We start from the raw sequence: 51,746 nt of genomic DNA, 5'->3' as shown, positions 1-51,746 counted from the left end.
GCTCACCCTTTTTTGTTTATTTTGTGGGGCGGGGTGACTGTTTTGCTTCGCCCCCGGCCCCCCGCTCCACTTTTTTGCGGCCCTCGCATAGTTTCCGGCGGAACGCAGCCGGGCCTTTTTTTAATCTGAGCGGGCGTACAAATATGTAAGGTTGTTTTCATTTTTGTACGCATTCAGCCGGGCCTCTGGTTAATATTGCATTATTTCAGATTGTTGCGCGTGGCAGGGTGTTTGCTGGCACACCCTGGGCCGACGACACGGCCCGGGAGGATGCGGATGAAAACAGGCAGGCACCGGCAACAAGCCCCGGCGCGGCGGCCGGGGAGGGCAGGCTGACATGGCGGCCTTCGTGCTGATCCACGGAGCGTTCATGGGCGGCTGGGTCTGGCAGCGCATGGCCTCGACCCTGGCGGGGTTCGGGCACGACTGCCTGCGCCCCACCCTCACGGGCTGCGGCGAGCGCTCGCACCTGCTGCGCCCCGAGATTTCGCTGGCCTGGCATGTGGAGGACGTGGCCCAGGCCCTCTTCCACGAGGATTTGGAGCGCGTGGTGCTCGTCGGCCACGGCTACGGCAGCATGATCGCCGCCGCGGTGGCCCACCGCCACAGCGGCAAGGTGGCCGGGGTGGTGCACCTGGACGGGGTGCTGCCCGAGCGCGGCAAGAGCTTCTCGCAGATGTGCGGGCGCGCCGCCCCCGGCAGGGGCGACGGCGGCGACTGGCTCATCCCCCCGCCCACGGCGGAGAGCCTCGGCGTCTCCTGCCGGGAGCTGGGGCGCTGGCTCTCGGTTCGGCTGCAGCCCTTCCCGCGAGCCTGCCTGGAGGACGCCTACGCCTACGGCGACCGGGATCGGCAGCTGCCAGGCGTGTTCCTGCGCACCACCGCGCGTGATGACCGGCCCGCCAAGTCGCAGGCCGCCCGTGCGGCGCTCAGCAGCATGCCCGTGGTGGAACTGCCCCTGGGGCCGCTGCCCATGATAACCAGCCCCGGCAGGCTGGCGCAGGCGCTCTCCTCCCTGGCGCTGGAGATGCGGCCGTCAGAGCCGCCCACCCCGCGCAGGCGGGCGCGGCCCGTCCGCTGCAAGGCGCGCGGGCAGGAGCCGGAGGCCGACACCTCCTGATCCCCTGAAACCGGGAGCGGGAAACGTGGGCCGGGTGGCAGCCAGGCCTTGGAAATTTTCCGCTCACCGCAAACATACAAGGAGTGAAGTGATGAAACGCATCCTGACAACCATCGCCCTGGCCGCCATGCTGGCCATGCCCCTCATCGCACGGGCCGGGAGCGTCACCGTCTCCGGGGCCGCGAGCCTCACCGCCGCCTTCACCGAAGTGAAGGAAGCCTTTGAGAAGGCACGCCCCGGCGTCACCGTGAACACCAATTTCGCCGCTTCAGGGGTCCTGCTCTCCCAGATCGAGTCGGGAGCGCCCGTGGACGTGTTCGCCTCCGCCGACCAGGAGACCATGGACCGCGCCCAGGCCAAGAACCTCATCGACACGGCCTCTCGCAGGAATTTCGTCGCCAACGCCCTGGTGCTGTGCAAGCCCAAGGGCGGCAAGGCGGCCGTGACCTCCATGCAGTCGCTGGAGGACAAGGCCGTGGAGCGCATCGGCCTGGGCAACCCCGAGACGGTGCCCGTGGGCCGCTACACCCGCGAGGCCCTGACCACAGCCGGGCTGTACGAGAAGCTGACCCCCAAGCTGGTCTTCGGCGATTCCGTGAAGCAGGTGCAGGATTACATCAGCCGGGGCGAGGTCGACGCCGGGTTCATCTTCGCCACCGACGCCAAGATCGCCGCCGCCAAGATCGACGTTGTGGCCGAGATCCCCACCAAGGCCAAGGTGAGCTACCCCCTGGCCATCGTGGCCCGCTCCAAGGACAACGCCGACGCCAAGGCCTTCGTTGATTTCGTGCTGAGTCCCGAAGGCCAGGCGATCCTGGCCAAGTACGGGTTCCAGAAGCCCGAATAGGCCGCAGTTAAGCCGTACCGGCCGCAGATGATGAAAGGCCGGGCCTGCGCCAAGTATGGGCGGAGGTCCGGCCTTGTTTCGTATCCAGGGGGCAACGGCAGGATCAGGTTCTATCCACGACGATGTCGCCGTGCGCGCCGCTTCGCCGGTAAGCCTTAACACCACCGCCGGATATCGCCAGCAGGAGGGAAATCTGTTATCGCGGGAAAGAAGGGGCCGCGGGTTGCGCCGCGCTTCAGGGCAGCACCAGCTCCACCTGGGGCATCAGCTCCTTGATGGTGGCGATGGCCTGGCCCAGGCTGTAGGGCGTGGGGTGGGGGGTGCTCACCGCCAGTGTGCAGCCGCCCTCGCCCAGCACGCGGAAGCAGAACCCGCCGGAGCCGTCGCGCTCCAACTGGTAGCGGCCGTCCATGGCCACGGCGCGGCGCAGGGCCTCGGCGTCGCTCCGGGCTTCGTGAGGCTCAGGGCGCACCGGCCCGCAGAGCAGTTGCCGCCCTGCATGGGTGAGTATCAGGCGATATCCCTGATCCTCCACGGCGGCGATGGTCAAGGCCACGGTCATGACGGCTCCCTGGTGGTGTGCGGCGGAAAAGCTGTGGTTATCCGTTCACCAGATTTCGGTGAGCAAAATTAGTATAATTGTCCGATATTGTAAAGCGCAGGCGGCCACTCCCCCGGGCGGTTGGCAACCCCGATGAAATGTACTAGGGAACAACCGCCCGAGATGCGGATAAACGTTTTGTTCAATATTTACAGGTGATTGAATTATGTCCGACTTTGTCCATCTGCATTGCCACACGGAATACTCCCTGCTGGACGGGGCCATCCGCATCGGCGATCTGGTCAAGCGCGCGGGCGAGTTCGGCTGCCCGGCGGCCGCCATCACCGACCACGGCAACATGCACGGCGCCCTGGTCTTCTACGAGTACTGCAAGAAGGCCGGGATCAAGCCCATCGTCGGCTGCGAGGTCTACGTGGCCAAAGGCGACCGCACCAGCAAGGACGCCAAGTCCGCGCGCGACGCGGGCTACCACCTGGTGCTGCTGGCCCAGAACCTCACGGGCTTCAAGAACCTCCTGGCGCTCTCCTCCAAGGCCTACATGGAGGGCTTCCACTACAAGCCGCGCGTGGACAAGGCCCTGCTGGCCCAGCACAACGAGGGCGTGATCGCGCTCTCGGCCTGCATCAAGGGCGAAATCCACCAGGCCCTGCTCAACCAGGGCATGGACGCCGCCCGTGACATGGCCCGCACCTACATGAATTTCTTCCCGGACAGGCTCTATCTCGAAATGCAGGCCAACGACCTGCCCGAGCAGGCCCGGCTCAACGCCCTGGTGCTGGAGCTGGCCGACGAGATGAAGCTGCCCCTGGTGGCCACCAACGACTGCCACTACCTGAACGCCGACGACGCCTCGGCCCACGACGTGCTGCTGTGCATCCAGACCCAGGCCCAGGTGGACGACGTGAAGCGCATGCGCTTCACCACGCAGCAGCTCTACTACCGCTCCCCCGAGGAGATGGCCCAGGCCTTCGCCCACGCCCCCCAGGCCATCGCCAACACTTGCGAGATCGCCGAGCGCGTCGATCTGGAGCTGGACCTCAAGACCTACCACTTCCCGGTCTACGAGGTGGAGCAGGGCAAGTCCCTGGACGACGAGATGGCCGACATGGCCCGCAACGGCCTCAAGGAGCGCCTGGCCCGCATGGAGCTGAGCCCCGAGAAGGAGAAGGTCTACTGGGACCGCCTGGAGTACGAGCTGGGCGTCATCAAGCAGATGGGCTTCCCGGGCTATTTCCTCATCGTGCAGGACTTCATCAACTGGGCCAAAGGCCAGGGCATCCCCGTGGGGCCGGGGCGCGGTTCGGCCGCCGGTTCGCTGGTGGCCTACAGCCTGCGCATCACCAACCTGGACCCGCTGCCCTACGACCTGCTGTTCGAGCGCTTCCTGAACATCGAACGCATCTCCATGCCCGATATCGACGTGGACTTCTGCGAACGCCGCCGCACCGAGGTTATCCGCTACGTCTCCGAGAAGTACGGGCGCGACTCGGTGGCCCAGATCACCACCTTCGGCACCATGAAGGCCAAGGCCGTGGTGCGCGACGTGGGCCGCGCCCTGGGCATGAGCTTCCCCGAGACGGACCGCATCGCCAAGCTCATCCCCGAAGACCTGAAGATGACCATCGACAAGGCCCTGAACCAGGAGCCCGAGCTCTCGGTGCTGGCCAGCCAGGACCCGCGCATCGCGCGGCTCATCGACGTCTCCCGCAGGCTGGAGGGGCTCTCGCGCCACGCCTCCACCCACGCGGCGGGCGTGGTCATCTCGGACCGGGCCATGATGGAGTACGTGCCGCTCTACCTGGGCAAGAACCAGGAAATCGTGACCCAGTGGGACATGAAGCGCGTGGAGAAGATCGGGCTGGTCAAGTTCGACTTCCTGGGCCTCAAGACCATGACCGTGATCCAGGACGCCCTGGACATCATCCAGGAGATGGGCCAGCAGCCCCCCGACCTGGACACCCTGCCGCTCACCGACCCGCAGACCTACGAGCTCTTCTCCCGGGGGGACACCGACGGCATCTTCCAGGTGGAATCCGACGGCATGCGCAAGTACCTGCGCCAGCTCAAGCCCAACTGCTTCGAGGACGTCATCGCCATGCTGGCCCTGTACCGCCCCGGCCCCCTGGGCTCGGGCATGGTGCAGGAGTTCATCGACCGCAAGCACGGCCTGGTGGAGGTGCACTACCCCCACCCGGACCTGGAGCCGGTGCTCAAGGCCACCTACGGCGTCATCGTCTACCAGGAGCAGGTCATGCAGATCGCCCAGGTGCTCTCGGGGTACTCCCTGGGCGAGGGCGACCTGCTGCGCCGGGCCATGGGCAAGAAGAACCCGGAGGAGATGGCCAAGCAGCGCACCCGCTTCCTGGAGGGCACGCGCAAGAAGGAGATCCCCGACTCCCAGGCCAACGAGATCTTCGACCTGATGGAGAAGTTCGCGGAGTACGGCTTCAACAAGTCGCACTCGGCGGCCTACGCGCTCATCTCCTACCATACGGCCTACCTCAAGACGCACTTCCCCGTGGCCTTCATGGCCGCGCTCATCACCTCGGACCTGGAAAACCAGGACAAGGTGCTCAAGTACATCTCCGACTGCAACGACCGCGACATCGAGGTGCTGCCGCCCAACGTGAACCTCTCCATGCGCCACTTCAGCGTGCGCGAGGGCAGGATCGTCTACGGCCTGGCGGGCATCAAGAACGTGGGCGGGGAAGCAATCAACGAAATCGTGCGCGAGCGCGAGGAGAACGGGCCCTACACCAGCCTGGTGGACCTGACCACCCGCGTGAACCTGCGCAAGGTGACCAAGCGCGTGCTGGAGTTCCTGATAAAGGCCGGGGCCATGGACTGCTTCGAGGCCCCGCGCGCCTCGCTCATGGCCGGGCTGGACAAGGCCGCCACCCAGGGCCAGAAGCGGGCCGAGGCCAAGAACTCGGGCCAGCTCTCGCTCATGAGCCTGGCCCCCGCTCCCGAGGCCCCGCCCACTGGCGGCATCGGCTTCGCCTGCGAGGAGGCCAAGGTGCCCGAGTGGGGCCACGAGGAGATGATGGCCTTCGAGAAGGAGGCCATCGGCTTCTACCTCACAAGCCACCCCCTCAAGGCCTACGCGCGCGACCTGCGGCGCATGGGCCTCAAGACGCTCTCCGACTGCCGGGGCTACGCCCCCGACTGCGAGGTCAAGGTGGCGGCCATCATCACCACCAAGAAGGAGCACATCACCAAGAAGGGCTCGCGCATGGCCTTCTGCGGCCTGGAGGACATCGCCGGGGACGGCGAGGCCATCTTCTTCCCCGAGGCCTTCACCCAGTGCCGCGAGTTGCTGGAGGGCGACGCGCCGCTGCTCATCACGGGCAAGATCGGCAAGGACGACCAGGACGCCCCCGAAGGCCAGGCCAAGCTCAAGCTCATCGTGCAGTCCGCCCGGCCCCTGGCCGAGGCCGTCCAGGCGGGGGACGAGCCCCTGGAGCTGCGCGTGGACGCCCACGCCTGCACCACGCTTGCCGGGCTCAAGGAAATCTTTCATAAGTATCCGGGAAGCGCCAAGGTGCGGCTGCGCCTGGTGTTCGACAGCATGGAGTGCCTGACGGGCCTCTCGGACGAACTCAGCGTCGGGCCGTGCCCGGAATTCTGGCTCGCGGTTGACGACTGTCTCGCCCGGGCCCACAACAAGGCTACAGGCTGACAAAGGGGACTATTGTGACCATGCAACACGGCGAACGCCCGGTCCTGCGCCGGGGCCTGTTCAAGCTGACCATCACGGACGACTTCTCCTCCGCGCACTGCCTGCGCAATTACAACGGGCCTTGCGAGGCCCTGCACGGGCACAACTTTTTGGTGGAGGCGGTGTTCCAGGGCGAGCGCCTCACCCAGGACACCGAGATGCTCATGGACTTCAAGGACCTGAAGGCCCTGCTCAAGCAGGTGCTGGACAGGCTCGACCACAAGCACCTGAACGATCTGCCCTATTTCCAGCGCCGCAACCCCACGGCCGAGAACCTGGCCCGTTACATCTACTGGGAGCTGGGCAGGCTGCTGGAAGGCATGCCCGCCCAGGTGGCCGAGATCAGCGTGTTCGAGAAGGCCACCAGCAAGGCCACCTACACCGAGCTGTCATGAGGCTGGTGGTCCAGCGCGTGTCGCACGCCTCGGTGGACGTGGCCGGGGAGCGCGTGGCCGCAATCGGCCAGGGCTTCCTGGCGCTGGCCGGGTTCGGCCCGGACGACGGCCCGGACCTGCCCGCGAGCCAGGCCTGGCGCGCCATGCTGGACAAGCTCGCCGGACTGCGCGTGTTCTCCGACTCCGAGGGCAAGATGAACCTGAGCCTGGCCGACACGGGGGGGGAGGTGCTGCTGGTCTCCCAGTTCACGCTCTACGCCGACTGCCGCAAGGGCATGCGCCCCGGCTTCTCCCGCGCGTGCCCGCCCGACACCGCCCGCGCCCTGTTCGACCGCCTCGCGCGGGACGTGGAGGCCCGCCTGCCCGGGCGCACCGCCACGGGCGTCTTCGGGGCTGACATGGCCGTGAGCCTGACCAACCAGGGCCCCGTGACCATCATTCTGGACAGCGCGGACTTCACCCGGCCCGCCACGGCGGGGGAGGGCTGATGGCCGCCGGGGACGACATCCGCGTCCTGGTGGTGGACGACTCCAAAACGGTCCTTCGGCTGCTGACCTTCATCCTGGGCAAGCTCTACCGCCTCGAATCCGCCGAGGACGGGCAGGAGGCCATCGAGGCCCACGCCTCCTTCAAGCCCGACGTCATCATCCTGGACATGAACATGCCCGTGAAGTCCGGGCTGGAGGTGATGCAGCACATCCGGGGCGTCGCGCAGGACCACGACGTGCAGATCGTGGTGCTCACCGCGCAGGACACCAAGGTGCTCAAGGCCCGGGCCTTCGCCGCCGGGGCCAACGACTTCCTGGCCAAGCCCTTCGACCGCGAGGAGCTGCTGGCCCGCGTGGGCGCGGCGGCCAGGCAGGTCACCCTGACCAGGCGGCTGCGCCAGGCCTACAACCGCATCAGCCGCGAGATCGACACCGTGGCGGGCCTGCAGAAGCGCCTGCTCCCGGACTGCTCGCCGCTCTTCGGCGACACCCTGGTGGAGTGCCTGTACCGCCCCTCCGGGCGCGCCAGCGGCGACTACTACGACTTTTTCACGCTGCCAGACGGCTGCATCCGCGCCGTGATGGCCGACGTGTCCGGCCACGGGGCCAGGGCGGCGTTCCTCATGGCCGTGGTGCGCACCCTGGTGCGGGTCACCCAGACGCACTACCTCTCCCTGGCGGAGATGCTGAGCCTGGCCAACCACCACCTGCTCTCATCCATCGGGCAGGAGCCGGATTTCGTCACCCTGGCCGCCGTGGACATCGACCCGGACGAGGGCACCCTGACCTACGTCAACGCCGGGCACTGCCCCCCCTTGCTCTACACCGGCGACAGGATCATGGAGCTGGCCCCCACCTCCTCGGTGCTGGGGTTCTTCGACCAGAAATACCCCATGCGCACCATCGAGTTCGAGAAGCCCGCCGGGCTGTTGCTCTACACCGACGGCTGGTACGAGTGGCACACCCTGGAGAAGGAGATGTTCGGGCTGGAGCGCTTCACGGAGCTGGCCTCCGGGCTCATGCGCTCGGACCGCTTCAGCCTGCAGAACCTGCTGGAGAACCTCTGCGGCGAGAAGGCCGGGCCGGTGTTCAGCGACGACGTGACCGGGCTGTGGGTCTGCGCGGGCAGCCCGCTCTCGCGGGTGTTCTCGGGCCGGTCCACCCCGCAGGCCAGCCGGGCCCTGGCCAAGGACGTGGTCGCGGCAGTGAAGGCCTACATGGAGGACCCCGACATCCTCCACGACCTGGACATCCTGCTCACCGAGGCCTGCGCCAACATCACCCGGCACGCCTACGGCGGGGGCGAAGGCCCCATGGAGGTGCGTCTGCGCATCCGGCCCGGCCAGTCCGTGGACATGGAAGTGGTGGACTGGGGCAAGGGCTTCGGCGACGCCGTGAAGTTCGAGAACGCGGCCCCCGACTCCGAGTGCGGGCGGGGCATGTTCATCATCTGCAAGCTGTCCGACCAGTGTGAACTCAAGCGCCGCGGCAGGGAGAACGTCCTGCGGGTGGTCAAACAGATAAGGAAGGAACTGTGGAAAACCTAACCTGGCTGCGCAAGGGCGCGTGTCTACTGGCCAAGTTCTCGGGGGAAATCACCATGGAGGTCACCCAGGACTTCAAGCACGCCGTGGAGCAGGCCCTGGAGAAGGAAGACACCCCGGCCCTGGCCCTGGACCTCTCCGAGGTGAGCTTCATGGACTCCTCCGGCATCGGCTTCCTGGTCTCCTGCAACACGCGGCTGCAAAGCCTGGGCAAGCGCCTGGTGCTCATGAGCCCCAGCCAGCAGGTGCGCAAGACCCTGGGCCTGGTGCAGCTTATGGATTTCTTCGCGGTGGCCGAATCCGACGTGGACCTGGAGTCCATGACCGCCAAGGGCGGCAAGTAGCGCGATGGCGCAGTCCCCCCGGGTGCTGCTGGTCACCAGCCGGTTCTTCCTGCTGGGCGAGATCATGACCGCCTTCAGGCGCATGGGGGTCGAATACGCCTACCTGGACACCGGCGGGGACGAACTCGACAGCGAGGAGTACCTGCGGCCCCTGCTCAAGGGGATGGATCGGCTGCGCCCCCATTTTCTGCTCACCGTGAACCACCTGGGGGTGGACCACGAGGGCCTGCTCACCGGGCTGCTCTCCCGCCTGGACATCCCCCTGGCCTCCTGGTTCGTGGACAACCCGGCCCTGGGCCTGGCCCTGTATTCCCGCCCGGCCGCCGCCAAGACGGCCATGTTCACCTGGGACGCGGACAACATGGCCCCTCTGCGCCAGATGGGCTTCGACCATGTTTTCCACCTGCCCCTGGCCGCGGACGAGCGCCGCTTCGCCCCCCCGGCCGAGCTCCAGACCGCGAGCCCCTGGCGCAGCGCCGTGAGCTTCGTGGGCAACTCCATGGTCATCAAGACCTGCCTGCGCCTGGACCACGCCCGCCCCTCCCGCAGGCTGCGCGCGGCCATGCCCCGTCTGGCCCAGGCCTTCGGCGAGCACCCCGAGGGCAGCGTGCGGGCCTTCCTGCGGGAGCGCTTCCCCGCCCTGGCCCCCGATTTCGAGGCCCTGGAGACGCCGGACCGGCAGCTCTCCTACGAGACGGCCGTGATCTGGGAATCCACCCGCCAGTACCGGGCGCGCTGCCTGGGCAAGCTCATGGAGTTCAGCCCCACCATCGTGGGCGACGAGGGCTGGCTGACCACCTTCGGCAAGGAGGGCGCGCAGCCCGGCGGGCGCTGGCGGCGGCTGTCGGAGTTGTCCTATTACGACGACCTGCCCGGCTTCTATCCGCTCTCCGACATCAACTTCAACTGCACCAGCCTGCAGATGAAGGGCGCGGTGAACCAGCGCGTGTTCGACGTGCCCGCCTGCGGGGCCTTCCTGCTCACGGACTACCGCGCCCAGATCGAGAACCTGTTCGAGCCGGGCAGGGAGGTGGCCCTCTACGGCGACCCGGACGAAATCCCGGACATGGTGCGCCACTTCCTGGCCCACCCCACGGAGCGCGCCCGCATCGCCCAGGCCGCGCGCAAGCGCGTGCTGGCCCAGCACACCTACGTGGCCCGCATGGGCCAACTGCTGCGCACCGTGCGCGAGACATTCGGGTTATCATACTGCGAGCCTGCCGGCGCATGAGCACGCCCCTGGAGAACCTGCCCGAGCCCTTGCGCTCCCTGCTCGTCTGCGGCGGGGAGGGCGCGGCCCATCTTTCCCGCTGCTCCCGACTGGCCGCGGAGGCCGGGGAGGGCGAGCTGGCGGAGCGACTGGCCGTGGCGGCCTGGTCCCAGTCCCCGTTGGATGCGGCCCTGGCCCTCCAGGCGGCCCCGCTGCTCACGGCCTGGCCCCTGGCCGCGCGCGCGGCCATGCTCGCGGCCCGCTACGCCCGCCAGCCCGGGGACGCCGCCGAATACGCCCGCCTGGCCTCCAGTCCCGACCATGGCCGCGACCACGCCCGGATCAAGGCCTATCTCGATTCCCGGCTCCAGGCCGAAGAGGGCTGCCTGTTTTGGGTCCGCCTGGCCCTGAGCCACGCCCTGGCCGAAATGGACCAGGACTGGGCCGAGGCCCTGGCCGCGCTGCTTGCCGCCTGGGGCCAGCCCCTGCTGGCCGCCCTTGCCGGGGCGGACGCGGCCCTCACGGCGGGGGAGGGCGGGCGCGCGCTGGAGATTCTTTCCCTGGCGGAGCTGCCGGAACTGTTGACCGCCCGGCGCGCGGCCCTGGCTCGGGGGGACGAAACGGGCTCCCGGCGCTGGCTCGCGGCCGAGCCCTGGAACCCCACCCCCCTGCTGCTGGCGAGCGAGGCGCTGCGCCAGACACCGGGCCAAACTTCGGGCCAGGCCCGGGCCGCGTCCACCCCCGGCCCCAACTTCGGGTCAGTGGCCGTGCTGCTCTACACCTTCAACAAGTCCCGCGACATCGACGCCACCCTGGCCAGCCTCGCCGCCTCGGACCTTGGCCAGGCCCGCCTGGCCGTGCTGGACAACGGCAGCACCGACGACACCGCCCAGGTGCTTACGGCCTGGCGCGGCCGCCTGGGGCCGGAGCGCCTGGAAATCGTCTCCCTGCCGGTGAACGTGGGGGCTCCGGCGGCGCGCAATTGGCTGGCCGCCCTCCCGCTGACACGCAGTGCGGACTTTACGGTCTATCTCGACGACGACGTGGAGCTGCCCCGCGACTGGCTGGGCCTGCTGGGCGCGGCCCAGCGCCTCTATCCCGAGGCCGGGGTCTGGGGGGCCAGGGTGGTGGACCACGCCGCGCCGGTGCGCATCCAGTCGGCGGACACCTTCCTGCTGCCCGAGCCCGAGGAACAGGCCCAGGCCCCGGGAGCCAGGCGCTTCGCCCTGTCCGACTGCCACCACCAGACCCTGGACATGGGCCAGTTCGGCTACGTGCGCCCCTGCGCCACGGTCACGGGCTGCTGCCACATGTTCCGCACCGGGCGCCTGCTGGCCCGGGGCGGGTTCGACCTGCGCTACTCCCCCACCCAGTACGACGACCTGGATCACGACGTGCGCCTGCTTCTGGCCGGGCTCACGCCGGTGTACCAGGGCCGCCTGCGGGTGCGCCACTTCAAGAGCACCGGCAGCCAGGGCGGGGTGGGGCAGGCCCAGTGGGGCCTTGGCTGGGCCAACCAGTACAAGCTGCACCAGAAGTTCGAGGCCGTCGAGTTCCGTCGCGCCGCCGCCACGGCCCTTGAGGCCGCCCTGGAGGACCTTCGCGCCCGCCGGGCCGCGCTGGAGCTGGCCCGGTGATCGGTTCCCCCCACAGCATGTGCCAGACCGGCGGCCAGAGCGGCTGCCAGACTGGCGGCCAGACTTCCGGCGAAGCTTCGGCCCAGGCTCCAGCTCCGGCTCCGGCGCTGGTGCTGCAGATGCAGCGCATGGGGGACATCGTGCTCTCATTCCCGCTGTTCCTGTGGCTGAAGCGCGCCCAGCCCGCCCGCCCGGTGTGGGTGGTGGCCGAGGAGCAGTTCTACCAGGGGCTCAAGGCCGTGTCCCCGCCGGTGGTCTACGCGCCCTGGACCGCCGTGGACCACCTGCCCGCCAGCGAATACTCCCTGCTGGTCAACCTGAGCCACAGGCCCGAGGCCGCCATCCTGGCGGGCGGGCTGCGGGCCGCCACCCGCCTCGGCCCCTACCGCGACCAGGAGGACCACCTGCGCGTGGGCGGGCGCTGGCAGCTCTACCGGGCCGCGCTCACGGGCAACAACCGGCACAACCGCTTCCACTGGGTGGAGCTCAACGCCCTGGACTGCGTGGACCCCCGCCAGATCGCCTCCACCGTCTTCGACACCCCTCGCACCCCCGCCCCCGGCAAGGACCGCGTGGGCCTGTTCCTGGGGGCCAGCCAGGAGGAGAAGCGACCCCCCGCCGCCTTCTGGGCCGCGCTGGCCCACGCCCTGCAACGCCGGGGGCTGGCCGTGGCGCTGCTGGGCGGTCCGGCCGAGCAGGCGCTGGCCGCCGAGGTGCGCGCCCTGCACGGCGGCACCCTGGCGGATTTCAGCGGGCAGCTCTCCCTGGAGCAGTTCATGGCCGCCGGGCAGACCATGTCGCTGATGATAACGCCGGATACGGGGCCCATGCACGTGGCGGCCTGGTCCGGCCTGCTGACCCTGAACCTCTCCATGGGGCCGGTGAACCCCTGGGAGACGGGGCCGTTCAGCCCCGGGCACTACGTGCTGCGCGCCGGGATTTCCTGCCAGGGCTGCTGGCAGTGCCGCTTCGCCGAACCGCGCTGCCGGGAGCGTTTCGACCCGGAGCAAGTGGCCTACCTGGCCTGGAAGCTGGCCAGGGGAGGGCGGCCCATGGCCCCGCCGGGCATGCGCCTGTACCGCACCGGGCGCGGCGCCGCCGGATATTACCAGCTTGAAGCGGTGGGGCGCGCCAGGCCAAGGGCCGGAGACGGCCTGGGCGAGTTCTGGCGCGGGGTTTTCGGCGCGCATTTCGGGCTCTGGGGGCAGGACGTCCCCCGGCGGGACTGGCTGGCCCTGGCCGGGGCGCACCCGAAGCTGGCGCGCTCCTTCGCGCGCGGTGCTGCCCGGCTCTACGGGCGCGTGGAGGCTCTGCTCGCGGCGGGCGGCCCGCTTCCCCCCGCCTTCCTGGAGTCCTGGCCGCCCATGCTGCGCCCGGCGGCGGGATACGTCCAGATGGCCCTGGAGAACGCCGACTACTCCCAGGAGGCCAGGGCCGAATGCCAGGGCCTGCTGGGGGCCGTGCTCGCCTCAGTCTCTCCTGCTTCCGTTTGATCGCCTCCTCTGGCCCAACGGGCCGGAATCCCCATCAATTTCCTCCCCGCCGGGCTGCCGATTGTGCCGCCCGGGAAATTCATGCCGCCGACAGATGGCCGCAAGTGCTCGTAATTGCGTGGCTCGCAAGTTGGAACGGCTTTTGAACAATCAGGGCCGTCAGGAGGAAAGACATGCAAATCCTTCCCACTTCGATCGCCCGCCTTGGGTTCGTCCCCAAGGATTCATCCCTCTCCGGGGCTACATCCGCGAGCGCCGCGGACATGTTCGCCGGGCTGCTCAACAGCTACAAGATGAGCGCCAGCGCCATCGTCGACGACGCCCTGGGCGCCCCACTGCCCGTGAAGGATCCGTTCTCCCAGCCGTCCACGGAGCCTGAGAGCTCCCGCTCCACGGCGGGCGACCCCATGCGCGACGTGAAGATGACCCGCGACGACATCCTGCAGCTTGCCCCCAAGCTGGAAGAGGCGGGCGTGCCCAAGACCAAGCTGGACGAGCTGACCGCCAAGGCCGACAGCCCCCAGGGCGTCACCTGGGGCCAGTTCACCCACGAGGTGGAGCAGGCCACGGTGTCCAAGCAGGTGAAGAAGGAAGACCTTTCCGACCAGGACCGCCAGACCCTGGCCTCCCTGTTCTCGCACATGGGCTTCAGCGAGGCCAAGGCCAAGGAGCTCACCGACGCCCTGGCCAACGGCCGCACGGAGCACGTCTGGCGGCAGGTCTCGGCCCAGCTCTCGGAGCAGGGCTCCTCCGGCAGCTTCAGCATGTCCCGCGACGAGATGGCCACCCTGGCCAAGGCCCTGCGCCTGCCCCAGGAGGCCCGCGACCGCCTGGCCACGCTGGGCGCCAAGGTGGAAGGGGCCGACCTCACCGGCGCGGGCCTCAAGACCATGCTCTCCGCCGTGCAGCAGGAAGTGACCGCCCAGAAGGGCCAGGCCGAGGCCGGGCTCCAGCCCGTGCGCCAGGTGCTCGAACAGGCCATGGCCCAGGCCAAGGACAAGGCCGGGACGGCCGCCAAGGCGAGCCCCGCCGGGGTGCGGGCATCCTCCCTGCTCAAGGACCCGCAGGACCTGGGCGCGGGCAAGGAAGACTCCTCCAAGGTGGCGGCGGCCGACGCCAAGGCCCAGGCCTCCTCCGGGACGCCCGGAGCCAACGCGGCCGGGGCCAAGCCCGGAGTCCAGCCCGGAGCGCAGCCCGGCAACCAGGCGAACAGCCAGGCGGGCAACCAGGGCGCGGGCCAGCAGAACCAGCAATCTTCCGGCAAGGGCGCGGGCGAGCAGACCGTGGCCGACCTGGGCGGCAAGATCCGCACCGAGAGCGGGGCGAACCCCACGGGCGCGTCGCTCTTCGGCCTGGGCCAGCCCGGCCAGGGCGCTCAGGCCGCGCAGGCCCGCGCCGCCGACCCACAGGCCGCGCGCACCCAGGCCAGCCAGCTGCTCGAGCAGGTGGAGTCGGGCGTGTTCAAGAACATGGGCCAGGGCGTGAAGCAGCTCACCCTGGAGCTGACCCCCGAGGGCCTGGGCAAGCTCAACGTGGTGCTCACGGTGAAGGGCAAGGAAGTGCAGGCCATGATCAAGGCCGACACGCCCGAGGCCGAAAAGATGCTCTCGGAGAACCTGGGCCAGCTCAAGAAGAACCTGGAGGACCAGGGCCTCTCCGTGGCCAAGCTCGAAGTGCAGCACCAGGCCGCGCAGGACGCGGGCCTGGGTCAGCAGTGGGCGGGCGGCTCCGAGAAGCACAACGAGTTCCAGCAGCGCCGCGACGCCTTGGAGCGCCTGCGCGCGAACACGCTTCTTTCCTCCGGCGGGGAGTCTTTGGCCCAGCAGATGCAAAGTGTGGGTGCAGAGGCAAAAATTACCCAGCGCGGCTTGGACATAGTGGCCTAGTCCGCAGGAGGATCCGATGAGCACTTCCGCAGTTTCAGCCACCGGCAGCAGCCTGACCCAGGCCGCTGGCAGCTCCAAACAGCTCGGCAAGCAGGACTTCCTGAACCTGCTGGTGAAGCAGCTCCAGTACCAGGATCCCCTCAACCCCATGGACGACAAGGACTTCGTGGCCCAGCTGGCCCAGTTCTCAAGCCTTGAGCAGCTCACCAACATCAGCTCCGGCATCGACGGCCTGATCCAGGCCCAGGGCCGCCAGGAGATGATGAGCGCGGTGGGCTTCATCGGCAAGGAAGTGAAGGCCTCGGGCGACACGCTCTCCAAGACCGGCACGAGCGTCAGCAAGCTTTACTACACCATCCCGGGCGACGCGGCCTCCGTGACCATCAACGTCATGGACGCCAGCGGCAACATCATCCGCAGCACGCCCCTGGGCGCGCAGACCGCGGGCGAGCACGCCTACAGCTGGGACGGCAAGGATTACAACGGCAAGACCGTGGACGACGGCTACTATTCGATAGGCGTCACCACGGCCAAGGTGGACGGCACGTCCATGATGGTGAGCACCTGCGTGACGGGCATCGTCAGCGGGGTCACCACGGACTCTTCCGGCCAGTACGTCCTCTCCACGACGGACGGCAGGCAGGTGCCCTTCACGGACATCAAGGGGATCGTCACTCCCGCGGCCTCGGCCTCGTAGCGGGCAGAATTTTCCGGCAGCAGATTTCGGAGGTGGAATATGGGTCTCTCGACTTCAATGTGGGCGGGCGTCACCGGCCTCATGGCCCACGGCGAGAAGATGGGCGTCATCGGCAACAACCTGGCCAACGTGAACACGGTGGGCTTCAAGTCACAGCGCATGGACTTTGAAGACCTGGTGTACGCCAACATCGGCACCGGCGTGGGCACCAGCCAGCTGGGCCAGGGCGTGCGCCCCGAGGCCATCTTGGGCGACTTCTCCCAGGGCGGCTTCGAGACCTCCAACGAGGTCACGGACATGGCCGTCTCCGGCCAGGGCTTCTTCACCGTGCGCGACCGCAACAACCAGGCCACCTACTACACCCGCGCCGGCAACTTCCGCTTCGACCAGAACGGATTCCTGACCGACCCCAACCACTACACCGTGCAGGGCTGGCAGGTGGACACCCTGAACCTGCGCGCCGAGCGGGCCAACGGCCAGACCGTGACCAAGATCCCCACCAGGGGCTCCGTCACCGACGTCCGGCTGGACACCCTGGCCCTGGCCGCCCAGCCCACGGACAACGTCACCGTGGTCACCAACCTGGACCCGCGCACCGGCAGCAAGTCCACCGCCACGACGAATCCGGCCTTCTCGCTCTTCCAGAACTACCGCTTCAACCCGACCCGCCCGCAGGACTCCCCCCTGCCGGACACCGCCTTCGGGTTCCAGACCACCATCAAGGTCTACGACCAGCGCGGCGGCTCCCACAACCTCACGGTCTACTACGACAAGATCTCGGACGTGAACGGCAAAGAGTACTGGGAGTACATGGTCACCACCGATCCCACTGCCGACGGCCGCACCTTCACCGTCAACGGCCAGCCCGTGAACATGGCCTCCAACGCCCACGCGGGCGTGCTGATGATCGGCACCATGACCTTCTCAGATTCGGGCGCCCTGGAGAACCAGACCGCTTTCACGCTCAACAACAACGCGATCACGGGCAGCGTCAGCGACCTCTCCAACTGGACCCAGGCCCGCATCTCGGGCTCGGGCTACCCGGTGTTCACGGCCAACTTCCGAAGCGTCTCGGGGGCCAGCGTCACCACGGCCTCCAACGCGGTGAGCATGTCGCTGAACTTCGGCATCCGCAGCGCCTCCACCCAGTGGAACGCCTCCGCTGCCACGGACGCCTCGCAGATCGGCTTCAACTTCCTCACCAACTCGCCGCTGCTGCAGGGCTTCGTGCCCTCCACGCTCACGCGCAACAACCTCTCCACCACCAACTACGAGGCCTCGTCCTCCAACCTGTACCTCTCGCAGAACGGCTATCCCCCGGGAACCCTGCAGAGCATCAGCGTGGACAGCGACGGCGTGCTCTCGGGCCACTTCTCCAACGGCCAGGTGCAGGAGCTCTACGTCATCGCGCTCACGGACTTCTCCAGCCCCTGGGGCCTCAAGCGGGAGGGATCAAACCTCTTCTCCCAGACGCGCGAGTCGGGCGACGCGGTGACGGGCAGGGCCAACACCGGCCGCCTGGGCGCCGTGGCCAGCAACTCCCTGGAGACCTCCAACGTGGACATGGCCCGGGAGATGGTTCAGATGATCCAGACCCAGCGCGGCTTCCAGGCCAACTCCAAGATCATCACCACGGCCGACTCCATGCTCTCGGAAGTCATCCAGCTCAAGCGCTAGCCCGGCTAGGCAGAAAATGCAGCCCCCCTCCCGGCACGCCCGGCAGGGGGGCTTCTGCGTTCATGGGAGGGCGCAGCCGTGACTCCCGGCGCTCTTGAAGGGCGTCGGCTTATGCCCTAGGCTCCGGGGATGACTTCCTCTCCCGCCGGGCCCGGCCTTTCCCAACCTTCCACTTCCCATGGCGGAGGATCAGGCTCCCTTTTCCGCACGCTCCTGCTCCTGGCGGCCCTGGCGGCGGGGTTGTACTCCCTGTTCACGCCCGGGCGCATACCGGGCGACCTGGGCGACAGCCGCTTCAACATGTACATCCTGGAGCACGGCTGGCGCTGGCTCACGGGGCAGGCCCCGTCCTTCTGGTCCGCGCCGTTCTACTATCCCGCGCCGGATGTCACGGCCTATTCCGACAGCCACCTGGGCACGCTGCCCTTCTACGCCGCGCTGCGCTGGGCGGGCCTGGGGCGCGAGGCCGCGTTCCCGGCCTGGATGGCGCTGTGCTCGGCGTTCAGCTTCTTCGCCTGCTACGGCGCGCTGCGCAGGCTGGGCGCGGGCCTGGCCGGGGCCGCGGCCGGGGCCTGGGTCTTCGCCTTCGGCCTGCCCGTGGCCGGGCAGCTCAACCACGCCCAACTGCTCCCGCGCTTCTGCGTTCCGATCGCCTTCGCCGCCTGGGCGGCCTTCCTGCGGGGCGGGGCAGCCGGGCCGCTGGCCCTGGCCCTGGGGGCGCTGGTCTGGCAGACGTACTGCGGCATCTACCTGGGCTATTTCCTGGGGTTGTGCCTGGGCCTGATGACGGCGGCCCACCTGCTTGCGGGCGGCGGCGAGCCCGCAACCGCCTGGCGCGCCGGGTTCGCGGCGCGGCTGGCGGTCATCAGCGGGGGCTGGCGGGGGCTTCCGGCGCGCCTCGCCCTGCTGCTGGCCGCCGGGGCGGCGCTCGTCCCGCTGTTCGCGCCCTACATCCGGGCGTCCCGGGCTCTTGGAATGCGCCAGGCCTCCGAGATCGAGGCCATGCTGCCGCGCCTGCTCTCCTGGTTCAACGCGCCGCAGAGCCTCTGGTGGTCCTGGGCGACGGATTTCAGCTCCCGGCTGCCCCTGGCCCACGAGCACCCGCTGTTTCCCGGGCTCGCCCCCCTGCTGGCCCTGGCGGCCCTGCCGCTGCTGGCCCTGATCGGGCGGGACTCCCTGGCGCGGCGGGCCATGCCCTTCTGGTGGTGCTTCGCCCTGGCGGCCATCCTGACGCTGCACGCGGGCGGGCACAGCCTGTACATGCTGCTGGTTTCGGCCGCGCCGGGAGTCGGGGCCATCCGCTCGGTGACGCGCATCGCGCTGGTGCTGCTGTTCCCGTTGGCCGTGGCCCTGGCCGTGGGCGTCACCGCGCTGGAGCGGCGGCTTCGCCAGCGCGCAGCGGCGGGCTCGCGATTCTCGGTCGTTCTCGTCGCGGCCCTGGCCGGCCTTGTCCTGTTGGAGCAGGCGCACCTGCCGCTGGCCTCCTATTCCCTGGCCGAGGCCAGAGCCAGGCTGGAGGCAGTGGAAAGCGGCTTCGGACCCGCAAGGCCCGATTCCGTGCTCTTCCTGGACGCGGCGCGCGCCCCGGGCGAGCCCTTCTACGTCGTGCAGCTCGACGCCATGCTGGCCTCGCAGGACATGAACATCCCCACGGTCAACGGCTACAGCGGGCACTTCCCGCCGGGCTACCCCGAGGACCTGTTCCTGCTGCGCGGCGACGTTCAGGGGGGGCTTGAGCGCTGGGTCTGCCTCCACGGCGGCGGCCGCCTCATGGGGCGCATGCTGCCGCCCAGGGGCGCGGGATCAGCCGCCGTTCCCACGACCGAGGCGGCGGAGCAGGGCGGGGATGCGCCGTGGCGCGCGGATCTGACAGGAGGATGCTTTCCCCCCGAGGTGGACGCGGCGGTGGGCTTCTCCCAACCTGAGCCCCAGGGGCGCTGGACCGACGCCAACCTGGCTCCCGAGGCCACGATCATCTTCTCGCGCCCCCTGCCGCCCCGCTTCGAGCTGGTGCTGGAGGCCAGGCCCTACGGCCCCAACGCGGGCAGGCCCGTGGCCGTGCGCGCCGGAGGCGTGGAGCGCGAATACGTCTTCGGCGACGCCGGGGGATATCAGGCCGTGGCCAGGCGGTTCGTCACGGAGGGCGGCCTGCGCGAAATCACGATCATCCCCCCGGCTCCGGCCAGCCCCGCCCAGCTGGGCGCAGGGCGGGACACCCGCAGGCTCGGCCTGAGCATCAAGGCTCTAGAGGTCCGCCCGGCAGGCCGTTGAAAATTCCCCGGTTCGGGCCGTCTTCCGGGGCGCGCTTTTCTTGCCGCGTGGGCGTCGGAAAATCACCGCCGCGAGGGGGCAAGTTTGGCCTCAAGGACCCCGGAACGCGGAAAAAAATCCCATGCCAATTTTCAATATGCTGCAATTGCAGCATAAATTCGTTTTGGCACGGATGAAGCATAAGGAGGACAACAACAAGGAAAGTTGCCTTACCACAAGGAGGTAATCCCATGTCCCTGGTCATCAATCACAACATGATGGCGATGAACGCCTCTCGAAACCTCAACAACTCGTACGGCAAGCTGTCCGTAGCGACCCGCCGCTTGTCGTCGGGCCTGCGCGTGGGCACCGCCGCCGACGACGCCGCGGGTCTGGCCATCCGCGAGCTCATGCGCGCGGACATCGCGTCCGTGAACCAGGGCGTGCGCAACGCCAACGACGCCATCTCCATGATCCAGACCGGCGACGGCGCGCTCCAGGTCGTGGACGAGAAGCTCATCCGCCTCAAGGAACTGGCGACCCAGGCCTCCACTGGCACCTACACCTCGGACCAGCGCCTGATCATCGACTCGGAATACCAGGCCATGTGCTCGGAAATCACCCGAATCGCCAGCGCCACCAACTTCAACGGCATCTACCTGCTCAACGGCAACCTCTCCAGCCCCACCCACGACGGCACCGGGCTGAACCCCACGGGCAAGATCAAGATCCACTTCGGCTCCGGCAACTCCAGCGCCGAGGACTACTATTTCATCAGCATCGGCAACGCCACCGCATCCGGCCTGGGCATCGGCATGTCCGCCGGCGCGGGCAAGGCCGGCCGCTCCATCTCCACGCAGGATCTGGCCCAGAAGGCCCTGGCCGCGCTGTCCAACGCCATCGTCTCCAAGGACAAGATCCGCGCGAACCTGGGCGCCACCCAGAACCGCCTGTCCAACACCATCCAGAACCTGCAGATCCAGGCGGAAAACCTGCAGGCCGCCGAATCGCAGATTTCGGACGTGGATGTCGCCACCGAAATGACGGAGTTCGTCCGTCAGCAGATTCTCACGCAGTCCGCGGTCGCGATGCTCTCGCAGGCCAACAGCCTGCCCAAGATGGCCACCCAGCTGCTGCAGGGCTAGCCATCCTGACGCCGATAGCGTGATTGACGGGACCAGGGGGGGCGGAGCCGGGAGTGGCTCCCACCCCTGGCCTGCATCAAACCGGATTATTCCGGCCCTGATTTTTCCGGCCCCTGATCTTTTTGGCCCTGATTATTCTGGTAGGATTCGAGCGCCATGCGCGCCGCGTTCTGCTCGGCCTTCTTCACGCTGGCCCCAGTGGCCAGAAGCGTCCCGCCTTCGGGGAGCACAAGCTCCACCTCGAACACCTTCTCGTGCTCCGGGCCGTGGCTGCCCAGCAGCCTGTAGATGGGCCGCGAGCGGTGGCTCTGCTGGGTCAGCTCCTGCAGCCTGCTCTTGTAGTCGCGCACCTTGGGCTGCTCCACGCCTTCGGGCCAGCGCTGGGCGAACAGGCGGCGCACCACGCCCCGGGCGGCCTCGAAGCCGCCGTCCACGAACACGGCCCCCAGAACCGCCTCGAAGGCGTCGGCCAAAAGCGAGTCCCGGCTGCCCCCGCCCTGGGACTGCTCGCCCTTGCCCAGGTACACGAAGGAGTCCAGACGGATCGCACGGGCCATCTCGGCAAGGCCCGGCATGCTCACCAGCCGTGCGCGAAGCTTGGTCAAAGCTCCTTCCGGAGCATCTGGAAAACGGTTGAAAAGTTCCTCGGAAACGGTAAGCTCCAATACCGCATCACCCAGGAATTCCAAACGTTCGTTGTGGGTGCAGCCCTGCTCGTTGGCGTATGAGCTGTGGGTGAGGGCGGTAGTCAACAGCTTGACTTGCCCAAAGCGATAGGAAATACATTCCTGAAGGCTATCCAACGCATCTTCCGTCATTACAATGCCTTCCTTCGGCGGCCGCATGGAACGAAACGACCATTTGCTCTCCCTTCTCCAACCCCGGACCGTGGCGGTCGTCGGGGCCTCGCGCACTTCCGGCAAGATCGGGAACGTGGTCGTGGCCAACCTGCTCTCCGCCGGGTATCAGGGGAAAATTTTTCCGGTCAACCCCTTTGCCGATGAAATCCTGGGCGTCCCGGCCCTGCACGCCATCGAGCAGTTGCCCCACGGCATCGACCTGGCCGTGGTCTGCCTGCCCCGCGAGCAGCTGGCCCCCACCCTGGAACGCCTCGGTGGCGTGGGCGCGCGCAGCGTGTGCGTCACCTCCACGGGCTTCAAGGAGGTGGGGCGCGAAGGCTACTACTTCGAGATGGAGGCCGTGGAGGTCTGCCGCCGGCACGGCATCGCCATGCTCGGCCCCAGCAGCCTGGGCCTCTACAACGCCGCCCTGAACTGCAACGCCCTGGGCGTGCCCGCCGCGCCCGCGCCCGGCAACATCGGGTTCTTCACCCAGTCCGGGTCGCTGGGCATGGCCATCCTGGACGCCACCGCGGGCAAGGGGGTCGGTTTCTCCCATTTCATCAGCCTTGGCAACAAGGCCGTGGTCAATGAGACGGACGTCATCCGCTACCTCAAGGACGACCCGGCCACCAAGGTGATCCTGGGCTACGTGGAGAACATCGAGGACGGCCAGGCCTTCCTGCGCGCCGCCCAGGAGGCCACGCTTGAAAAGCCCGTCATCATGATAAAGTCCGGCGCGACGCCCGAGGGCGCCCGCGCCGCCTCCAGCCACATCGGGGCCATGGCCGGCTCCGAGGACGCCTGCCAGGCCGTGTTCAGCCAGTCCGGCATCATGCGGGTGGGCGGCCTGCGGGAGATGTTCAACCTCGCTGTGGCCTTCTCCAGCCAGCCGCAGCCCGACGGGCCCAACATCTGCGTGGTCACCAACTCGGGCGGCGCGGGCATCCTGGCGGCCGACGCCCTGGTGCGCTCGTCGCTGGTGATGGCCCCGCTGCGCGGCCAGACCGTGGACGAGCTCAAGCGCTTCCTGGCGAGCCACGCCTCCTTCTACAACCCCGTGGACATCCTGGGCACCTCCGACGCCGAGACCTTCGCCAAGGCCCTCGCCGCCACCGCGCAGGACCCGCTGGTGCACATGCTCCTGCCCGTGGTCACCCCCAGCTGCCACGCCGACCTGGAGCAGGTGGCCTGGGCCATCGCCCGGCAGGCCAGCGAGTGCGCCAAGCCCGTGGCGGCCTGCTTCCTGGGCGACGCGGCCACGGCCCCGGCCCGCGAGGTGCTGCGCAAGGCGGGCGTGCCCTTCTACAGCTCCCCGGAGGACGCGGTGAGCGCCCTGGACGCCCTGTTCAGGCACTCCGAGTGGATGAAGCGGCCCCTGCCCGTGGAAATCTGCTACATGTCCAACACGTTCCAGGCCAAGGACGTGCTGGCCAAGGCCAAGTCCAGGGGCTTCTCCGAGCTGGTGGAGTTCCAGGCCATGGACGTGCTCAAGGCCTACGGCCTGCCCGTGCCCAAAACGGTGCTGGCGCGCACCTCCGACGAGGCGGCCCAGGCGGCCAAGACCATCGGTTACCCCGTGGCCCTCAAGATCGCCTCGCCCCAGATCGCCCACAAGTCCGACATGGGCGGCGTGGTGCTGAACATCAAGGGCGAGGCGGACGTGCGCCGCGCCTTCATGGACGTGACCAACCGGGCAAGCCGCATCAAGGAGGCCTACGTCATGGGCTGCGTGGTGCAGCAGATGGCGCCTCCCGGCTCCCGCGAGGTGTTCGCTGGCTTCAAGCGCGACCCGCAGTTCGGCCCCTTGGTGATGTTCGGCCTGGGAGGGCTCTACGTGGAGGTCCTCAAGGACGTCTCCAGCAGGCTGGCCCCGCTGTCGCTCCTGGACGTGGGCGAGATGGTGCGCGAGATACGCACCTACCCCCTGCTGCGCGGCGTGCGCGGCGAGCCGCCCGTGGATTTCCGGGCCATCGAGGATGTTTTGTTGACCCTTTCGCAGATAGCGGTAGATTTCCCGGAGATCGTGGAGTGCGACTTCAACCCGATCATGGCCCATCCGGGCGGGGCGTTGGTGGTGGACGCCCACTTCATCCTGGGCAGGCGATCGAACGGCGACTGAAATCGCCCGGGACCAGCCCGGGCCATGGCCGCTTCCGGGCGGCCCTAACCAGCGGATTCAAGCAATGGCCCTCCCGCCGGAGGCCGGTGAGCGTGCGGCTCGCGGCGGGATCACAGTGACGCAAGGTCGGGGAGGCAGCATGGCTGGCATCTACGTGGGTTCCACTTCCGGTTATTCCGGCAAGAACATGGTCATCATGGGCCTTGGGCTCAAGTTCCAGAAGGAAGGCTTCAACGTCGGCTACTACAAGCCCGTGGGTGCCATGCCCAAGGAAGTGGCCGGGAAGCTGGGCGACGACGACGCCAACTTCGTCCAGGGCGTGCTGGGCCTCGAGGAGGACCCCTCCGAGGTGACGCCCGTGGTGGTCACGCAGGATTTCAAGGTCAAGGCCTTCTCCGGCCAGTGCCCTGACCTGATGGAGATCATCGTCAAAGGCTACGAAAAACTTTCCGCCGGCAAGGACGTGACCCTGGTGGCCGGCTCCGGCTCCATGTACTCGGGCACCTACTGCAACGTGGACGGCGTGAGCGTGGTCAAACGCCTGAACATCCCGGCCATCGTCATCGACCGCTTCCAGAAAGAGCTCAACTACGACTACCTCGTGGTGCTCAAGGAGACGCTCGGCGACAACCTGCTGGGAGTGATCCTGAACGACATCACCCCCAACTTCCTGGACGAGGTGGAGTCGCTCATCGTGCCCTTCCTGAACCGCAAGGGCGTGCGCGTGCTCGGCATCATCCCCAAGGACCCGCTCATGGGCGCCATCAAGGTGGCCGACCTGGCCGAGCGCCTGGGCGGCAAGGTGATCTCCGCCCAGCACAAGGCGGAGCGCATCGTGGAGAGCTTCCTCATCGGCACCATGCAGGTGGAGAACTTCCTGACCCACTTCCGCAAGAACAAGAACGCCGCCGTCATCGTGGGCGGCGACCGCTCCGACGTGCAGCTGGTGGCCCTGGAGGGCGACAGCCCCTGCCTGGTGCTCACCGGCAACCTCTACCCCAACGACATCATCCTCACCCGCTCCGAGGTGCTGGAGATACCCATCATCGTGGTGCGCGACGACACCTTCTCCGTGGCCAAGAAGATGGAGACCATCCTGCAGCGCCACAAGCTGCGCGACATCATCAAGATCAAGCAGGGCGCGCAGCTGGTGAGCTCCAACATCGACTTCGAGTTCATCAAGAAGGGCATCGGGCTGAAGTAGCCCCGGCCTCCCGCAGCCTCTTCCGGCCCCGGCGCGCACGCGCCGGGGCTTTTTTTGTCGCCATAAACCCAGCCTCTTGGTATATGGGGCGAAAGTACCTTCCCGGCCTTTCCGGCCCGCCTGGGCCGTGCGGCGAAACCCCTTCCGGAGGCGCGACAATGCCCGACCTCATTTCCTGGGGAACCACCGAGCTCGCCAAGCTCAAGGACGACATGGACAGGCGCTTCTGCGCCCTCTTCGAGGATTTCGGCCTGCCCAGGGCCGTGTGCCCCGAGGGCGGCATGCACCTGGAGGCCGTCGGCGACGACTGGCTCGTCACCTGCCCCCTCTCCGGGTTCGAGCCGGAGGAGGTGGCCGTGAGCGTCACCGGCCGGGTGCTCTCCATTTCGGCCGCCCGGGAGCGGGGCGGTGGCGGCAGCCTGCGCATGGCGCGCGAGCTGACCCTGCCCTTCGCAATCGAGGCGGCCGAGGCGGGCTTCTCCGGCGGCACGCTCACCGTTCGCCTGCGCCGCCAGGGGCTCCCCCCCGTCCGCAGCATCCCAGTCCGCAAGAGCTAGGCCCGGCAACCCACGCGAGCCGCCGGGGCCACGGCGGGCGGCGTCGCCAACTCCACCGGAGCGCACCATGACCGCGACCTCACCATATTTCGAAGTACCCCCGGAAAGCCTTCGCTGGAGGCTCGACCCGGCTTCCCTCGCTTTCGAGACCACCGCGCAGCTCACCCCCCTGGACGCCGTCATCGGGCAGGAGAGGGGCCTGGAAGCACTGGGCTTCGGCATGGACATGCTGCGTAAGGGCTACAACGTGTTCGTCACGGGCGACCCCGGGCACGGGCGGCTTTCCGCGGTCAAAAAGCTGCTCCAGGAGAGGTCCAAGGCCGACCGCATCCCCGACGACCTTTGCTACGTCAACAACTTCAAGCGCCCCGAGGCCCCGGTGCTGCTGCGCTTCAAGGCCGGGCTGGGCTCGGTGTTCAAGAAGGACGTGCACGAGTTCCTGGAGCGCCTGAAAAAGGAGATCCCCCAGCTCTTCGAGAGCGAGGAGTACATCGCCCGCAAGAACGAGATCATCGAGCTCCACGAAAAGAAGGTCATGGAGTTCTACAAGGCCGTGGAGGAGAAGGTCAAAAACACCGGCCTGGCCATGGTGCGCATGGAGGTGGGGCCATACACCCGGCCGGACGTGCTGCCCGTGGTGGACGGCGAGCCCAAGCGCATCATCGACCTGGAGGCCATGGTGGCCAACGGCCGCTTCCCCAAGGACGAGTTCGAGCGGCTGCGGGCCAAGCGGGCCGAGGTCAAGGAGGATGTGGACCACATCGTCCAGGAGGTGCGCGACCTGCAAAAGGAGGTGGACCGCAAGCTGGAGGATGTGGACAAGATCATGTTCCGCACCATGGCCACCGACCTCCAGGGCCCCCTGCGCGAAGCCCACCAGGACCCCAAGGTGCGCGCCCACCTGGAGGCCATGGTGGAGCACATGGTGGACAACCTGGAGGAGATCAAGACCATCGGGGCCAAGCCCCAGGGCATGATGCCCGGGATGCCCTTCTCCGCCCCGTCCCCCGAGGCGGTCCTGCACCCCTACGACATCAACCTCCTGGTGGACAACGCCGAGCAGGCCGGGCCGCCCGTGGTCATCGAATCCTACCCCACCTACCGCAACCTCTTCGGCGGGGTGGACCGCGTGGTGGGCCCCTACGGCGGATGGCAGACGGACTTCTCCAAGATCACAGCCGGGGCGTTCGTCAAGGCCAACGGCGGCTACCTGGTGCTCAACCTCATGGACGCCATCATGGAGCCGGGCGTCTGGCAGACGCTCAAACGTTCCCTCAAGACGGAGAGCATCGAGATACAGACCTACGACCCGTTCTACTTCATCTCCGGCACGGGGCTCAAGCCCGAGCCCATCGACATGGAGGTGAAGGTGGTGGTGCTCGGGGACGAGCGGCTCTACCAGCTGCTGCGCTACTACGACCAGGACCTGCCCAAGATCTTCAAGGTCCGGGCGGACTTCTCCCGCACCATGGACAAAACCGGGACCGCCGTCACGCAGATGGCCCGGTTCATCGCCGGGGAGGCGGCCGAGCACAAGCTGCGCCCCTTCACGGCCGGGGCCGTGGCCGTGGTGGTGGAGCACGCCGTGCGCATGGCCGGGCGCGTTGAGAAGCTCTCCACGGCCTTCCCCCTGCACACCGACCTGCTCTGCGAGGCCGACCTCTACGCCAAGCGCGCCGGGTCCGACACCGTGCAGGAGGAGCACGCCCGCGAGGCCCTCGCCGCGCGCATCGGCCGCCTGAGCCGCATACAGGACATCCTGCGCGAGATGATCGCCCGTGGCAGCCTCTTCGTGGACGTGGACGGCGCGGCCGTGGGCCAGGTCAACGGCCTGGCCGTGTACAGCATGGGCGGCCACGCCTTCGGGATGCCCTCGCGCATCACGGCGACCACGGCCATGGGCCGCGAGGGCATCATCAACATCGAGCGCGAGGCCGACCTCTCCGGCCCCATCCACAGCAAGGGCATGCTCATCCTGGCGGGCTACCTGCGCCGCAGGTTCGCGCAGGACAGGCCCCTCTCGCTCACGGCCAGCATCGCCTTCGAGCAGGCCTACTCCGGCGTGGACGGCGACTCGGCCTCCTCCACGGAGCTCTACGCGCTGCTCTCCAGCCTCTCGGGCGTGCCCCTGCGGCAGGATGTGGCTGTGACCGGCTCCGTGAACCAGATGGGGCGCGTGCAACCCATCGGCGGCGTCAATGAGAAGATCGAAGGCTTCTTCCTCTGCTGCAAGGATCGCGGCTTCACCGGCATGCAGGGCGTGATGATCCCCAAAGCCAACCTGAAGGACCTCATGCTGCGCGAGGAGGTGATCGAGGCCGTGCGGGAGGGCCAGTTCCACATCTGGGCCGTGGCCAGCATTGACGAAGGCGTGGAGGTGCTCACCGGCGTTCCCGCCGGGGAACGCGGCAAGGACGGCAAATACCCCGAGGGCAGCGTGAACGCCCTGGCCGACGCCCGGCTGAGGCAACTGGCCGAAGGGCTGAGGGATTTCGCGCAGGAAGGGGAGAAGGACAAGAAGGACAAGAGTAAGAAGGCTGAGCCTAAGAAGGATAAGTAAGAGGAGATACAGGAAAGCGCGGGGCCTAACCCAGCGCTTTCCTTCCCCTTCATGTCCCCCGTGAGCGGGCTAGGCGCTTTAGGATTTGTAACCGCGCTGGTTTTCGTGAGCCTGGGGAATAAATAGATAATGGCGTTAGTTCTGGCGGGGATGGAAACGCTAGAGCTTTTTCCATTACGGACTGGTGGTGGGGGGTCGAAAAACCGACAAACCAGTCCTTTCCATTTTTTTAATCATAGAATATCGTTGGAGAAGTGTTGTCGGCAATGCTGGACCATGCAGCTTGTAGCATGTCAGGTCAGTAGAGAATCCCGGTAAGTTAGGGGACATGCGGGGTGTTTGATCATGAGTAATGTCAATATCAAGCGGGCAGTTGAAAATATTCGCGCTAATACGACCGCCTACAGTCCCGTCATCGAGATGATTGTAAATGGTATTCAGGCCATCGACGAAACCGGAAGAAATGATGGCAAGGTGATCGTGCACGTACAGCGTAGCCGCCAAGTCGAGTATGACGGTAGCCTTCCGGAGATCGTGGGCTTCGACATTGTGGATAATGGCGTGGGCTTCAACGAAGCTCACCGCAAGTCCTTCGATACTTTATACACAGATCTTAAGATTGCGGAAGGCGCTAAAGGGTTTGGCCGCTTTATCAGTCTCAAGTATTTTGAGGACGTGCATGTCAAGAGCGTCTATCGCGATGGGGACGTGTTCAAGTTCCGTAGTTTCTCAATGGGCAAGGAGCACGATATCATCGTTCGCGAGAAGATTGGCCCGTCCAAGGAGATCAACACCGGATCGACAGTATCCCTTGTCGGCCTTAAGGGCGGGCGTGGGTTCGACAAAAAGCTACCAACAATTGCCCGTATCCTTGTGGAGCATCTTCTCCCATACTTTATCACGCAGGACTATGTTTGCCCTGATATTGTTCTTGCAGAACAGGATGGCAGTGACGAGATTCACCTCAATGATTTCGTTATCAACCAGTTGTCTGCCGTCATTTATGAGATCGGTATAGAGGGCAAGGAATTTACTCTTAAAGCGCATGAATCTGACGAAGTATTTTCTGTCCGCGTCTTTAAACTGTTTTCTCCGCGCAACCAGAAAAGTAAGGTCAGCTTGGTTGCGCACAAACGGGAAGTATCTGGTTCGTTGATTCACAAATACATTCCAGAGTTTGAAGACGAGTTTGTTGAGAGAGGTGGAGCTAGTGAAAACGACCGTGATCGGAACTACATCGTCAGAGCTTATGTGTTCGGAGCTTACCTAGATCGGCATGTCTCTTTGGAACGTGGCGGGTTCGAGTTTCAGATGGAAAGAGATCTCGTCTATGGCATTGCGCAGAGCCAGATAGAACAGTGCGCCGCATTGATTGCACGAAAGGCGGTGGGCGAGGATATCACTTTGCGACAGCAGCGCAAGAAGGAACGTGTACAGTCTTATGTAGATGAAGAAGCGCCTTGGCACAAAGCACTTTTAGAGAGTGTTGACTTGAGTAGTATGCCGTATAATGCTTCAAAAGAAGATATTGAAGTGCGTCTTCAGAAGGAAAAGTTTTGGCAGGAGGTTGCAATCCGTAAAGATGTCGCAAGGCTGCTAGCTGAGAAGAACTTCGAGAAAACGCATGAGCGAGTGACAGAGATCGTCGAAAGGGTTTCTGGCACAAGTAAGAACGACTTGATTCATTACATCGCGATGCGACGTGCTATACTCGATATCTTTGGCAAGAGTCTGGAAACGGACGAGTCCGGTGCATATTCTTCTGAAGGCGTTGTACACGATATAATCTTTCCGCGCAAAGGCGACTCTGATGCAACGCCGTTTAAAGATCACAATCTTTGGATTGTCGATGAGCGTTTAAATTTTACGAAATGGGTGTCATCAGATATCCCTCTCAACGGGACGAACACGGATCGCCCAGATCTTTTAGTTTATAACAAGCGTGTACTATTCCGTGGTGACAATGAAGCGAGCAATCCAATCGTAATCTTTGAATTCAAAAAGCCGCAACGTGATGACTTTGTAAACCCATCTTCGCGCGAAGATCCGGTGCAACAAATTGTCAGATATGTGAATGAGATCCGTGATGGTAGGTATAAGACGCCAGAGGGTCGTAAGATGCTTGTAGCGGACAATACGCCGTTCTATGGATATGTGGTGTGTGATCTGACTCCCAAGGTAGAAGTTTGGCTACATCGCGAGAAGGACTTTAAGCCCATGCCCGACCGGATGGGGTGGTTTAATTGGATGGGAAACATCAACCTTTACATTGAGGTTGTCAGTTGGGACAAAGTTCTGAGAGATGCTAAAATGCGTAATCAAATATTCTTTGAGAAGCTTGGAATATAACGGCAAGGCTGTCTTGAACCAATTCAGCTTGTTCGTCGGCATCTAGTGACGTAACCGTTTTAAATAGAATATAAAAAGCGGGACGCCCGCCTGGGCGGGTGTCCCGCTTTTAGCTCATCGAGGCGCTCTCCCCCCTCACCCCCGCATCTTCCCCCTCAGCGGCAGCGTCAGCGGCACGGCCAGCATGACCATCGCCGCCACCAGCTTCACGGAAAGCTCCACCCCGATCATGTCGCTCAGCGCCCCGTAGATCAGGGGCGCAACGGCCCCGGCCCCGATGGTCCCTGTATAGAAGCAGGCGAAGGCCCGGCCGCGCGCCTCCTGCTCCACCAGCTCCGGTACGCTGCCGTAGAGGATGGAGGACGTTCCGTTGAGCACCACGCCCAAGAGCGGGCACACGCCCAGGGCCAGCCAGAGCGGGGAGGCGGTCTCCAGGTAGATCATCAGCGCGGTGGCCGCCTCGGTGATGATGACCGAGCGCAGGATGCCGACGCGCGAGGCAACCATGCCGCAGAGCAGCTTCCCGGCCGCTCCGCCCGCGAAGATCAGCCCCAGGGCCAGGCCCAGGGTGGGCATGTCCGCGCCCTTGTCGCGCAGCACGAAGGGCAGAAAGGTCAGAAACCCCATGCGCGTGGCGCTGTCCAGGATGCCGATCACGGCCATGGACCAGAAGGGCAGGCCCAGCCCATTCCGGGCGCGGTCGGCGGCGGCGGGCTGTCTGGCCTGAATCGCGCCACTAGAATCGGGGCCGGAACCGGTGCCGCGCATCACTAGGAACATGAATGCGCCCAGCAGCGCGGCCCCGCCCGATATGCCGCGCATGGCCGCGGGCCAGCCCCAGCTCGCTATGAGCAGCGCGGCCACGGCCGGAAAGAGCAGTTTGCCCAGGTCGCCGGTGAAGTTGTAGGCGCTGAGCGCGTTGCGGGATGCCTTGCCGGTGTAGGCCTGGGCGATGGCCGAGGCCCCCACGGGGTGCTGGGCGCTGGCCCCCGCCCCGCCCAGGATCAGCAGGGCCCAGAGCGCGAGCGGCGTGGCGGCGAAGCTGGTGCAGAAGAGCAGCAGGCTGGTGAGCACAGTGCCGCCCGCCAGGGTGGTGCGCACGCCCAGGCGCGCGGCCAGCGCCCCGGCCGGAATCTGTAAGGCCGCCAGCGTGCCGGAGAACAGCGTCTTGAGCAGTCCCACCTCGGAGAAGCTCAGGGCGAAGAGCTGCTGCCAGACCGGGAAGAACACGTAGAGCATGTCCGTGAGGCCGTCCTGGACGATGTGCGCCAGGCAGGCCGTGGAGAGCACCTTGAAACGGGCCGGGTTGACGGCGGGCTGACCGGGAGCGTCTGGTGAATCTGCGGACATGCCCTGCATCCTTTGCGGAGGGGGGAGGGATGGGGCCGGCGGTGGCCAGCCCCGGCGGTTCTAGTTCACGTAGCCCTCATCCACGGCTTGGGGCCGGGCCTGGGCCGCGCGGCGGGCCAGCTCGTCGCAGCGCTCGTTCTCGGGGTGGCCGTTGTGGCCGCGCACCCACTCGAACTTGACGCGGTGCTTGGCCAGCAGGCCGTCCAGGCGCATCCAGAGGTCGCGGTTCTTCACGGCGGTCTTGGCGGCGGTGCGCCAGCCGTTGCGCTTCCAGTTGGCCAGCCAGCGCTTCTCTATGGCGTCGCGCACGTACATGGAGTCGGTCACCACGCGCACGTCGCTGGCGGCCTCCAGGGCCTCCAGGGCCACGATGACGCCCAGTATCTCCATGCGGTTGTTGGTGGTGAGCTTGTAGCCCCCGGAAAACTCCACGTCCTGCCCGCCCCGGGTCAGGATGGCGCCGTAGCCGCCGGGCCCGGGGTTGCCCAGGCAGGCCCCGTCGGAGTGGATGATGACTGTCTCAGCGTTGGTCACGTAATGCCTCCAGTATGGCGAGCACGCCGGCGTCGAGCCCTTCGGGCCAGGCCCCGGCGGCGAGGTAGGCGTCGAAGTATCCGCTCGCGAGGCTTTGGGCAAGCTCCGGGGGCAGGGCCTTGGCCAGCAGGGGCGGCAGCTGGACCACGGCGGCGTTGGAGGCGGTGTCCAGCCCGATGAAGAGCGTCTTGGGGTCGGGCGCCGGGGCGGCGACTGTGCCTGGGCGCACCACGATTGCGAGGTGGACGCCGTAGGCCTCGCGCAGCGCCGAGGACGCTTCGCGCAAGAGGGCCAGGCGCTCCGGGGGGAGCTGGCCGGTCTCGTCGGAAATGGCCTCCTGGGCCTGGAGGCGCGTGGCCACGTTCTCGAAATGTTTGTTGAATCCCCAGAGCGTGCCCAGTACCACCAGCCCCAGCAGGGCCAGCCGGGCCAGGGTTGGGCGCATCCCGATCCGTGGCGGAGTGGAATCGAGGTCCAGCCGGGTCACGGATGGTCCGAGAGCACGCCGTCCTCCATGCGGGCGGTGCGCCCGCAGCGGGCGGCCAGCCCCATGTCGTGGGTGACGAGCACCATGGTCGCGCCGGATTGCCGCGCCAGGTCGAAGAGCATGGAGACCACCATCTCGCCGGTCTCGTGGTCCAGGTTGCCGGTGGGCTCGTCCGCCAGGATCAGGCGCGGGTTGTTGACCACGGCCCGGGCCAGGGCCACGCGCTGCTGCTCCCCGCCGGAGAGCTGCGCCGGGTAGTGCGTGAGCCGCCCGCCCAGCCCCACGCGCGTGAGGGCCTCGGCGGCCAGGCGCATGGCCTCGGGCTTGCGGGCGAACTCCAGGGGCAGGGCCACGTTCTCCTGCGCGGTCATGGCCGGGGCCAGGTGGAAGCTCTGGAACACGATGCCCACGTTCTCCAGGCGGAAGCGGGCCAGGTGGTCCTCGTCCAGGCCGGAGAGCTCCAGCCCGGCCACGCGCACCTGCCCGGAGCTGGGCTTCTCCAGCCCCGCCAGGAGCATGAGCAGGGTGGTCTTGCCCGCGCCCGAGGGGCCGACGATTGCCAGATGTTCCCCGGCCTTGGCGTGCAGGCTGGCTCCCCGCAGAATGTTGACCGGCCCTGCCTGGCTCGGTAGGGTGAGCGTAACGTCGGAAAGTGCGATCAAGTCGTCCATGGGCCCTCATGGCACGACAGGCGCGGGGATGGCAACGTGTACGCGAAATGTCTGGGATTTCTGTCCCTTGTGATATGTCTGCTGGGAGGCTTCATGGACGTTCAGGCCAAGGCCCTGACAATCGCCGCCCTGGGCGACAGCCTGACCGCCGGGTTCGGGCTGCCGGGGGGGCAGTCCTTCACGGCTGTTCTGGAGAAGGAGCTGCGCGCGCGCGGGCGCGACGTGGCGGTGGTGAATTTCGGCGTCTCCGGGGACACCACCGCGGGCGGCGTGTCGCGGGTGAAGTCGGTGCTGGCTTCGTCACCGGACGGGGTGATCCTGGAGCTCGGGGCCAACGACGGCCTGCGCGGCCTGGACCCGGCCCAGGCCGAGGCCAACCTGGACAGGATCATCGCGGCCTGCAAGGAGCGCGGCGTGCCCGTGCTGCTCATGGGCATGAGGACGCTTTCGGGCATGGGCAAGCGCTACGGCGAGGAGTTCGCGGCCATCTACCCCAGGCTGGCCCAGAAATACGGCCTGACGCTCTATCCGTTCTTCCTGGAGGGCGTGGCGGGCGACCCGGCGCTGAACCTGCCGGACGGCCTGCACCCCAACCACGAAGGAATCCGGGAGATCGTGCGGGGCACGCTGCCGACAGTGGAGAAGTGGCTGGATACGATTGGGAAGTGATGTGTGACGGGATTCTGTTGAGAAACGGAGATGGATTTCAGCGGCTTGCACCATCTGGTGCAAGCCGCATTTGCTCGTTTTCAGCAAGGGACTCCCGGCGATCCGGGAGCACCGAATGCGGCTGAACGCGCCCTAGTGCCCGCCCGCGTCGAACGCCTCATGGGCGGCGATATCGCCCTGGGGCGGGTTGCCGCCGAAGCTCACCGCCAGCACGTATTGCCCCGGCACGCCGGGGTAGCCCAGGCCGGGCAGGCTTAAGAACCCGAAGCGCGCGTAGTAGCCCGGATCGCCCACCAGCACCACGCCGGAGGCTCCCGCACCGCGCATCCTGGCCAGCGCCTCCCTCACCAGGGCGGAGCCCACGCCCCGGCCCTGCATTTCCGGCAGCACGCCCACCGGCCCCAGCAGGAGCCAGCCTTCCTCGTCCTGCCCCACGGCGGCGGGCGAGAGGGCGATGTGCCCCACGGCCTGCCCATCCAACTCGGCAAGCAGCGAGAGCGTGAGCGCCCCCGAGGCGCGCAGTTTTTCCACGATATGATGCTCGAACGGCCCGGCTCCGGGCGGATGCCTGGGGTGCCCCTTGAAGGCGGCGTACTGGATTTCCGTGATGCGGGGCGCGTCCCCGGGTTGTTCGTCCCTGATTCGCATTGCGGCGCTCCTTGTGCGCGGACGTTCGGTGGGCCGGCTGTGGGTGCTTGAAGCGCCCGTCCGGTTCAGCCAAGCGTCCGTAACGGTTCGATCAGCCCCTCCCCCTCGTGCCCGGAGGCGTTCACGGCCGTGCCCACCATCCAGCGGGCCATGCCGGGCCAGGGGCGCGGGGCCAGGATGTCCGCCAGCTCCTTGGGGTCGTCCAGGGCCGGGTCCAGCCAGCGGGCGTCGTCCTCGGGGCGAACGGCCACGGGCATCCTGGTGTGCAGCGGGGCCACGAACTCGTTGGCCTCGCAGGTGATGATGGTCAGGGTGAGCAACTCCTCCCCCAGGGGGGACTCCCAGTGCTCCCACAGCCCGGCCAGGGCCATGAGCGAGCCGTCCTCCGGGGTGATGAACCAGGGCTGGCGCTTCTTCGGGGGGCCGGTCCACTCGTAGAAGCCCTGGGCGGGCACCAGGCAGCGGCGGTGGCGCAGGGCGGCTCGGAAGGCGGGCTTTTCGGCCGCCGTCTCGGCTCGGGCGTTGATGGTCCTGGCGGCTATGTCGGGGTCCTTGGCCCAGAAGGGAACCAGGCCCCAGCGATAGAGGCCCATCTGCCTGCCGTGCTCGTTTTCGGTGACGGCCTCGACAAGTTGCCCCGGCGCGATGTTGTAGCGCGCGGGAGCATCAGGAACCGTTTCCATCTGGAAACGTTCTCGAATAAGCTTTCGGGGTATGCCCAGGGCGAAGCGTCCACACATTGGAGTGAGCCTCATTAAAAAGTTTTCAATTGCCAAACACCAATGCCGAGCTTAGTTTCCCCGTGCGGGTATATCCCCAGCGCAACGAGACAAGGAGACGCTCATGGGAGCCTTTTCCATCTGGCATTGGATCATCGTTCTGGCAATCATTCTTCTGCTGTTCGGCCCCGGCCGCCTCGGCAACCTCGGCCGTGACCTGGGCAAGAGCATCAAGGAATTCAAAAGCGCCATGAACGACACGGACGTCACTCCGGAGAAGATCGAAAGCGATCACTCCAAGACGACGACCACCGCCTCCACGACCACGACCACCACTGCGGCCCCTTCCGACAAGACCAAGGTTTAACGGTCTTTTCTGGAGCCATGCTCGGGCGCACATTCATCCATCTGCCTGGCGTAGGTCCAAAAAGCGAATCCTCCCTGTGGAATGCGGGCATCCGCACCTGGGAGGATTTTCTTTGCGCCCCCAAACCGCCCGTCTCCGCCGCCAAGGCGGCCCTGCTGCGCCCGGAGCTTGAACGCTCTGCCGAAGCCCTGGCCCTGGGCGACGCGGACTGGTTCGCCGCGCGCCTGCGCTCCGGCAACGCCTGGCGGCTTCTGCCGCACTTCCTGCCCGAGGCGGGCTACCTCGACATCGAGACCGACGGCGAGGCATTCCCAACGGTGACGGCCGTGGCCCTGTACCACAAGGGCCGCCTGCGCAGCTACGTCCACGGTCGCAACATGGAGGAACTCCATGAGGATCTGGCAGGGGTGAAGCTCTTGGTGACCTTCAACGGCAAGTGCTTCGACATCCCCGTGCTGGAGCGCGTGCTCGGCGTGCGCGCCCCCAAGGCCCACGTGGACCTGCGCTTCGTGCTCAAGAGTCTGGGCGTGGGCGGGGGCCTCAAGGCCTGCGAGAAGCGTTACGGCCTCTCCCGGAGGGAGCTGGACGGCGTGGACGGCTGGGGCGCGGTGGTGCTCTGGCGCGAGTGGGAGCGCCACGGGGACGAGCGCGTGATGGATACCCTGCTGGCCTACAACGCGGCCGACGTGCTCAGCCTCGAGGTGCTCCTGGCGCACGCCCTGGGCGACTTGCTGGCCGCCACCCCCTTCGGCGCGGAGCTTACTCCGCCCGTTCCGCCCATGGCCGCGAACCCCTTCCAGCCCGACCCCGAGGTGGTGGAGAAGGTGCGCGCGGCCTGCGCCCTGCACCATTTCTAGGAGGCGCATGGGCTGGGCGGCGGGATCGGCTACCAGTCCTTGTGGCGCTTCTGGAACTGGTCGAAGGCGTCGCTCTTCTGCTTGTTGCGCTGCTTGAGCCCCTGGAGCAGGCTGCCGTGGATGTCCTCCAGATCCTGCGGGGTGAAGCGGGGCGGGGGAGTGCGCGGGGCCTCCTGGATGTCGAAGGTGGGCTCCTCCTGGCCGGGCGCGAAAGCGGGCTGCGCGGCCTCTGCGCGGGGCGGGGCGGCTCGATCCTCGGCGGGTGCGGCACCCATGGCCTGGCGGATCAGGCGCAGCTCCGTGAGCATCTCCCTGTTGATGACGATCAATTCCTGCAAAAGCTCTTGCATGTGGCCTCCGGGGCCCTGTTGGCGGTTGCCTTTTTCGGGCCGAGGGATAGAATGCCGGACATCCGGGGGGGTGAAAGCGCGCTTCGGCGAAGTCACTGCCCAATCATCCGATATTACAATTAATTTTTATCGAGTGCGTGCCGAGCGGACTGTGTCCGGGCGCGTGTGAGAGTGTAACAGGGCGCAGGCCGCGTCAAGCCCGTCCTGATCCGGAGCCATCATGCATTCCGCCTTCGCTTCCTATGCAGCTGCTTAGCCTGGAGTTCGCCTTCTTCTTCCTGGGCGTGCTGGCGCTCTCCTGGACCCTCCGGGAGCGCAACACGGCCTGGCGGTTCCTGCTGCTGGCCGCCTCCTATATTTTCTACGCCTCTTTCCACCCGGGTTTCGCCCTGCTGCTGTTCGGGGTGAGCGCCGCCACCTGGGCGGCCGCGCGCCTGCTGGCCCGGCCCGCCGCCGACGCGCTGCCCCTGGGGCCTTCGCGCCGCGCCATCCTGGCCACCTACCTGGTCGTGGTTCTGGGCGAGCTGTGCTTCTTCAAGTACTACGGACTGGCCTCCGACCTCACGGGCCTGCTGCCGGAGATCACCCTGCTCATGCCGGTGGGCATCTCCTTCTTCACCTTCCAGGGCATCGGCTGCGTCATGGACGCCTACCGCAACCCGGACGGCCCCCGCTGGCAGTTCATGGACGTGCTGCTGTTCATGGCCTTCTTCCCCACGGTCATGTCCGGCCCGATCCTGCGCGCCAGGGACTTCATCCCCCAACTGCACGACCTCCGTCCGGCCTGGACCGACTCCAACCAGGCCTTCTGGCTCATCGCGGTGGGCCTGTTCAAGAAGGTGGCGCTCTCCAGCTACCTCTCGGAGCACGTCACGCGCCAGCTCTTCAGCGCGCCCGAGGGCTTCTCCAGCCTGGGGGCGCTCATGGGCGTGCTGGCCTACAGCGCGCAGATCTACCTGGACTTCTCCGGCTACTCCGACCTGGCCCAGGGCCTGGCCGGGCTGTTGGGTCTGCGGGTGCCCGACAACTTCCACAGCCCCTACAAGGCCCGCAACCTCCAGGAGTTCTGGCAGGGCTGGCACATAAGCCTCTCCACCTGGCTCAGGGACTACCTCTACATCCCCCTCGGCGGCAGCCGCTGCTCCGCCATCCGGCGGGACTTCAACCTGCTGGCCACCATGGGCCTGGGCGGCTTCTGGCACGGGGCCAGCCTGAACTTCCTGGCCTGGGGCCTGCTGCACGGCGCGGGCCTCGTGGCCACGCACCACCTGGGCGGGCGGCTCAAGCTGCCCGCGGAGGGCTGGATGGGCAAGGCCTGCGACGCCCTCAAGTGGGCGTGCACCTTCGGCTTCGTCACCCTGGCCTGGGTGTTCTTCGCGGCCCCGGATTTCGCCACCGCCATGGACGTGCTTGCGCGCATAGCCTCCCTGGATGGGGAGGGCACCGGCCCCGGCCTCACCCTGGCCGTCATCACCGTCTCCGTGATCGCCTTGCAGGGGCTGCGCCTGGACGTGCTGCGCGCCTGCCCGGCCTGGCTGGAGCGCCTGCCCGCCCCGGCCTTCGCGGCCGCGCTGGGCCTGCTGGCGGCGTTGATCGTTCGTATGGGACCAGACGGCATGCTGCCGTTCATATACTTCTCTTTCTAGGTAAAAGGACGACGGACCCATGAAGGGTGGACGCATCATCGGAATATACGCCCTGGCCCTGGCCGTGGCCGTGCTCGTGCAGTTCGACCGCGTGGAGAGCTGGCTCGGCTCCCGCTTCGAGCAGGGCCTGCCCGGCTGGGCGCACGAACTCGTCCTGAATGTCGACGCCCTCTACCAGGGCACGGGCCTGGCGGCCGCCGGGCTTGAGTTGGACTGCGCCACCGCGCCCTTGTTCGGCGGCACCTACAAGAACACCTACCGCTGCGAGCAGCCCGTGCTGGCCGAGCTGGACGGACAGGCCCCCGAGGCCTCCGGCGGCGTTCAGGCCGCCCTGGCCTGCCCGCCCGCGCAGGCCCAGGGGCAGGCCGAGCAGGCCGCGCTGGCCACGGCGACCGCCCCGGCACTCCAGGCCAAGCCCAAGGCCGCCCCGCCCCGGCTGCACCTGCCCTGCGACGTGCTGGTGGTGGGCGACTCCCTGGCCATCGCCCTGTCGGGCAGCCTGGAGCGCATCTTCAAGCGCTACGACGGCCTGACCATGATCCCCAAGGGCAAGGTGGCCAGCGGCCTGCAGAACCCCCAGTACTACGATTGGGAGCAGGCCCTGCGGCAGTTCCTCAAGGAGTACAACCCGGGCCTCGTGGTGGTGATGATGGGCGCCAACGACGCCAAGTACCTGACCCTGGACCCCCAGGCCCCCGAGCCCTGCGCCGTGGCGGACAAGCGGCGCGGCGTCTACGAAACCAGGCTGGGCCGCTTCCTCTCCGTCCTGGAGGAGAAGGGCGTCGCCAGCTTCTGGATCGGCCTGCCCGTCATGGGCGACCAGGACCTCTCCGCCAAGAGCCACGCCCTCAACGCCATCGTCGCGCAGGCCTGCGCGGGCACGGCCCACTCCCGCTTCCTTGATACCTGGAGCCTGCTGGCCGACGCGGGGGGCAATTACGCCCAGCACATGGTGGACGGCTCCGGCAAGCGGGTGAAGGTGCGCGAGGGCGACAAGATCCACTTCTCGCCCGCCGGGGGCGACATCATCGCCAAGGCTTTCCTGACGGACGTAGGCTCCATGATCGAGCTCAAACCCAAGGACAGCAAGGAAGTGGCCGCCGCCCACCCGGCGCCCGCCACCGCGACGCCCTGAAACCAAGCGCTCCAGGGTCATGCCCGCTCGGCGGGATCGGCCTCCGCTTTGGGATGTTCAGTGAACACCGGCGAGGTGTTGCGAGTGTGGCGAGCCTTTCTTCCGGCTTGACGGAGGCCCCTGTTGCGTCCTAACGGGGACCATGCGCTTTATTCAGCTCATTCTGAAAATGTGCGTGTTGCTCATGGCGCTGGCCGTCACCGGCTGCGCCGGGCTGGGTGGCGGCGAAAGCTCCGCCCACGCCGGGAGCGACAGCAAATCCAAGGCACTGGCCGCCCTGGACCGGCCCAAGCTCGGTCCCAAGGGCCTTTTCGATCCGCAGGCGCCCAAGCGGCGCATCCAGTCGCTCGTCGTCGTGGGCGACTCCATATCCATCAGCCTCGGCTCCGAACTGGAGAAGATGGTGGCCGAAAAACCGGGCTTGCGCTTCGCGCGCCTGGGCAAGGTTTCATCCGGCCTGGCCCGGCCCGACTTCTTCGACTGGGATCGCCACATGGAGGATATGGCCCGCCGCTACCGGCCCGACGCCGTGGTGGTGATGCTCGGAACCAACGACAACAAGCACCTGCGCAACCCCGACGGCTCCCAGGTGACCTACCGCTCCCCGGAGTGGGAGAAGGGCTACGCCGCCCGCGTGCGCCGCATCATCGAGATCTGCCGCGCCCAGAACCCGGACGTCACGGTGTTCTGGATGGGCTCGCCCGTGACCGCCGACAGCGACCTCAACCGCGACCTGCGCCACATCAACGCCCTGGTGCGCAGGACCGTCACCTCCCAGAAGGACTGCTACTACGTGGACACCTGGAGCCTGTTCTCCTCCCAGGACGGCGGGTTCGCCTTCTCCAAGCCCGATGTGGAGAACGGAGCCACCCTGCGCGCCCGCGACGGCATCCACATGACCACGGCAGGGGCCCAGGCCCTGGCCGGGTTCTGCATGGCCGTTCTGGAGAACCGGATCTACTGGGACCCGCCCAGCCAGCCCAAACAGGATCAGGCCTCCCAGGGCAAGTCCGGCGCCTGACCCCAACAAAAGGATTCATGACATGACGCGCACATGCGTATTGGCGGCTCTGGCGGCGCTGCTCCTGGCCGCGCCCGTGCAAGCCAGGGTGGTCAAGGAGATGCAGGTCACCCGCACGGGCAAGGTGGCAACCGTGACGGAGGACCAGGTCACCGTCTACCGGCTCATGCTCGACAACGGCAAGATGATCGTCATCGGCGACAGGGAGTTCTTCGGCCCGGCCGGGCGCGCCGCCCTGGACCAGGCCGCGGAGCGCAAGCTCACCGTGGAGATATCCGGGCACCTGCTCATCCACAACGACCAGCCGCCCATGTTCACGCTCCCTCTGGAGAAGATGGACGTGCGCGGGCTCTCGGCCCAGGCCCCGTCCACGACTCAGGTCGCGGCCCAGGCCCCTGCGGCCTCCGCGCCGGAGCAGCAATCAGGCGACGCCGCCCCCTTCAAGGCCGCCAAGCTGCGCTTCGACAAGTCCGCGCCGCTGGGCCAGGCCCTGGACGCCTACGCCTTCTTCACCTCCAGGAGCTGGCAGGTGCTCAGCGCCAGCAAGGCCGAGTTCAAGGCGGACATCGACCTCTCCAGCGTCAGCCAGACGGACAGCCGCTTCATCGCACGGCTCAAATCCCCGAACGTGCAGGACACCTTCAAGTCCATCACCTTCGTGGCGCAGATCACCCTGCACCCCGACGGCACCGCCGACTGCCCCGACCCGGCCCTGGAGGCCGTCTTCCTGGACGGCGCCAAGGACAGGCTGGTGCTCAAGGAGCCGCCCAACTACTACTTCGACCGCATCCTCAAGAACCGCAAGATCAAGCTGGACTACTTCCTGAGCAAGGCCGCGCTGAACCCAAAGTACGGCAAGGGCGCGGGCTCCGCCGGGCCGCAGTAGCACACCCGGCAACAAGGACGTCGAAGGCATCGTAACGCACCGCCGCGCCTCGCGCGGCATGACCCATCAGGGAGAATCCATGTCCAAAGCCAAGCAGAAGACCCCGGCCTCCAATCCCTCCGCCAAATCCGCACCGGGCCAAGTGCCCGCCGGCATGGTGCGCAAGCAGAGCGCCGTGCTGCTCTGCGCGATCATGCTCCTGGCGGGGGTTTTCATGGGCTGGCAGGGCGCGGTGATCGTCTTCAACCAGGAGACCGTCGCCGGAAGGGGCGCCGGGCAGGAGCACGGCCAGCAGCCCCAGGCCGGAATGCCCCCGCAGGGCATGCCTCCTCAGGGGATGCCTCAGGGCGGCATGAACGCCATGATGGGCGGCGGCCAGAACCCCATGATGACCAACCTGATGGCCCAGGCCAAGACCCTGGAGGACAAGGCCGCGAAGACCCCCAACGACGTCAAGGTCTGGGTGGATCTGGGCAACCTCTACTTCGACGCGGACCTGCCCGAGCGCTCCGTGGCCGCCTACGAGAAGGCCCTTGCCCTGGACGCCGGGCAGCCCGACGTCTGGACGGACATGGGCGTGATGCTGCGCGCCATAAAGAAACCCCAGGAGGCCCTGAAGGCCTTCCAGAAGGCCGTCTCGCTGCAGAACAACCATGAGATCGCCCGCATGAACATCGGCGTGGTGAAGCTCTACGACCTGGGGGACAAGGCCGGAGCGGCCGAGGCCTGGAACCAGCTGGTGGCCATCAACCCCGGGGCCAAGATGCCCGACGGGCGCAAGGTGGCCGACGCGGTGAAGGACCTCTCCAAATAGACTCGATTCAGGCAAGGGCCGCCGGGCGACCGGCGGCCCTTGTCATTTCCCCAAACGGCCACGCCAACGGGTGATCGCCATGAGCCAGCCCTCGCCAGCCCCGCGCCAACTCTGCTGCACCTGCAAGTATTTCTTCTTCATGGACATCAAGGCCAGCATGGGACGTTGCCTGAACATCGGGATGCAATGGCCGTACTCGGAGCGCGGCAGGAACTACACCCGGGTTGGGCCGGATTTCTCCTGCGAGCGGTGGGAGCTGCGCGGGGCGCGCTGCCCGGAGGAGCGGGGGGACGAGAGGGGATGAGCGGGGAGCGGGGCCGAGGCCGCCGCTGCGTGATGGTGTCAGGGGTTGCGCGTCGTGCCAGCCGATGCGTCAACCGCCTGATCTGAACTCCCGGATGATGGACTGAAGAATCGCCGTTGCGACTCCGAAGAGGATGAGACGGTATGGCTTTTCGACCAGCCAATGTGTGAATTTTCTGAGGGATTGAAAAAAGGAAACTTTGTTCACATGAGTGCCTTTGGGCTATTGCTTCTACCGCTGGCCATTCAGAAGCGAACCGGCTGCCTGACTACCATCTGAACGAACTCATCATTCTGACAGCACCGGACTAACCGCCAAGTCGCAATGTCAGCCCCTTCTGCACTCCCTGATGCTGGTTATGAGAAGCGCAATGGCGACACTTAGGATGAGGAGGCGGTAGGGTTTTTCCAGCGCCCAATGGACGAATTTGCGGTGTGATTCGGAGAAGGACAACCTTTTCATGTGAATGCCTTTGGTCTGTTCACGTTGGCGTTGGATATGCACATTGGGCAGGCCGCCCGGCTACCATCTGAGCCAACTGATCGTTCTGATATAATCGCCGAAAAAATAAGCTAGGGCGAGTGAGTAGATAATGACAAGGATAAGCATTTTCCAAATAGGAAAAGGTTTGCTCCCTCTGATGTTATTAATGAATTTACCGATGAATTTGTTCATTGGCCTCACCTGGTTCAAGCGTATTTGTTCGGTGTAATATTTATACATATATCTGGTAAAGTAAAGCCCCTGCTCGCGCAGGGGCTATTACTTAATCGTGGTCCTTTGCTCGTTCGAATTGCTCGCGGAGCCTGTCGCGCGGCGACGGTTGCGGCGGAGTAGCCTTATCCAGCAGGTCATAGCCTGTGTTATAGCCCACAACACCTCCTAAAGTCGACAAGCCTGACGTTGCCAGACCCCAGCCTATAGGGCCAGAGGACATGGCAGGAAGAGCAGCAGTAAAGCCTGCGACTCCGCCTGTAACTGCACCTGCATATGCTGCAGCCCTCCGGTCCTCCTCTGTCCCACGGACGAACCGGTCCTTCTGCTCCTGGCTCAAACCATCCCAGACCTGCTTGGGGATGCCGCCGACGAATTCATTGCTGTCGCCTGCGATTTGCTTGAACAGCGGGTCTTCATCGGCATGGAGCTGTCCCCAGTCGATTTTCTGCCGGTAAACTCCGTCCGCGTCCGGGACTGGGTTCGTGGTGACGACCTTGTTCAGCTTTCCGGGTTCGAGATCGTCATCCCGTCCTCCGACGGGATGGGCGGTGTCGAAATCCGTCCGGTTCGAGTCCGGGCCGGACATGTTGGAAACGGGGATCAGGTCCAACCCCCCATTGAACTTCTCGCCGTAGGGGTCGCCATCAAGTTCCTGCTGGCGCAGGTAGCTTTCGGCGATCGCGTCATTGGAATCCATCGTCATCTCCTTGATAGCGCCGGAGGTCAGCCCCTCCGGCGCGGTTATTCCGTTTCAGCCTGACTAGCGGCCATCGCGCCTGCGGCGGCGGTGGTGATTCGCGCCCATGACCTTCCCCGCCGCGCCACGGAGTTCCTTGTAGAACTCCAGCGTTTCCAGCGGGCAGCGCGAGAACACCTTCGTCACCGCCTTCCTGGCGGACTCCGGGAGGGTCTTCAGCACATGATTCATCACCTGCATGGTTCCGGCGTGCAGCGGGTCGTGGTGAGCCAGCCTGGCGAAGAGCATGTCCACGCGCTTTCTGGTGCGGTGCTTGCGGGCGTCCTCGAAGTCGGCGCGGTGGCGGCTGTGGTGGAAGGCGTTGAGGTCGCGCAGGGTGTACCAGCGGAGCTGGGCGGCCGGGTCGGCTGGAGCGGGGCCTAGATCGTTGGGGATGAACGTGTCGTTCCAGTGGTCCTGGAGGATTGCGAGCACTTCGGGGTCGCTCATCAACGAGGCGTGGATGTGCTCGTTCTCGGGCATGAATGCAGCCTGCCTCACCCGGTACGTGGGCGCGGCCTGCCGATGTTCAGATCTGGGCGGGTTGGGGTCGTCGGGGTGGGTGCCCGCGGGTACGCCGCAAGCAGCGTTCAAGCGCCGCCAATAGGCGGCCAGATTGGCCTGGAGTTCCTGTTCGCTTCTCATGATGCGTCCTTTTGTGGATTTCCCGGTCAGCCGGGTAATGGGACGCATCATATTCAAGAAAGGATCGCTGTCTCCCCACATAGGGCTATGTGGGGAAAAAGTCGCCAGGCAGTGCAAATTTATCGTCGTGAACGCGAAGCGGAATGGGATTCCAAAGGGAGGAACTCCCTTTGGCCGCCGGAGGCGTCTTCCCTCTCCGCCTTCCCTTAAATCAACACCCGCTTCACGCTCTTGCCGGGCCTGTCCACCAGCATGGCGCGGCGGTAGTTCCTGGAGCGCTGGCCCAGCTCGAACACCTCGTGGCCCTTTTTCACGCACTCCGGGCACGCGCCCACGGGTATCCTCACGGCCAGGCACACCGGGTCGGAACCGGCCCGGCTCTCGATGACCACCGTGCCGCCGCACTCCCCGCACATGCGCACCTTCTCGAGCTGGCGCTCGAAGATGGAGTCCGTGTCGTAGTGGATCTCCTTGTCGCGCACGAACCACTCGCCCTCCACGCGCCCGTGCTTGGGCAGGGCGGGCGGCGCGGTGAAGTACTCCAGCAGCTGGTCCGCCAGGGACTCGGTGTACTCGGTGATGCGCTTCTCCTGCTTGACGCGCTCGGGGTCGAAGTCGGGCTCGCGCACGTTGGAGGTGTCCACCCCGGCCATGGCCAGGCAGATGCCCAGATTCACGTAGGGTAAAGCGCCCTGGATGGAGTAGCCCCCCTCCAGCACGGCGATCTGCGCGCCCAGGCGGCGTGTCAGCTCGGCGTACCCCTGGGCGGAGAAGGCCATGTTGGTGATGGGGTCGGAGAAGTGGTTGTCCTGCCCGGCGGAGTTGATCACGATCTCGGGCTTGAAGCGCTCCAGGAGCGGCATGACCACGTGGTCGAGCATGTGCAGGAAGCCTTGGTCCCCGGTGCCGGGCAGCAGGGGGATGTTGCAGGTGGCGCCCATGGCCGTGGGGCCGCCCAGCTCGTAGGGGAAGCCGGTGCCGGGGTAGATGGTGCGGCCGTCCTGGTGCATGGAGATGAAGAGCACGTCCGGGTCGTGCCAGTAGATGTCCTGGGTGCCGTCGCCGTGGTGGCAGTCGGTGTCCACGATGGCGATGCGGCGCACGCCGTAGCGCTCCCGCAGGTATTCCACCATCACGGCCTCGATGTTGATGGTGCAGAAGCCGCGCGTGCCGTGCACCACGGACATGGCGTGGTGGCCGGGCGGGCGCACCAGGGCGAAGGCGCGTTCTGCCTCGCGCTCCATCACCAGCCGCGCGGCGCGCATGGCTCCGCCCGCGCTGACCAGGTGCGAGTTGGTGACAACGTGCTCCACGTCCGGGAAGGTGAAGTGGGCCAAGTCCACGTCGGGGACGCGGGCCAGGTCGGGCTTGTATTCGCGGATGCCCGCCACGTCGAAGAGGCCCTCCTCGCGGAGTTGGTCCTGCGTGTAGAGCAGGCGCTCCTGGCGCTCGGGGTGCGTGGGGCTGATGGCCCAGTCGAAGGCCGGGAAGAAGACCACTCCCAGAGAGTTGCGCGCTTTCAGCATCGGCAGCCCACCGCCTTGCGGTAGCCGGGCAGCACGCCGGGCCGGATCTGGCACTTCACGCGGATGCTGCGGCCCACGAGCATGTCGTCCTCGACCATGTTGAAGCTCTGGGCCTCCACGGTCTCCACCAGGGCGTCGGGGTCGGGGATGCGCAGGTGCTCCAGGTAGCCGCGCAGGTGGCGGGCCGCGTCGGCCTCGGCCTGCTCCAGCTTGTAGCTGCCGTTCACGGATTCCTCCACGTCAAGGCCGGGGATGAGCATCCGGCCGCGCTGGGTGTCCGCGAAGAGTTCGGCCGAGAGCGTGGGGCGGGAGAGCGCCGCGCCGATGGCGTTGGCCACGGCGTAGCTCTCGGGCACGAAGACCTCCTCGGGGAAGGCCTCGGCCAAAAGCCCCGACATGGCCCGGGCCGGGCCGCCCATGACGTAGACCCGTTTGGGCGTGACGCGCTTGCCTTCGAGCAGCTCGTAGATGGTGTAGACCGGGCGGTCGTTGACGGAGCGGGTCAGGTCGATGACGGCGGCCCGGATGGAGGTCACGGCGGCCAGAGCCGCGTCCTGGGCCAGGGTGGGGCCGTCGGTGTTGTGCTTCGCGGCCAGCTCGTTCAGGCCCCGGCGCGAGGCCGCGGTGTCGCCAAGGTCCGCCGCGCCCAGCACGTTCAAAGCGTCGGTGAGGGTGGGGGTCTGCCCGCCCTCGCACATGGCCGGGCCGAGGCGGCGCGGGCCCACGCGCACCTGGCCGTCCACCAAACTGATGGCCGAGTCGCCGCCGATGCCGATGGAGCGCGTCTTGAGGGCGCGCACCAGGGTTGGCCGCCCGGAGATCACCGCGCCCTCGGGGCTGGTCAGGGGCGCGCCGTCGGCGAAGAGGGCGATGTCGGTGGTGGTGCCGCCGATATCCAGGATGACCGAGTCCTCCTGGATGTCGCACACGGCCATGATGCCCATGACCGAGGCGGCCGGGCCGGAGAGGATGGATTCCACCGGGAACATGCGCGACATGGAGAGCGGCATGGTGCCGCCGTCGGCCTTGAGGATGTTCACCCGCGCGCTCATGCCCAGGCTCACGGCGCAGCGCTGCACCGCGTCGGCGAAGCGGTTGAACACCCGCCAGACCGCCGCGTTGAAGGCGGCGGTGTGCACGCGGCGGCCGAAGCCCAACTGGCCGGAGAACTCGTGCCCCAGGGTGACGAAGTCCGCCTGGGGGTGCACCAGCTCCTTGAGGGTCTCCTCGAAATCGGTGTTGCGGGGCGAGAACTTGCCCACGCAGGCGTAGACGCTCACTCCGGCGCGGCGGCAGGCCCCGGCGTGCTCGCGCGCGGCGGCCAGGTCCAGATGGGAGGTGATGCGGCCCCGGTGGTCGGTGCAGCCGGGGATGACGCGGTAGTGCTCGCCGATGGAGTAGGCCGCCGGGTCGATGCCCGGCCCGGAGACCACGAACACGCCCACCGGCTCGGTGAGGCCCTCGACGATGGCGTTGGTGGAAAGGGTGGTGGAGAGGTTCAGGCGGCTGATGCGCCCGGCCCCGGCCTCGGGCACGATGCGGCCCAGAACCTCGCGGATCGAAGAAAGCAGATCGGTGCGGTTCGTTTTGGCCTTGGCCCAGGCCAGCAGGCCCTCCGCACCGACAAGAACCGCGTCGGTGTGCGTGCCCCCCACGTCGATACCCAGCAGCATGCGTAAACCTAGCACATGCCCACCGGGAACACCATTGCCAAAGAGCCCTTACGGGCGCTGTTAGCCGAGGAATTCCTGCCGTTCGTCGAAAAATGCGCTTCTTTCCGGCCGGTTCGGCCTCAGGGGAAAAGCACGCCCACCACGGCCCCGGTCATGAGCGAGGCCAGGGCTCCGGCGGCCAGGGCCTTGAGGCCCATGTTGGCCACCTCGGCGCGGCGCTCGGGGCAGAGCGCGCCCAGCCCGCCGATGATGATGCCCACGCTGCCCAGGTTGGCGAAGCTGCACATGGCGTAGGTCAATATCAGGCGCGAGCGGGGGCAGAGCGCGTCCGGGGGCAGGTTGGCCATGTCGATGAAGGCGATGAACTCGTTGAGCACGATCTTGGTGCCCAGCAGGCTCCCGGCGGTCTGGGCCTCGGCCCAGGGCACGCCGATGAGCCAGGCCACCGGCGACATGACCCAGCCCAGGATGCGCTGCAGGGTCAGGGGCGCGCCCCAGAGGTCCGGCGCGGAGCCCAGCCCCAGGTTGACGATCTTCACCAGGGCCAGGAACACGATGAGCATGGCCAGGATGTTCAAATAGAGCTGCAGGCCGTCCCAGGTGCCGCGCGCCACGGCGTCCATGGAGCCGGTGGCCGGGGAGGGCGGTATCTCGCGGCCCAGGGTGGGCTTGCCCGATTCTGGCAGCATCAGCGCGGCCATGGCCAGGGCCGCCGGGGCGTGGATCACCGAGGCCGTGAGGATGTGGCCCAGGGCGTCGGGGATCACAGGCCCGAGAACCGCCGCGTAGAGCATGAGCATGGTGCCCGCGATGCAGGAGAGGCCCGTGGCCATGAGCGCGAACATCTCGCTTGGTGTCAGGCGGGTGAGGTAGGGCTTGATGAGCAGCGGGGCCTCGATCATGCCCAGGAAGATGGTGCCGCCCGCGGCCACGCCCAGCGCTCCGCCCAGGCCCATGGTCTTGGAGAGCACCCAGGAGAAGCCGCGCACCACGTGGGGCAGGATGCGCCAATAGAAGAGCAGCGAGGTCAGCGCACCGATGACGATCACCAGCGGCAGCGCCTGGAAGGCCAGGATGAAGCTCTGCCCGGGCTTGGGCTCGGGGAAGGGGACCGGGCCGCCGCCCAGGTAGCCGAAGACGAAGCTGGTCCCGGCGCGGGTGGCCTCCTCCATGCCCAGGACCACCTTGTTCAGGGCCATGAAGAGGCCGGAGAACGCGGGGACCTTGAGCATGAGCCCGGCGATGGCGAACTGCAGCGCCACCCCGCCCAGGAGCATGCGCCAGGGCACAGCGCGGCGGCTGGAGCTGAGGAGCCAGCCCGTGAAGATGAGGACGAAAAGGCCGAGGAGGCTGTGAAGCATGAACGGTCTCCTATCGCCGGGGTCCGGGGGGAGGCCCTCCCCCCGGCCGCCGGAGGCTTCTTCGCCTCGGCTCTTAGATTTTCGGCATCCCGATCTGCGGCAGCGCGCCGCTCAGGGCATTGGCCGCGCCCAGGATGGTCCCTTCGTCCCAGGCCTTGCCGAACATCTGCAAGCCCACGGGCAGGCCGCTCTCCTGGCCCAAACCAACGGGCATGGACAGGCCCGGCAGCCCGGACAGGTTCAGCGAGATCGTGAAGATATCCGCGAGATACATCTGGAGCGGGTCGTCCGCCTTCTCCCCCAAACCGAAGGCGGTAAAGGGCGAGGTGGGCCCCACGATCACGTCGCAGGCCTGGAAGGCATCCAGGAAGTCCTGGCGGATCAGGCGGCGCACCTGGGCGGCCTTGCGGTAGTAGGCGTCGTAGTAGCCCGCCGAAAGCACGTAGGTGCCCAGCACGATGCGGCGCTGCACCTCCTCCCCGAAGCCCTCGGAGCGCGACATCTCGTAGAGGTCGCGCAGGTCCTTGGCGTCGGGGTGGCGGAAGCCGTACCGCACGCCGTCGAAGCGCGCCAGGTTGGAGCTGGCCTCGGCCATGGCCACAATGTAGTAGGTGGCGATGGCGTACTTGGTGTGGGGCAGCTTCACGGGCACGACCACCGCGCCGAGCCCCTTGGCGGCGTCCACGGCCTGGTCGCAGCAGGCGCGCACCTCGGCGGTGAGGCCTTCGCCCCAGTACTCCTCGGGCAGGCCCAGGCGCAGGCCCTTCAAATCCTTGCGGGTGGCGGTCTGGGCCGCGAAGTCGGGCACTTCGCGCGGGGCGGAGGTGGAGTCCTTGGCGTCGTGGCCGGACATCACCTGCAGCATGACGGCGCAGTCCTCGGCGGTGCGGGCCAGCGGGCCCACCTGGTCCAGGCTGGAGCCGTAGGCCACCACGCCGTAGCGCGAGATGCGCCCGTAGGTGGGCTTGATGCCCGTGACGCCGCAAAAGGAGGCGGGCAGGCGGATGGAGCCGCCCGTATCCGTGCCCAGAGCCGCGAAGCACTGCCCGGCGGCCACGGTGGCTCCGGAGCCGCCGCTGGAGCCGCCCGGAACCTTGTCCAGATTCCAGGGGTTGCGGGTCTTCTGGAAGGCGGAGTTCTCCGTGGAGGAGCCCATGGCGAACTCGTCCATGTTGGCCTTGCCCAGCAGGATGGCCCCGGCCTCCTTGAGGCGCGCCACGCAGGTGGCGTCGTAGAAGGGCACGAAATTTTCCAGGATGCGCGAGGCGCAGGTGGTGGCCACGCCCTTGGTGCAGATTGCGTCCTTGACCACCACGGGCACGCCCCACAGCGGCTTGGAGGCGTCCGGCCCGGCGGCGTCCATGGCCTGGGCCTGGGTGAGGGCCGCCTCGCCCGTGACGGTGAGCAGGGCCTCGATGGCGGGTTCGGTGTCGGCGATGCGCTCCAGGCAGGAGGAGACGGCGTCGGTGGCGCTCACGGAGCGGTCGGCCAGTCTGGCGCGCAGCCCGGCCAGGGAGAGCGAGAGAATGTCGGACATGAGCGTATCCTTTCCTTATCCTTATCCGGCGACGATCTTGGGCACGATGAAGTACGTCCCGTCGGTTTCGGGCGCGCCGGAGAGGATGTCCGAGCGCTGGAAGGTCTTTTCGGCCACGTCGGCGCGAAGCGGCGTGGGGTGCTCCACGGGGCTGTAGAGCGGCTCCACCCCGGCGGTGTCGCAGGCCTCGAGTGCCTCCATATAGTTCAGGATGTCGCCGATCTGCGAGGCTATGCGTTCGAGCTTCTCTTCCGGCAGGCGCAGGCGGGCCAGCGCGGCAACCTTGGCGGCCTGTTGGGGCGTGAATTTCATGCGGGGCTCCTTGGATGCGAACCACAGGTCTTTAGCTTCTCGGGCTTTGGAGCGCAAGAAGCGGGGGGGGGGGCGGGGGGGGGGGGGGGGCGGGGGGGGGGGGGGGGGGGGGGGGGGGGGGGTGGTGGGAGGTGGGA

At 66.9% G+C, this 51,746-nt stretch carries 45 protein-coding genes; 29 read left to right on the top strand and 16 right to left on the bottom strand.

The genetic code is table 11. The annotated features are described in order from the left end of the window. Window positions 1–337 precede the first annotated feature (337 nt). Together MLE27_RS07270 and modA are read left to right on the top strand one after the other, a co-directional pair. Window positions 338–1,120, top strand: coding sequence for an alpha/beta hydrolase family protein (locus MLE27_RS07270; protein WP_243311399.1), 783 nt, complete (start codon window positions 338–340; stop codon window positions 1,118–1,120). A gap of 91 nt (window positions 1,121–1,211) precedes the next feature. Beyond that, window positions 1,212–1,967, top strand: a complete 756-nt coding sequence (gene modA, locus MLE27_RS07265; RefSeq protein WP_243311398.1) for a molybdate ABC transporter substrate-binding protein — start codon at window positions 1,212–1,214, stop codon at window positions 1,965–1,967. Window positions 1,968–2,202: 235 nt separating this feature from the next. Here the strand turns inward: modA and MLE27_RS07260 are convergent, their stop codons facing one another. Beyond that, window positions 2,203–2,529 carry a hypothetical protein gene (locus tag MLE27_RS07260; RefSeq protein WP_243311397.1) on the bottom strand — a complete coding sequence of 109 codons (327 nt, stop codon included), beginning with the start codon at window positions 2,527–2,529 and terminating at the stop codon, window positions 2,203–2,205. A 205-nt stretch (window positions 2,530–2,734) separates the two neighbouring features. Here MLE27_RS07260 and dnaE point away from each other — a divergent pair, with 205 nt between their 5' ends. The 13 genes from dnaE (at window position 2,735) to MLE27_RS07195 (ending at window position 21,013) form a co-directional block, all read left to right on the top strand. Further along, window positions 2,735–6,208, top strand: a complete 3,474-nt coding sequence (dnaE, locus tag MLE27_RS07255; RefSeq protein WP_243311396.1) for a DNA polymerase III subunit alpha — start codon at window positions 2,735–2,737, stop codon at window positions 6,206–6,208. Between the two features lie 20 nt (window positions 6,209–6,228). Beyond that, the gene (gene queD / locus MLE27_RS07250) at window positions 6,229–6,642 is read left to right on the top strand and encodes a 6-carboxytetrahydropterin synthase QueD (protein WP_243311477.1); all 414 of its coding nucleotides are present in this window, start codon (window positions 6,229–6,231) and stop codon (window positions 6,640–6,642) included. Continuing rightward, the gene (gene dtd / locus MLE27_RS07245; RefSeq protein WP_243311395.1) at window positions 6,639–7,130 is read left to right on the top strand and encodes a D-aminoacyl-tRNA deacylase; all 492 of its coding nucleotides are present in this window, start codon (window positions 6,639–6,641) and stop codon (window positions 7,128–7,130) included. The genes queD and dtd overlap by 4 nt, the downstream gene beginning before the upstream one ends. Then, a complete protein-coding gene (locus MLE27_RS07240) occupies window positions 7,130–8,677 on the top strand; it encodes an ATP-binding SpoIIE family protein phosphatase (protein ID WP_243311394.1) in 1,548 nt (515 codons plus the stop codon). The genes dtd and MLE27_RS07240 overlap by 1 nt, the downstream gene beginning before the upstream one ends. Beyond that, complete coding sequence (locus MLE27_RS07235; RefSeq protein ID WP_243311393.1) at window positions 8,665–9,018, top strand: STAS domain-containing protein; 354 nt, start codon at window positions 8,665–8,667, stop codon at window positions 9,016–9,018. The genes MLE27_RS07240 and MLE27_RS07235 overlap by 13 nt, the downstream gene beginning before the upstream one ends. 4 nt (window positions 9,019–9,022) lie before the next feature. Next, a complete protein-coding gene (locus MLE27_RS07230) occupies window positions 9,023–10,249 on the top strand; it encodes a CgeB family protein (protein ID WP_243311392.1) in 1,227 nt (408 codons plus the stop codon). Continuing rightward, window positions 10,246–11,865, top strand: coding sequence for a glycosyltransferase family 2 protein (locus MLE27_RS07225; protein WP_243311391.1), 1,620 nt, complete (start codon window positions 10,246–10,248; stop codon window positions 11,863–11,865). Before MLE27_RS07230 ends, MLE27_RS07225 begins: the two co-directional genes overlap by 4 nt. Then, on the top strand, window positions 11,862–13,358 hold the full coding sequence (locus MLE27_RS07220; protein WP_243311390.1) for a glycosyltransferase family 9 protein: 1,497 nt from the start codon (window positions 11,862–11,864) through the stop codon (window positions 13,356–13,358). Before MLE27_RS07225 ends, MLE27_RS07220 begins: the two co-directional genes overlap by 4 nt. 173 nt (window positions 13,359–13,531) lie before the next feature. Further along, window positions 13,532–15,244 (top strand): flagellar hook-length control protein FliK, encoded by a 1,713-nt coding sequence (locus tag MLE27_RS07215; protein ID WP_243311389.1) that lies wholly within the window; start codon window positions 13,532–13,534, stop codon window positions 15,242–15,244. 16 nt (window positions 15,245–15,260) lie between these two features. After that, on the top strand, window positions 15,261–15,941 hold the full coding sequence (locus MLE27_RS07210; protein ID WP_243311388.1) for a flagellar hook assembly protein FlgD: 681 nt from the start codon (window positions 15,261–15,263) through the stop codon (window positions 15,939–15,941). 39 nt (window positions 15,942–15,980) lie between these two features. After that, window positions 15,981–17,618 carry a flagellar hook protein FlgE gene (locus MLE27_RS07205; protein ID WP_243311387.1) on the top strand — a complete coding sequence of 546 codons (1,638 nt, stop codon included), beginning with the start codon at window positions 15,981–15,983 and terminating at the stop codon, window positions 17,616–17,618. Between the two features lie 240 nt (window positions 17,619–17,858). Beyond that, on the top strand, window positions 17,859–19,889 hold the full coding sequence (locus tag MLE27_RS07200) for a DUF7024 domain-containing protein (RefSeq protein WP_243311386.1): 2,031 nt from the start codon (window positions 17,859–17,861) through the stop codon (window positions 19,887–19,889). 230 nt (window positions 19,890–20,119) lie between these two features. Then, a complete protein-coding gene (locus tag MLE27_RS07195; RefSeq protein ID WP_243311385.1) occupies window positions 20,120–21,013 on the top strand; it encodes a flagellin N-terminal helical domain-containing protein in 894 nt (297 codons plus the stop codon). An 86-nt stretch (window positions 21,014–21,099) separates the two neighbouring features. Here the strand turns inward: MLE27_RS07195 and rnc are convergent, their stop codons facing one another. Then, complete coding sequence (gene rnc / locus MLE27_RS07190; protein ID WP_243311384.1) at window positions 21,100–21,831, bottom strand: ribonuclease III; 732 nt, start codon at window positions 21,829–21,831, stop codon at window positions 21,100–21,102. Between the two features lie 25 nt (window positions 21,832–21,856). Here rnc and MLE27_RS07185 point away from each other — a divergent pair, with 25 nt between their 5' ends. From MLE27_RS07185 to MLE27_RS07165, 5 genes are all read left to right on the top strand, one after another. Continuing rightward, window positions 21,857–23,974: an acetate--CoA ligase family protein gene (locus MLE27_RS07185; RefSeq protein WP_243311383.1), complete on the top strand. Its 2,118-nt coding sequence runs from the start codon at window positions 21,857–21,859 to the stop codon at window positions 23,972–23,974. A gap of 139 nt (window positions 23,975–24,113) precedes the next feature. After that, complete coding sequence (locus tag MLE27_RS07180) at window positions 24,114–25,178, top strand: phosphotransacetylase family protein (protein WP_243311382.1); 1,065 nt, start codon at window positions 24,114–24,116, stop codon at window positions 25,176–25,178. 158 nt (window positions 25,179–25,336) lie between these two features. Further along, on the top strand, window positions 25,337–25,735 hold the full coding sequence (locus MLE27_RS07175) for an Hsp20/alpha crystallin family protein (RefSeq protein ID WP_243311381.1): 399 nt from the start codon (window positions 25,337–25,339) through the stop codon (window positions 25,733–25,735). A gap of 67 nt (window positions 25,736–25,802) precedes the next feature. Beyond that, complete coding sequence (locus MLE27_RS07170) at window positions 25,803–28,295, top strand: Lon protease family protein (RefSeq protein ID WP_243311380.1); 2,493 nt, start codon at window positions 25,803–25,805, stop codon at window positions 28,293–28,295. A gap of 345 nt (window positions 28,296–28,640) precedes the next feature. Then, entirely contained in the window at window positions 28,641–30,644 is a 2,004-nt protein-coding gene (locus tag MLE27_RS07165) for an ATP-binding protein (protein ID WP_243311379.1), read from the top strand. Window positions 30,645–30,779: 135 nt separating this feature from the next. On the opposite strand, the gene MLE27_RS07160 is transcribed toward MLE27_RS07165, so the two are convergent. From MLE27_RS07160 to MLE27_RS07145, 4 genes are read right to left on the bottom strand one after another with little or no spacing between them, the layout of a single operon-like run. Next, window positions 30,780–31,994 carry an MFS transporter gene (locus MLE27_RS07160; RefSeq protein WP_243311378.1) on the bottom strand — a complete coding sequence of 405 codons (1,215 nt, stop codon included), beginning with the start codon at window positions 31,992–31,994 and terminating at the stop codon, window positions 30,780–30,782. A gap of 60 nt (window positions 31,995–32,054) precedes the next feature. Beyond that, window positions 32,055–32,528: a ribonuclease HI gene (gene rnhA, locus MLE27_RS07155; protein ID WP_243311377.1), complete on the bottom strand. Its 474-nt coding sequence runs from the start codon at window positions 32,526–32,528 to the stop codon at window positions 32,055–32,057. After that, window positions 32,515–33,015 carry a TPM domain-containing protein gene (locus tag MLE27_RS07150; RefSeq protein WP_243311376.1) on the bottom strand — a complete coding sequence of 167 codons (501 nt, stop codon included), beginning with the start codon at window positions 33,013–33,015 and terminating at the stop codon, window positions 32,515–32,517. Before MLE27_RS07150 ends, rnhA begins: the two co-directional genes overlap by 14 nt. After that, a complete protein-coding gene (locus MLE27_RS07145; protein WP_243311375.1) occupies window positions 33,012–33,686 on the bottom strand; it encodes an ABC transporter ATP-binding protein in 675 nt (224 codons plus the stop codon). Before MLE27_RS07145 ends, MLE27_RS07150 begins: the two co-directional genes overlap by 4 nt. Window positions 33,687–33,779: 93 nt before the next feature. Between MLE27_RS07145 and MLE27_RS07140 the strand changes: the two genes are divergently transcribed. Beyond that, complete coding sequence (locus MLE27_RS07140) at window positions 33,780–34,355, top strand: arylesterase (RefSeq protein WP_243311374.1); 576 nt, start codon at window positions 33,780–33,782, stop codon at window positions 34,353–34,355. Window positions 34,356–34,487: 132 nt separating this feature from the next. Here MLE27_RS07140 and MLE27_RS07135 read toward each other — a convergent pair whose 3' ends face one another. Both MLE27_RS07135 and MLE27_RS07130 read right to left on the bottom strand, forming a co-directional pair. Then, window positions 34,488–35,003 carry a GNAT family N-acetyltransferase gene (locus tag MLE27_RS07135; protein WP_243311373.1) on the bottom strand — a complete coding sequence of 172 codons (516 nt, stop codon included), beginning with the start codon at window positions 35,001–35,003 and terminating at the stop codon, window positions 34,488–34,490. A gap of 65 nt (window positions 35,004–35,068) precedes the next feature. After that, window positions 35,069–35,743 carry an SOS response-associated peptidase gene (locus tag MLE27_RS07130; protein ID WP_279355720.1) on the bottom strand — a complete coding sequence of 225 codons (675 nt, stop codon included), beginning with the start codon at window positions 35,741–35,743 and terminating at the stop codon, window positions 35,069–35,071. A 103-nt stretch (window positions 35,744–35,846) separates the two neighbouring features. Between MLE27_RS07130 and tatA the strand changes: the two genes are divergently transcribed. Together tatA and MLE27_RS07120 are read left to right on the top strand one after the other, a co-directional pair. Beyond that, window positions 35,847–36,089: a twin-arginine translocase TatA/TatE family subunit gene (gene tatA / locus MLE27_RS07125; RefSeq protein ID WP_243311371.1), complete on the top strand. Its 243-nt coding sequence runs from the start codon at window positions 35,847–35,849 to the stop codon at window positions 36,087–36,089. Window positions 36,090–36,106: 17 nt separating this feature from the next. After that, the gene (locus MLE27_RS07120) at window positions 36,107–36,946 is read left to right on the top strand and encodes a ribonuclease H-like domain-containing protein (RefSeq protein ID WP_243311370.1); all 840 of its coding nucleotides are present in this window, start codon (window positions 36,107–36,109) and stop codon (window positions 36,944–36,946) included. A 29-nt stretch (window positions 36,947–36,975) separates the two neighbouring features. Here the strand turns inward: MLE27_RS07120 and MLE27_RS07115 are convergent, their stop codons facing one another. Continuing rightward, the gene (locus tag MLE27_RS07115; protein WP_243311369.1) at window positions 36,976–37,296 is read right to left on the bottom strand and encodes a hypothetical protein; all 321 of its coding nucleotides are present in this window, start codon (window positions 37,294–37,296) and stop codon (window positions 36,976–36,978) included. A gap of 242 nt (window positions 37,297–37,538) precedes the next feature. On the opposite strand from MLE27_RS07115, the gene MLE27_RS07110 reads away from it, so the two are divergent. From MLE27_RS07110 to MLE27_RS07085, 6 genes are all read left to right on the top strand, one after another. Continuing rightward, window positions 37,539–38,942 (top strand): MBOAT family O-acyltransferase, encoded by a 1,404-nt coding sequence (locus tag MLE27_RS07110; RefSeq protein ID WP_243311368.1) that lies wholly within the window; start codon window positions 37,539–37,541, stop codon window positions 38,940–38,942. A gap of 19 nt (window positions 38,943–38,961) precedes the next feature. Beyond that, entirely contained in the window at window positions 38,962–40,077 is a 1,116-nt protein-coding gene (locus MLE27_RS07105) for an SGNH/GDSL hydrolase family protein (protein WP_243311367.1), read from the top strand. A gap of 142 nt (window positions 40,078–40,219) precedes the next feature. Further along, complete coding sequence (locus tag MLE27_RS07100) at window positions 40,220–41,098, top strand: SGNH/GDSL hydrolase family protein (protein WP_243311366.1); 879 nt, start codon at window positions 40,220–40,222, stop codon at window positions 41,096–41,098. Window positions 41,099–41,120: 22 nt separating this feature from the next. Next, a complete protein-coding gene (locus MLE27_RS07095; protein ID WP_243311365.1) occupies window positions 41,121–41,984 on the top strand; it encodes a hypothetical protein in 864 nt (287 codons plus the stop codon). Window positions 41,985–42,063: 79 nt separating this feature from the next. Next, complete coding sequence (locus tag MLE27_RS07090) at window positions 42,064–42,798, top strand: tetratricopeptide repeat protein (protein WP_243311364.1); 735 nt, start codon at window positions 42,064–42,066, stop codon at window positions 42,796–42,798. A 79-nt stretch (window positions 42,799–42,877) separates the two neighbouring features. Further along, a complete protein-coding gene (locus MLE27_RS07085; protein ID WP_243311363.1) occupies window positions 42,878–43,102 on the top strand; it encodes a hypothetical protein in 225 nt (74 codons plus the stop codon). A gap of 766 nt (window positions 43,103–43,868) precedes the next feature. Here MLE27_RS07085 and MLE27_RS07080 read toward each other — a convergent pair. The 7 genes from MLE27_RS07080 to gatC form a co-directional block, all read right to left on the bottom strand. Further along, window positions 43,869–44,516 carry a hypothetical protein gene (locus tag MLE27_RS07080; protein WP_243311362.1) on the bottom strand — a complete coding sequence of 216 codons (648 nt, stop codon included), beginning with the start codon at window positions 44,514–44,516 and terminating at the stop codon, window positions 43,869–43,871. A gap of 63 nt (window positions 44,517–44,579) precedes the next feature. Next, entirely contained in the window at window positions 44,580–45,200 is a 621-nt protein-coding gene (locus MLE27_RS07075) for a hypothetical protein (protein WP_243311361.1), read from the bottom strand. Window positions 45,201–45,406: 206 nt separating this feature from the next. Continuing rightward, window positions 45,407–46,726 carry a histone deacetylase family protein gene (locus tag MLE27_RS07070; protein WP_243311360.1) on the bottom strand — a complete coding sequence of 440 codons (1,320 nt, stop codon included), beginning with the start codon at window positions 46,724–46,726 and terminating at the stop codon, window positions 45,407–45,409. Continuing rightward, on the bottom strand, window positions 46,720–48,399 hold the full coding sequence (locus MLE27_RS07065) for a hydantoinase/oxoprolinase family protein (protein WP_243311359.1): 1,680 nt from the start codon (window positions 48,397–48,399) through the stop codon (window positions 46,720–46,722). The genes MLE27_RS07070 and MLE27_RS07065 overlap by 7 nt, the downstream gene beginning before the upstream one ends. A gap of 119 nt (window positions 48,400–48,518) precedes the next feature. Continuing rightward, window positions 48,519–49,760, bottom strand: a complete 1,242-nt coding sequence (locus MLE27_RS07060) for a NupC/NupG family nucleoside CNT transporter (protein WP_243311358.1) — start codon at window positions 49,758–49,760, stop codon at window positions 48,519–48,521. A 73-nt stretch (window positions 49,761–49,833) separates the two neighbouring features. Then, complete coding sequence (gene gatA, locus MLE27_RS07055; RefSeq protein ID WP_243311357.1) at window positions 49,834–51,297, bottom strand: Asp-tRNA(Asn)/Glu-tRNA(Gln) amidotransferase subunit GatA; 1,464 nt, start codon at window positions 51,295–51,297, stop codon at window positions 49,834–49,836. A 21-nt stretch (window positions 51,298–51,318) separates the two neighbouring features. Then, window positions 51,319–51,609, bottom strand: a complete 291-nt coding sequence (gene gatC, locus MLE27_RS07050; RefSeq protein ID WP_243311356.1) for an Asp-tRNA(Asn)/Glu-tRNA(Gln) amidotransferase subunit GatC — start codon at window positions 51,607–51,609, stop codon at window positions 51,319–51,321. Window positions 51,610–51,746: the final 137 nt, after the last annotated feature.

The sequence above is a fragment of the Fundidesulfovibrio agrisoli genome, from assembly GCF_022808715.1.
Classification (GTDB): domain Bacteria; phylum Desulfobacterota; class Desulfovibrionia; order Desulfovibrionales; family Desulfovibrionaceae; genus Fundidesulfovibrio; species Fundidesulfovibrio agrisoli.
The sequence above is the reverse complement of the archived record's forward strand: the minus strand, read 5'-3'. Positions and strand labels throughout refer to the sequence as shown.

Excerpts from the sequence above, each read along its gene's own strand:
- MLE27_RS07140 (WP_243311374.1), top strand. The coding sequence starts at position 33,780 with ATGGACGTTCAGGCCAAGGCCCTGACAATCGCCGCCCTGGGCGACAGC.
- MLE27_RS07065 (WP_243311359.1), bottom strand. The coding sequence starts at position 48,399 with ATGCTGCTGGGTATCGACGTGGGGGGCACGCACACCGACGCGGTTCTT.
- MLE27_RS07175 (WP_243311381.1), top strand. The coding sequence starts at position 25,337 with ATGCCCGACCTCATTTCCTGGGGAACCACCGAGCTCGCCAAGCTCAAG.
- queD (WP_243311477.1), top strand. The coding sequence starts at position 6,229 with ATGCAACACGGCGAACGCCCGGTCCTGCGCCGGGGCCTGTTCAAGCTG.
- MLE27_RS07130 (WP_279355720.1), bottom strand. The coding sequence starts at position 35,743 with ATGTGTGGACGCTTCGCCCTGGGCATACCCCGAAAGCTTATTCGAGAA.
- rnc (WP_243311384.1), bottom strand. The coding sequence starts at position 21,831 with ATGACGGAAGATGCGTTGGATAGCCTTCAGGAATGTATTTCCTATCGC.
- gatA (WP_243311357.1), bottom strand. The coding sequence starts at position 51,297 with ATGTCCGACATTCTCTCGCTCTCCCTGGCCGGGCTGCGCGCCAGACTG.
- MLE27_RS07080 (WP_243311362.1), bottom strand. The coding sequence starts at position 44,516 with ATGGATTCCAATGACGCGATCGCCGAAAGCTACCTGCGCCAGCAGGAA.
- MLE27_RS07185 (WP_243311383.1), top strand. The coding sequence starts at position 21,857 with ATGGAACGAAACGACCATTTGCTCTCCCTTCTCCAACCCCGGACCGTG.
- MLE27_RS07135 (WP_243311373.1), bottom strand. The coding sequence starts at position 35,003 with ATGCGAATCAGGGACGAACAACCCGGGGACGCGCCCCGCATCACGGAA.
- gatC (WP_243311356.1), bottom strand. The coding sequence starts at position 51,609 with ATGAAATTCACGCCCCAACAGGCCGCCAAGGTTGCCGCGCTGGCCCGC.
- MLE27_RS07180 (WP_243311382.1), top strand. The coding sequence starts at position 24,114 with ATGGCTGGCATCTACGTGGGTTCCACTTCCGGTTATTCCGGCAAGAAC.
- MLE27_RS07195 (WP_243311385.1), top strand. The coding sequence starts at position 20,120 with ATGTCCCTGGTCATCAATCACAACATGATGGCGATGAACGCCTCTCGA.
- MLE27_RS07095 (WP_243311365.1), top strand. The coding sequence starts at position 41,121 with ATGACGCGCACATGCGTATTGGCGGCTCTGGCGGCGCTGCTCCTGGCC.
- dtd (WP_243311395.1), top strand. The coding sequence starts at position 6,639 with ATGAGGCTGGTGGTCCAGCGCGTGTCGCACGCCTCGGTGGACGTGGCC.
- MLE27_RS07070 (WP_243311360.1), bottom strand. The coding sequence starts at position 46,726 with ATGCTGAAAGCGCGCAACTCTCTGGGAGTGGTCTTCTTCCCGGCCTTC.
- dnaE (WP_243311396.1), top strand. The coding sequence starts at position 2,735 with ATGTCCGACTTTGTCCATCTGCATTGCCACACGGAATACTCCCTGCTG.
- MLE27_RS07240 (WP_243311394.1), top strand. The coding sequence starts at position 7,130 with ATGGCCGCCGGGGACGACATCCGCGTCCTGGTGGTGGACGACTCCAAA.
- tatA (WP_243311371.1), top strand. The coding sequence starts at position 35,847 with ATGGGAGCCTTTTCCATCTGGCATTGGATCATCGTTCTGGCAATCATT.
- MLE27_RS07090 (WP_243311364.1), top strand. The coding sequence starts at position 42,064 with ATGTCCAAAGCCAAGCAGAAGACCCCGGCCTCCAATCCCTCCGCCAAA.
- MLE27_RS07230 (WP_243311392.1), top strand. The coding sequence starts at position 9,023 with ATGGCGCAGTCCCCCCGGGTGCTGCTGGTCACCAGCCGGTTCTTCCTG.
- MLE27_RS07105 (WP_243311367.1), top strand. The coding sequence starts at position 38,962 with ATGAAGGGTGGACGCATCATCGGAATATACGCCCTGGCCCTGGCCGTG.
- MLE27_RS07215 (WP_243311389.1), top strand. The coding sequence starts at position 13,532 with ATGCAAATCCTTCCCACTTCGATCGCCCGCCTTGGGTTCGTCCCCAAG.
- MLE27_RS07165 (WP_243311379.1), top strand. The coding sequence starts at position 28,641 with ATGAGTAATGTCAATATCAAGCGGGCAGTTGAAAATATTCGCGCTAAT.
- MLE27_RS07115 (WP_243311369.1), bottom strand. The coding sequence starts at position 37,296 with ATGCAAGAGCTTTTGCAGGAATTGATCGTCATCAACAGGGAGATGCTC.
- MLE27_RS07160 (WP_243311378.1), bottom strand. The coding sequence starts at position 31,994 with ATGTCCGCAGATTCACCAGACGCTCCCGGTCAGCCCGCCGTCAACCCG.
- modA (WP_243311398.1), top strand. The coding sequence starts at position 1,212 with ATGAAACGCATCCTGACAACCATCGCCCTGGCCGCCATGCTGGCCATG.
- MLE27_RS07120 (WP_243311370.1), top strand. The coding sequence starts at position 36,107 with ATGCTCGGGCGCACATTCATCCATCTGCCTGGCGTAGGTCCAAAAAGC.
- MLE27_RS07100 (WP_243311366.1), top strand. The coding sequence starts at position 40,220 with ATGCGCTTTATTCAGCTCATTCTGAAAATGTGCGTGTTGCTCATGGCG.
- MLE27_RS07145 (WP_243311375.1), bottom strand. The coding sequence starts at position 33,686 with ATGGACGACTTGATCGCACTTTCCGACGTTACGCTCACCCTACCGAGC.
- MLE27_RS07205 (WP_243311387.1), top strand. The coding sequence starts at position 15,981 with ATGGGTCTCTCGACTTCAATGTGGGCGGGCGTCACCGGCCTCATGGCC.
- MLE27_RS07225 (WP_243311391.1), top strand. The coding sequence starts at position 10,246 with ATGAGCACGCCCCTGGAGAACCTGCCCGAGCCCTTGCGCTCCCTGCTC.
- MLE27_RS07060 (WP_243311358.1), bottom strand. The coding sequence starts at position 49,760 with ATGCTTCACAGCCTCCTCGGCCTTTTCGTCCTCATCTTCACGGGCTGG.
- MLE27_RS07270 (WP_243311399.1), top strand. The coding sequence starts at position 338 with ATGGCGGCCTTCGTGCTGATCCACGGAGCGTTCATGGGCGGCTGGGTC.
- MLE27_RS07260 (WP_243311397.1), bottom strand. The coding sequence starts at position 2,529 with ATGACCGTGGCCTTGACCATCGCCGCCGTGGAGGATCAGGGATATCGC.
- MLE27_RS07110 (WP_243311368.1), top strand. The coding sequence starts at position 37,539 with ATGCAGCTGCTTAGCCTGGAGTTCGCCTTCTTCTTCCTGGGCGTGCTG.
- MLE27_RS07170 (WP_243311380.1), top strand. The coding sequence starts at position 25,803 with ATGACCGCGACCTCACCATATTTCGAAGTACCCCCGGAAAGCCTTCGC.
- MLE27_RS07085 (WP_243311363.1), top strand. The coding sequence starts at position 42,878 with ATGAGCCAGCCCTCGCCAGCCCCGCGCCAACTCTGCTGCACCTGCAAG.
- MLE27_RS07210 (WP_243311388.1), top strand. The coding sequence starts at position 15,261 with ATGAGCACTTCCGCAGTTTCAGCCACCGGCAGCAGCCTGACCCAGGCC.
- MLE27_RS07075 (WP_243311361.1), bottom strand. The coding sequence starts at position 45,200 with ATGAGAAGCGAACAGGAACTCCAGGCCAATCTGGCCGCCTATTGGCGG.